This window comes from Pseudomonas sp. AC463 (assembly GCF_979253585.1).
In genome coordinates, this window is the sequence record NZ_CEEDDZ010000004.1 from 230,687 (window position 1) to 287,358 (window position 56,672).

At 58.5% G+C, this 56,672-nt stretch carries 55 protein-coding genes, 1 tRNA gene and 2 pseudogenes (2 of these 58 running past the window's edge); 19 read left to right on the forward strand and 39 right to left on the reverse strand.

The features are described from left to right. The 4 genes in view from AC0IYH_RS06780 to AC0IYH_RS06795 are tightly spaced (each overlapping or abutting the next) and all read left to right on the forward strand, a layout consistent with a single transcriptional unit that may run on beyond the window. Nucleotides 1-26: the 3' portion of a TIGR03749 family integrating conjugative element protein gene (locus AC0IYH_RS06780; protein WP_471833500.1), read on the forward strand. It extends 787 nt beyond the left edge of the window; only the last 26 of its 813 coding nucleotides appear in the window; its start codon lies off the left edge, out of view; it ends in the stop codon at nt 24-26. Continuing rightward, a complete protein-coding gene (locus AC0IYH_RS06785; RefSeq protein ID WP_471833502.1) occupies nt 16-1,530 on the forward strand; it encodes a TIGR03752 family integrating conjugative element protein in 1,515 nt (504 codons plus the stop codon). The genes AC0IYH_RS06780 and AC0IYH_RS06785 overlap by 11 nt, the downstream gene beginning before the upstream one ends. After that, a complete protein-coding gene (locus AC0IYH_RS06790) occupies nt 1,493-1,909 on the forward strand; it encodes a TIGR03751 family conjugal transfer lipoprotein (protein WP_471833503.1) in 417 nt (138 codons plus the stop codon). Before AC0IYH_RS06785 ends, AC0IYH_RS06790 begins: the two co-directional genes overlap by 38 nt. Then, a complete protein-coding gene (locus AC0IYH_RS06795) occupies nt 1,909-4,662 on the forward strand; it encodes a conjugative transfer ATPase (RefSeq protein ID WP_471833504.1) in 2,754 nt (917 codons plus the stop codon). Before AC0IYH_RS06790 ends, AC0IYH_RS06795 begins: the two co-directional genes overlap by 1 nt. A gap of 41 nt (nt 4,663-4,703) precedes the next feature. Here AC0IYH_RS06795 and AC0IYH_RS06800 read toward each other — a convergent pair whose 3' ends face one another. Next, nucleotides 4,704-4,961 carry a LasR-specific antiactivator QslA gene (locus AC0IYH_RS06800; protein WP_471833505.1) on the reverse strand — a complete coding sequence of 86 codons (258 nt, stop codon included), beginning with the start codon at nt 4,959-4,961 and terminating at the stop codon, nt 4,704-4,706. 168 nt (nt 4,962-5,129) lie between these two features. On the opposite strand from AC0IYH_RS06800, the gene AC0IYH_RS06805 reads away from it, so the two are divergent. From AC0IYH_RS06805 to AC0IYH_RS06825, 5 genes are all read left to right on the forward strand, one after another. Then, a complete protein-coding gene (locus AC0IYH_RS06805) occupies nt 5,130-5,384 on the forward strand; it encodes a helix-turn-helix domain-containing protein (RefSeq protein ID WP_471833507.1) in 255 nt (84 codons plus the stop codon). Nucleotides 5,385-5,489: 105 nt separating this feature from the next. Further along, nucleotides 5,490-6,446, forward strand: a complete 957-nt coding sequence (locus tag AC0IYH_RS06810) for a TIGR03756 family integrating conjugative element protein (protein WP_471833509.1) — start codon at nt 5,490-5,492, stop codon at nt 6,444-6,446. After that, a complete protein-coding gene (locus AC0IYH_RS06815) occupies nt 6,443-7,825 on the forward strand; it encodes an integrating conjugative element protein (protein ID WP_471833510.1) in 1,383 nt (460 codons plus the stop codon). Before AC0IYH_RS06810 ends, AC0IYH_RS06815 begins: the two co-directional genes overlap by 4 nt. Nucleotides 7,826-7,829: 4 nt before the next feature. After that, nucleotides 7,830-8,138, forward strand: coding sequence for a hypothetical protein (locus tag AC0IYH_RS06820; RefSeq protein WP_471833512.1), 309 nt, complete (start codon nt 7,830-7,832; stop codon nt 8,136-8,138). Between the two features lie 11 nt (nt 8,139-8,149). After that, nucleotides 8,150-9,691: a conjugal transfer protein TraG N-terminal domain-containing protein gene (locus AC0IYH_RS06825; RefSeq protein WP_471833513.1), complete on the forward strand. Its 1,542-nt coding sequence runs from the start codon at nt 8,150-8,152 to the stop codon at nt 9,689-9,691. Here AC0IYH_RS06825 and AC0IYH_RS06830 read toward each other — a convergent pair. Continuing rightward, on the reverse strand, nt 9,680-10,078 hold the full coding sequence (locus tag AC0IYH_RS06830) for a DUF3742 family protein (RefSeq protein WP_471833515.1): 399 nt from the start codon (nt 10,076-10,078) through the stop codon (nt 9,680-9,682). The genes AC0IYH_RS06825 and AC0IYH_RS06830 overlap by 12 nt on opposite strands. 453 nt (nt 10,079-10,531) lie before the next feature. Here AC0IYH_RS06830 and AC0IYH_RS06835 point away from each other — a divergent pair, with 453 nt between their 5' ends. Then, nucleotides 10,532-10,861, forward strand: coding sequence for a hypothetical protein (locus AC0IYH_RS06835; protein WP_471833517.1), 330 nt, complete (start codon nt 10,532-10,534; stop codon nt 10,859-10,861). A 137-nt stretch (nt 10,862-10,998) separates the two neighbouring features. Further along, a complete protein-coding gene (locus tag AC0IYH_RS06840; RefSeq protein WP_471833519.1) occupies nt 10,999-11,961 on the forward strand; it encodes an ArdC family protein in 963 nt (320 codons plus the stop codon). A gap of 355 nt (nt 11,962-12,316) precedes the next feature. Here AC0IYH_RS06840 and AC0IYH_RS06845 read toward each other — a convergent pair whose 3' ends face one another. Next, entirely contained in the window at nt 12,317-12,511 is a 195-nt protein-coding gene (locus AC0IYH_RS06845) for a DUF7740 domain-containing protein (protein ID WP_471833521.1), read from the reverse strand. 229 nt (nt 12,512-12,740) lie between these two features. On the opposite strand from AC0IYH_RS06845, the gene mobH reads away from it, so the two are divergent. Together mobH and AC0IYH_RS06855 are read left to right on the forward strand one after the other, a co-directional pair. Next, nucleotides 12,741-14,468: a MobH family relaxase gene (gene mobH, locus AC0IYH_RS06850; protein ID WP_471833523.1), complete on the forward strand. Its 1,728-nt coding sequence runs from the start codon at nt 12,741-12,743 to the stop codon at nt 14,466-14,468. Between the two features lie 182 nt (nt 14,469-14,650). Beyond that, complete coding sequence (locus AC0IYH_RS06855) at nt 14,651-15,460, forward strand: substrate-binding domain-containing protein (RefSeq protein WP_471833525.1); 810 nt, start codon at nt 14,651-14,653, stop codon at nt 15,458-15,460. A 189-nt stretch (nt 15,461-15,649) separates the two neighbouring features. Here the strand turns inward: AC0IYH_RS06855 and AC0IYH_RS06860 are convergent. Beyond that, nucleotides 15,650-16,566 (reverse strand): annotated as a pseudogene (locus AC0IYH_RS06860) (LysR substrate-binding domain-containing protein). Nucleotides 16,567-17,456: 890 nt separating this feature from the next. On the opposite strand from AC0IYH_RS06860, the gene AC0IYH_RS06865 reads away from it, so the two are divergent. Further along, complete coding sequence (locus AC0IYH_RS06865; protein WP_471833527.1) at nt 17,457-18,191, forward strand: EthD domain-containing protein; 735 nt, start codon at nt 17,457-17,459, stop codon at nt 18,189-18,191. Nucleotides 18,192-18,330: 139 nt separating this feature from the next. On the opposite strand, the gene AC0IYH_RS06870 is transcribed toward AC0IYH_RS06865, so the two are convergent. The 20 genes and pseudogenes from AC0IYH_RS06870 to AC0IYH_RS06965 all read right to left on the reverse strand — a co-directional run bounded on the left by AC0IYH_RS06870 (nt 18,331) and on the right by AC0IYH_RS06965 (nt 40,514). Further along, nucleotides 18,331-19,464 (reverse strand): FAD-dependent oxidoreductase, encoded by a 1,134-nt coding sequence (locus AC0IYH_RS06870; RefSeq protein WP_471833529.1) that lies wholly within the window; start codon nt 19,462-19,464, stop codon nt 18,331-18,333. A gap of 370 nt (nt 19,465-19,834) precedes the next feature. After that, complete coding sequence (locus AC0IYH_RS06875; protein ID WP_471833531.1) at nt 19,835-21,304, reverse strand: NAD-dependent succinate-semialdehyde dehydrogenase; 1,470 nt, start codon at nt 21,302-21,304, stop codon at nt 19,835-19,837. A gap of 16 nt (nt 21,305-21,320) precedes the next feature. Then, on the reverse strand, nt 21,321-22,337 hold the full coding sequence (locus tag AC0IYH_RS06880; RefSeq protein ID WP_471833533.1) for a dihydrodipicolinate synthase family protein: 1,017 nt from the start codon (nt 22,335-22,337) through the stop codon (nt 21,321-21,323). A gap of 27 nt (nt 22,338-22,364) precedes the next feature. Further along, nucleotides 22,365-23,360, reverse strand: coding sequence for an ornithine cyclodeaminase family protein (locus AC0IYH_RS06885; protein WP_471833535.1), 996 nt, complete (start codon nt 23,358-23,360; stop codon nt 22,365-22,367). Nucleotides 23,361-23,474: 114 nt separating this feature from the next. Continuing rightward, nucleotides 23,475-24,434 carry a LysR family transcriptional regulator gene (locus AC0IYH_RS06890; RefSeq protein ID WP_471833536.1) on the reverse strand — a complete coding sequence of 320 codons (960 nt, stop codon included), beginning with the start codon at nt 24,432-24,434 and terminating at the stop codon, nt 23,475-23,477. Further along, nucleotides 24,431-25,162 carry a FadR/GntR family transcriptional regulator gene (locus AC0IYH_RS06895; protein WP_471833538.1) on the reverse strand — a complete coding sequence of 244 codons (732 nt, stop codon included), beginning with the start codon at nt 25,160-25,162 and terminating at the stop codon, nt 24,431-24,433. The genes AC0IYH_RS06890 and AC0IYH_RS06895 overlap by 4 nt, the downstream gene beginning before the upstream one ends. After that, entirely contained in the window at nt 25,159-25,944 is a 786-nt protein-coding gene (locus AC0IYH_RS06900; protein WP_471833540.1) for a cyclase family protein, read from the reverse strand. Before AC0IYH_RS06900 ends, AC0IYH_RS06895 begins: the two co-directional genes overlap by 4 nt. A 1-nt stretch (nt 25,945) precedes the next feature. Further along, entirely contained in the window at nt 25,946-26,938 is a 993-nt protein-coding gene (locus AC0IYH_RS06905) for an NAD-dependent epimerase/dehydratase family protein (protein WP_471833541.1), read from the reverse strand. Beyond that, the gene (locus AC0IYH_RS06910; RefSeq protein WP_471833543.1) at nt 26,929-27,921 is read right to left on the reverse strand and encodes a fumarylacetoacetate hydrolase family protein; all 993 of its coding nucleotides are present in this window, start codon (nt 27,919-27,921) and stop codon (nt 26,929-26,931) included. The genes AC0IYH_RS06905 and AC0IYH_RS06910 overlap by 10 nt, the downstream gene beginning before the upstream one ends. Further along, on the reverse strand, nt 27,918-28,490 hold the full coding sequence (locus tag AC0IYH_RS06915; RefSeq protein ID WP_471833545.1) for a cupin domain-containing protein: 573 nt from the start codon (nt 28,488-28,490) through the stop codon (nt 27,918-27,920). Before AC0IYH_RS06915 ends, AC0IYH_RS06910 begins: the two co-directional genes overlap by 4 nt. A gap of 63 nt (nt 28,491-28,553) precedes the next feature. Continuing rightward, nucleotides 28,554-29,507 carry a PDR/VanB family oxidoreductase gene (locus tag AC0IYH_RS06920; protein WP_471833547.1) on the reverse strand — a complete coding sequence of 318 codons (954 nt, stop codon included), beginning with the start codon at nt 29,505-29,507 and terminating at the stop codon, nt 28,554-28,556. Beyond that, a complete protein-coding gene (locus AC0IYH_RS06925) occupies nt 29,507-30,544 on the reverse strand; it encodes a Rieske 2Fe-2S domain-containing protein (RefSeq protein WP_471833549.1) in 1,038 nt (345 codons plus the stop codon). The genes AC0IYH_RS06920 and AC0IYH_RS06925 overlap by 1 nt, the downstream gene beginning before the upstream one ends. Before the next feature lie 61 nt (nt 30,545-30,605). Further along, nucleotides 30,606-31,787, reverse strand: coding sequence for an MFS transporter (locus AC0IYH_RS06930; protein ID WP_471833551.1), 1,182 nt, complete (start codon nt 31,785-31,787; stop codon nt 30,606-30,608). 126 nt (nt 31,788-31,913) lie between these two features. Then, nucleotides 31,914-34,445, reverse strand: a complete 2,532-nt coding sequence (locus AC0IYH_RS06935; protein WP_471833553.1) for an efflux RND transporter permease subunit — start codon at nt 34,443-34,445, stop codon at nt 31,914-31,916. A gap of 4 nt (nt 34,446-34,449) precedes the next feature. Next, nucleotides 34,450-35,553, reverse strand: coding sequence for a WD40/YVTN/BNR-like repeat-containing protein (locus tag AC0IYH_RS06940; RefSeq protein WP_471833555.1), 1,104 nt, complete (start codon nt 35,551-35,553; stop codon nt 34,450-34,452). A 71-nt stretch (nt 35,554-35,624) separates the two neighbouring features. Then, complete coding sequence (locus tag AC0IYH_RS06945; RefSeq protein ID WP_471833557.1) at nt 35,625-36,989, reverse strand: DUF1329 domain-containing protein; 1,365 nt, start codon at nt 36,987-36,989, stop codon at nt 35,625-35,627. Between the two features lie 12 nt (nt 36,990-37,001). Continuing rightward, nucleotides 37,002-38,681 carry a DUF1302 domain-containing protein gene (locus tag AC0IYH_RS06950; RefSeq protein WP_471833558.1) on the reverse strand — a complete coding sequence of 560 codons (1,680 nt, stop codon included), beginning with the start codon at nt 38,679-38,681 and terminating at the stop codon, nt 37,002-37,004. Nucleotides 38,682-38,890: 209 nt separating this feature from the next. Further along, nucleotides 38,891-39,019 (reverse strand): annotated as a pseudogene (locus AC0IYH_RS06955) (2-polyprenyl-6-methoxyphenol hydroxylase); the annotation flags it as partial. 178 nt (nt 39,020-39,197) lie between these two features. Beyond that, nucleotides 39,198-39,560, reverse strand: a complete 363-nt coding sequence (locus AC0IYH_RS06960; RefSeq protein ID WP_471833560.1) for a Rieske (2Fe-2S) protein — start codon at nt 39,558-39,560, stop codon at nt 39,198-39,200. A 15-nt stretch (nt 39,561-39,575) separates the two neighbouring features. Further along, nucleotides 39,576-40,514, reverse strand: coding sequence for a VOC family protein (locus AC0IYH_RS06965; RefSeq protein ID WP_471833562.1), 939 nt, complete (start codon nt 40,512-40,514; stop codon nt 39,576-39,578). A 325-nt stretch (nt 40,515-40,839) separates the two neighbouring features. Between AC0IYH_RS06965 and AC0IYH_RS06970 the strand changes: the two genes are divergently transcribed. Next, on the forward strand, nt 40,840-41,751 hold the full coding sequence (locus tag AC0IYH_RS06970) for a LysR family transcriptional regulator (protein WP_471833564.1): 912 nt from the start codon (nt 40,840-40,842) through the stop codon (nt 41,749-41,751). A gap of 215 nt (nt 41,752-41,966) precedes the next feature. Further along, nucleotides 41,967-43,124 (forward strand): alpha/beta hydrolase family protein, encoded by a 1,158-nt coding sequence (locus tag AC0IYH_RS06975; protein ID WP_471833566.1) that lies wholly within the window; start codon nt 41,967-41,969, stop codon nt 43,122-43,124. 792 nt (nt 43,125-43,916) lie between these two features. Here the strand turns inward: AC0IYH_RS06975 and AC0IYH_RS06980 are convergent. The 9 genes from AC0IYH_RS06980 to thrS form a co-directional block, all read right to left on the reverse strand. Next, nucleotides 43,917-43,993 (reverse strand) — tRNA-Pro (locus AC0IYH_RS06980). 90 nt (nt 43,994-44,083) lie between these two features. Next, nucleotides 44,084-44,440, reverse strand: a complete 357-nt coding sequence (locus tag AC0IYH_RS06985) for a MerR family transcriptional regulator (protein WP_003174972.1) — start codon at nt 44,438-44,440, stop codon at nt 44,084-44,086. After that, on the reverse strand, nt 44,421-44,723 hold the full coding sequence (gene ihfA / locus AC0IYH_RS06990; protein WP_002553164.1) for an integration host factor subunit alpha: 303 nt from the start codon (nt 44,721-44,723) through the stop codon (nt 44,421-44,423). Before ihfA ends, AC0IYH_RS06985 begins: the two co-directional genes overlap by 20 nt. Nucleotides 44,724-44,726: 3 nt before the next feature. Next, on the reverse strand, nt 44,727-47,105 hold the full coding sequence (pheT, locus tag AC0IYH_RS06995) for a phenylalanine--tRNA ligase subunit beta (protein ID WP_471833569.1): 2,379 nt from the start codon (nt 47,103-47,105) through the stop codon (nt 44,727-44,729). Between the two features lie 26 nt (nt 47,106-47,131). After that, a complete protein-coding gene (gene pheS / locus AC0IYH_RS07000; protein WP_116626445.1) occupies nt 47,132-48,148 on the reverse strand; it encodes a phenylalanine--tRNA ligase subunit alpha in 1,017 nt (338 codons plus the stop codon). Nucleotides 48,149-48,257: 109 nt separating this feature from the next. Then, complete coding sequence (gene rplT / locus AC0IYH_RS07005; protein ID WP_005789679.1) at nt 48,258-48,614, reverse strand: 50S ribosomal protein L20; 357 nt, start codon at nt 48,612-48,614, stop codon at nt 48,258-48,260. A 29-nt stretch (nt 48,615-48,643) separates the two neighbouring features. Beyond that, nucleotides 48,644-48,838, reverse strand: coding sequence for a 50S ribosomal protein L35 (rpmI, locus tag AC0IYH_RS07010; RefSeq protein ID WP_002553160.1), 195 nt, complete (start codon nt 48,836-48,838; stop codon nt 48,644-48,646). Nucleotides 48,839-48,898: 60 nt separating this feature from the next. Next, nucleotides 48,899-49,450 (reverse strand): translation initiation factor IF-3, encoded by a 552-nt coding sequence (gene infC, locus AC0IYH_RS07015; RefSeq protein ID WP_015884933.1) that lies wholly within the window; start codon nt 49,448-49,450, stop codon nt 48,899-48,901. Further along, nucleotides 49,450-51,372 (reverse strand): threonine--tRNA ligase, encoded by a 1,923-nt coding sequence (thrS, locus tag AC0IYH_RS07020; protein WP_116626444.1) that lies wholly within the window; start codon nt 51,370-51,372, stop codon nt 49,450-49,452. The genes infC and thrS overlap by 1 nt, the downstream gene beginning before the upstream one ends. Nucleotides 51,373-51,738: 366 nt before the next feature. Here thrS and AC0IYH_RS07025 point away from each other — a divergent pair, with 366 nt between their 5' ends. Beyond that, a complete protein-coding gene (locus tag AC0IYH_RS07025; protein WP_116626443.1) occupies nt 51,739-52,053 on the forward strand; it encodes a hypothetical protein in 315 nt (104 codons plus the stop codon). 289 nt (nt 52,054-52,342) lie between these two features. Next, on the forward strand, nt 52,343-52,555 hold the full coding sequence (locus tag AC0IYH_RS07030; RefSeq protein WP_007905882.1) for a cold-shock protein: 213 nt from the start codon (nt 52,343-52,345) through the stop codon (nt 52,553-52,555). Between the two features lie 74 nt (nt 52,556-52,629). Here the strand turns inward: AC0IYH_RS07030 and AC0IYH_RS07035 are convergent, their stop codons facing one another. Both AC0IYH_RS07035 and AC0IYH_RS07040 read right to left on the reverse strand, forming a co-directional pair. Further along, a complete protein-coding gene (locus tag AC0IYH_RS07035) occupies nt 52,630-52,950 on the reverse strand; it encodes an I78 family peptidase inhibitor (RefSeq protein ID WP_116626442.1) in 321 nt (106 codons plus the stop codon). Between the two features lie 144 nt (nt 52,951-53,094). Then, nucleotides 53,095-53,403, reverse strand: coding sequence for a hypothetical protein (locus tag AC0IYH_RS07040; protein ID WP_116626441.1), 309 nt, complete (start codon nt 53,401-53,403; stop codon nt 53,095-53,097). Between the two features lie 155 nt (nt 53,404-53,558). Here AC0IYH_RS07040 and AC0IYH_RS07045 point away from each other — a divergent pair, with 155 nt between their 5' ends. Further along, entirely contained in the window at nt 53,559-53,771 is a 213-nt protein-coding gene (locus AC0IYH_RS07045) for a hypothetical protein (protein WP_116626440.1), read from the forward strand. A gap of 33 nt (nt 53,772-53,804) precedes the next feature. On the opposite strand, the gene AC0IYH_RS07050 is transcribed toward AC0IYH_RS07045, so the two are convergent. The 4 genes in view from AC0IYH_RS07050 to AC0IYH_RS07065 are tightly spaced (at most 25 nt apart) and all read right to left on the reverse strand, a layout consistent with a single transcriptional unit that may run on beyond the window. Continuing rightward, entirely contained in the window at nt 53,805-54,833 is a 1,029-nt protein-coding gene (locus tag AC0IYH_RS07050; protein WP_122773356.1) for a nucleoside hydrolase, read from the reverse strand. Nucleotides 54,834-54,858: 25 nt separating this feature from the next. Further along, a complete protein-coding gene (gene rbsD, locus AC0IYH_RS07055) occupies nt 54,859-55,263 on the reverse strand; it encodes a D-ribose pyranase (protein WP_116626438.1) in 405 nt (134 codons plus the stop codon). Next, complete coding sequence (rbsK, locus tag AC0IYH_RS07060) at nt 55,260-56,177, reverse strand: ribokinase (protein ID WP_471833573.1); 918 nt, start codon at nt 56,175-56,177, stop codon at nt 55,260-55,262. The genes rbsD and rbsK overlap by 4 nt, the downstream gene beginning before the upstream one ends. Before the next feature lie 23 nt (nt 56,178-56,200). Beyond that, nucleotides 56,201-56,672, reverse strand: the final stretch of a protein-coding gene (locus AC0IYH_RS07065; RefSeq protein ID WP_116626436.1) for a LacI family DNA-binding transcriptional regulator. It continues 551 nt past the right edge of the window; only the last 472 of its 1,023 coding nucleotides appear in the window; its start codon lies off the right edge, out of view — the gene reads right to left on this strand; the stop codon is at nt 56,201-56,203.

Sequence of the window (56,672 nt, forward strand, 5' to 3'; positions counted from 1 at the left end):
CGCGAGGTGCTGACGATGAAGGCTAACGCATTGCTCAAATGGCTGGTACCGGCTGCGCTGCTGGCCGTGGTGTTTATCATCCTGAAAACCTGGGTCGCGGGTAGTACTCCCTCTCCAGAGCACCCAGTTGATCAGGGCAACATTAAGTTATCCGCCGAGCAAGCCAAGTCGCTCGGCATTGCTGGCGATACCCCACGCGACACGGTCGCCACCCTGGTCGGGCAGGTGAAGGCCATGCGCAGCGACATGCTCGGGTTGAAGAAACACAACGATTCACTGCAGACGGAGAACAACCGCCTGCGCGAGCGCGAAAGCAGTGTCGATTCGCGGATCCAGACGGCGTTTGGCAGCGTGACCCAGCAGGTCGACGAAGGCCGCCGCCAGGCCAACGAGGCCCGACTCAAAGCGGAACAAGACAGTCGTCAGGCTCGCGGTCTGCTGACGCAATTGCAGGAACAGTTGTCGGGGCTGACCGGCAAAGGCAAGGACATGCCGATCGGATTGGGGCTTGAGCCGGGCGACGGTGCTCAGTTTGACGGGCAGCATTCCGCCAATGATGCACTGCAGTGGATTGAGCCCTCGGACGCTCCGGTCACCGACGCCCTAGGCAAAGCCAAGGCGTCCTCCGCACTGAGTCTGCCTACCGCCTTCAACTCACTGGAAGGCTTGAACGACAACGCCATTGATCGTAGCCAGAAACAGCTGCCTGCAGTCACCCAGCGTGAGCGTGACCTGACGCGATCCGTTGATCGTACCGAAGGCGCGAAGCCGGTTTACACGATCCCTGAAAACGCCACGCTGATGGGCTCAATCGCCATGACCGCGCTGATCGGCCGAGTTCCGGTGGACGGCACCGTGAATGATCCCTATCCCTTCAAGGTGCTGGTCGGCCCCGAGAACCTGACTGCCAACGGCATCGACCTGCCGGACGTTGCGGGTGCCGTGATGAGTGGCACGGCGTCCGGTGACTGGACCCTGTCCTGCGTACGCGGACAGGTCGAGTCAATCACCTTTGTATTTACCGACGGCACCATCCGCACGTTGCCTCAGCCGAAGGCGGTCGCCAGCCGCATTGCCTCCTCCAGCCAGAGCTCGAACACCGACAAGATCCGTGGTGGACTCGGTTACCTGTCCGATCCATATGGCATTCCATGCATCGCCGGTGAGCGCCGCTCGAACGCCCAGCAGTACCTCGGCAGCCAGAGCCTAATCACGGCGGCCGGCGCCGGTGTAGCGGCCTTGCTCGGGAGTGAGCAGAACAACAGCAGCGTGATCAGCTCGGGCAGCAGTGCCATCGGAGTCACCAACAGCACGAGCAATAGCGCGCTGAATTCAATCCTCAGCGGTGGGGTCAGCGACATTCGCGAGTGGGTCAACAAACTGTATGGCGAGACTTTTGCTGCTGTGTACGTGCCCCCGGCCGCACAGGTCGCGCTGCACCTCGACCATGAGATCACCATCGACTACGAGCCCAAGGGCCGGAGCGTTCGCCATGAAAAAGACCAAGCATCTCTGTCTGACCTGGATTAGCGTGCTCTGCTTGGTCCTGGCGGGGTGTTCCACCGACAAGGACACGCTTTTGCCCCATGGTGAGCAAACCATGTTGGACATCTGGAACGGCGCCGGTTCGCAAGGCACACAGCAGCAACTGCTGGATGCTCGACAGCAGCTACGCCGCCCGCTGGCTCAGGCAGATTTCTCCGCGTCTCTTCAGGAACCCTACACGCGCACAGCGACGAACGAAATCCACAATTTGTTCCCTCGCCTGCCCAATCCCGATCTGGTGCTGTACGTGTATCCGCATTTGAGTGGTGCCGAGCAGGTACCGGTCCCGGGTTACTCGACCGTCTTACCGTTTTACCAGCGCGTGCAGTACGCGCTGCCCGGTGAACGGCAGGAAGACTTGTAGTGCGTAGCGGTGATTCGAGCAACAGCGCTCACGCCTGGAAAGCCTGGCGCAACCCTTTACGCCCTCGCGCGACCGTAGTCGATGAAGCCGCGCTCTACGCGCACAATCCCAGCTTCACCGACCATCTGCCGTGGGTCGAGCACCTCGATACCGAGCAGTGCTTTCTGCTGGATGACAATCGCTCGGTGGGTGCCGTGTTCGAGTTGCTGCCCATAGGTACCGAAGGGCGCGAACCTGATTGGCTGATGGCGGCCCGCGATGCCCTCGAAGATGCCCTGCAGGACAGTTTCGATGAACTGGATCAAGCGCCCTGGGTGGCGCAGTTTTTCTGTCAGGATGACAACGACTTCACCCCTTACCTGAGCCGGCTCACCGCCTACATTCGGGATAGCGCACGAGGGACGGCCTTCACTGAGGCGTACCTGGAACTCAGCCGCCGCCATCTCAAGGCCATCGCCAAGCCCGGCGGACTGTTCGAAGACAAGGTGGTCACTCGCCTGCCTTGGCGTGGCAATAACCGGCGGGTGCACCTGGTGGTGTATCGCTGGCTTGAGTCTGACGCTGAGGAGACGGGGCTCACCCCGGCGCAATCCCTGCAACAGACTTGCGAACGGATTGGCGCCTCGCTGCAGGCGTGCGGGGTGCAATCGGCGCGAGTCGATGGCCGCGGCCTGTATGCCTGGTTATTGCCCTGGTTCAATCCGGCGCCCAGGCTCACCGATGAAGCGCCCGAGGAGTTCTACCAACGTGTGGCCTATCCGGAGTCGGGCGATGGCGAGTCGCTGGAACTGCCTTTCGATCACGACTTCGCCGAGCGGCTGTTCTTCAATGAGCCCCGCTCGGATGTACAGCACGGACTCTGGTACTTCGACGATCAACCCCATCGGGTCATGGTGGTGGACAAACTGCGCCGGGCACCATTGATTGGCCAACTCACTGGCGAAACCCGCAAGGGCGATGCCGTCAATGCGCTGTTCGATCAGTTGCCTGAAGGCACGGTGATGAGTCTGACCCTGGTGGTCAAACCGCAGGACGTGCTTGAGGATCAGTTGAACCGTCTGGCTCGCAAATCCATCGGTGAAAACCTGGCCTCGACCCAGACCCGCCAGGATGTCGAAGAGGCTCGCGCGATCATCGGTCGCCAGCACAAGCTGTACCGCGGCACGCTGGCGTTCTACGTGCGTGGTCAAGATGAACAACAACTGCACCAGCGCTCGGTCAGCCTGGCCAACGCACTGCTAGGCGCGGGCCTGCAACCGGTACGCGAAGGCGATGAAGTCGCCGCCTGCAACAGTTACCTGCGCTGCTTGCCAATGGCTTACAACCCGGCCCGCGACCCGCGCAACTGGTACACCCGCCTGATGTTCGTCCAGCACCTGGCGAATCTGGTGCCGGTCTGGGGTCGCAGCACCGGCACCGGGCATCCGGGTATCACCCTGTTCAACCGTGGTGGTTCGCCGTTGAGCTTCGATCCGCTGTCACGCCTGGACCGGGCCATGAACGGCCACCTGCTGTTGTTCGGCCCGACCGGCGCCGGCAAGTCGGCCACCCTGGTCAGCCTGCTGATGCAGGTCATGGCCGTGTACCGCCCTCGCCTGTTTATCGTCGAGGCCGGTAACTCATTCGGCTTGCAGGGTGACTACTTCGCGACACAGGGCCTGTCGGTCAACAAGGTCCAATTGAAACCTGGCGCCTCGGTCAGTCTCGCCCCGTTCGCCGATGCTTGGCGCCTGGTCGAGCAGCCGGATCAGGTCGCGAGTCTGTCGATCGATGAGCTGGACGATGAGTCGGTAGCCAGTCGCGAGAACCAGCGTGATGTTCTCGGCGAACTGGAAATCACCACCCGGCTGATGATCACCGGCGGCGAAGCCAAGGAAGAAGCCCGGCTGAGCCGGGCCGACCGCAGCCTGATTCGTGAGTGTATCCTGGATGCAGCACAGACCTGTGTCGCGGCGGGTCGCCAGGTATTGACCCGCGACGTACGCGACGCGTTGCTGGGCGTCGCTGCCGACATGCACTTACCGGAGAAACGTCGTGAGCGTGCCCAGGAAATGGGCGAGTCCATCGACCTTTTTTGCCAGGGTTTCGAGGGTGAACTGTTCGATCGTAAGGGCACGCCTTGGCCCGAGAGCGATGTGACCATTGTCGATCTTGCCACTTACGCTCGCGAAGGCTATGAGGCCCAGATTTCCATCAGCTACATCAGCCTGATGAACACCGTGAACAACCTTGCCGAGCGCGACCAGTACCTGGGCCGACCGATTATCATGGTTACCGACGAGGGCCATATCATCACCAAGAACCCATTACTGGCGCCATTCGTGGTCAAGGGCACGAAGATGTGGCGCAAGCTGGGTGCCTGGTTCTGGTTGGCCACGCAAAACCTTGCCGACTTTCCCACTGCCGCGCAGACCATGCTCAACATGATCGAATGGTGGATTTGTTTAAACATGCCGCCGGCGGAAATCGAAGAAATCGCACGTTTCAAGAAACTCACGCCGGCACAGAAAGCCTTGCTCCTCTCCGCCAGTAAGGAGCCGGGCAAATACACCGAAGGAGTGGTGCTGTCGAAGAAGCTCGATACATTGTTTCGAGCCGTGCCACCCAGTCTTTATCTCGCCCTGGCCATGACGGAGCCAGAGGAAAAGGCCGAGCGCTGGACGCTGATGCAGGAGAACGGTTGCTCAGAGTTGGAGGCGGCTTACCGGGTAGCTGAACAGATCGATAGAGCACGAGGAATAGAATCCACATAGAGGAATCTATTCAGGTATCGCGCTCTAAAGCGAGCGACAGGTTATTGCACTGCGCCCCGGAGCCGCTGCTGAATCCTCAACAAGAATCCCGCTTCGAAGGCATCCTGGCAGTCACCGACAGGAAAGGTCTTGCGATTTTGCACCAGCTCCCACCACAGCGGAATCTCGCCGGGTTTATCAAGCCACGCCTCAGCGCATTGCACGCCACGTTCGATCATCGGAGCAAATTCGCTGCCCCACGGTGTCAGAAGACCTGAGCAACCGTCCGCTGCAGGAATTGAAATATAGTTTTCGTTCATACACACCCTAGATTCTGATTTATTGTTAGACACTGGGCCCAGCTTCAAAAAACTTAACAAAACCAAATGAACGCTCGAAAACAGCCATGAACATTAAATTGGCTAAATCAATACCAATGTAGACTATATCCCGTGGATTGAGAGTCCCTCAAGGCGCAATTTGCGCGCATGGCTCAAGACTACGAACAGCTCCGTCTACAGTTGGCGGAAAACATCCGCTTGATGCGACGCGTGAAGGACCTTACCCAAGAGCAGTTGGCGCTCATGGCCGAGGTGGATCGCACCTACGTCAGTCAAATCGAACGATGCACCGGCAATCCGTCGCTGCTGGTCCTATGCAAGCTGGCCAATACTCTCGAAATCACCACAGATCAGCTACTTGCAGATCCCGAGACCCTGCGCAGCGCCCTTCACGTCAAATAATAGTCTTACGGCTCACAAATCCGATAGATCCGCCTTCATAATTTCCACTGACAGTCCTCAGTCCGTAACGGAACCTGCCCAGGCCCTACACCGAGAGCCTGGATCATGCCTGTTGCTTGCTCGTCCATCCAACCCACAAAGCTACGGCCCTTGGTGCTCAGCTTCCTGCTGACATGCGGCCCGAGTATGGCGCTGGATACCGGCAGCATCATGTCCTCCGTGCTGTCACCAAACTGTCTTGAATACAGAGTCGTCGGCATTTGCTTCTGGCTCCTTTGCACGCCCTTCGGCTGCATCGTCAAAACCTCGACCAATGTTCGTCATTTCATTCCTGAACTGGTGGTCTCGAGCTACACCACCACCGGGAATAATCCCTGGGCCGAGATGGCCACCCTCTCTTCCCCCATCCGCGGTGCGGAAGGTGGCGGCAACCTAATCACCCCGAACACCCGCCGCGACAATCTACCCCGCTTCAAAAACGTTGATGGCATTGGTCATCCCGGTGGCTGGGCCGCCACGCAACTGGCTTCGCAGTCCGGCTATGCCTGCGCCAGCGGCGCTATCGCGTTCATGCCCTACTACCTGAGCACCTTGGACTCGCTGGCCTGGCGACATGGCATCCCAGAAAGTTTGTATCCCGAATCCCTTATGCCAGGCGTACGTGAAATCGGTCGTCAAGCTTCAGGAAACATGTGGGGCAACGTTTATCCCCGTCAGGGTTTTCTGGTACAGCTCAATGACTTCAAGGCCGCCGCCGTCATGGCGCAACGGGCCGGCGACGTGGTTACCCGTAACTGGCAGCCGCATGTGTACTTACCCCTCACCCCCGCCAATCGCGACGGCTACTGGCCGCCTGGCCCGATCGTTGAAAACGACGCGACAACCCACAAGTGGCAATTGCTCTCCCCCCAGATCCAAGCCACGTGCGCCATCTTCCCCAGCGAGCCGGTACAGAGCTCGGATGGCGGCTACGCCTGGTCGCTGTGGCGTCCCTATAGCTGCTGCAAACGTGAGGGGCAGACCTTTCTGTTCAGCATCGACTTCGAAGGAGGTGCTTCATGAGTCGGCTTCTCGCACGACCATGGTTGGGCGTGATGAGTCTGTTGCTCTGCGGACTGCTCGCCATGGCCACGCATACCCACGCCGCCGAAGGCGATTACCGCCTGGGCACTCAAGGCGAGGTGCTCGACGACCGAGTGATGTACACCATCGGTGGCGGCTCGGCAGTCGGCTCACCGAGCTCGCTCTACCGACCCAGTGGTCTCGGTGTCGGCGGGTCCTGGCGAGCGAACATGATGTGCGGAAATATGAGCCTCACCAACACCCTGCAAAACCAGTTGAACGGTGTGACCGAAGGTTTCCAGCAGATCATGGGCAGCATCGTGCAAAACGCGACCCAAGCCGTGATGTCGCTGCCAGCGTTGATCATCCAGCGCGCCAACCCCGGTCTCTATGAGTTGCTGAGCAACGGGGTGATGCAGGGGCGCATCGATTTTGATCGCTCCAAACTGACCTGCCAGGCCATGGCCGAGAAGATGGCCGACAAGGTAGGTCAAGCCGGCTGGGGCGCGCTGGCCAAGAACCTAGAAATGCAGGGCAATCTGGAGCAAACCGGCGGTGATGCGGTGGCTGCGGTGAAAAACACCGAGACCCATAACGGCAACAATGGGGTGTCCTGGGTCGGCGGCTCGAAGGCCGGTGGTAATGGGCAGACGCCCATTCGGGTGACCTCCGACGTGGTGCGTGCGGGCTACAACCTGCTGCATAACCGGACAGTGGATGACAGTACCTCGATCAGTAGCAGTGATTGCCTGGGTGGCGCTATTTGCCAGGCATGGACCTCGCCCCAGGAGGAAGCCGAATGGGCCGTTCGCGTGTTGGGCGAGAGCGAAGTTGCGACCTGCGACAGCTGCGAAACCCTGCGTGCGACCGCTGGCAGCGGATTGACACCGCTGATCCAGGAGGCCTACAGCGAACGATTGAAAGCGCTGCAAGGGCTGCTGTCTGGGTCACTACCACCTACCCCTGACAACCTGACTAAAGCTTCCAGTTCGATGCTGCCGGTGACCCGGGGGGTGGTTGAAGCCCTGCGCGATGATCCCGACCAGGATCTGTTGGCGCGGCGCCTGGCCAGCGAGACGGCCCTGTCCAGTGTGCTCGACAAAGCGCTGCTGCTATTTCGCACGCTACTGGCGGGCAGTCACGAACCGAACATCGCCTCCGCCGAGCCGGCCCAAACCGCCTTGACGAAAAACATCGACGCTCTGGAGCGTGAAATACGCCTGCTACAGACCGAACTGCAGGTCCGGCAGATGCTGGCTACCAATACCGCCAGCCTGGTGCTCGATCGGCATGCCGGTGGTGCGGATGCATCACGCACCATCGGGCAAGGCGACCCCGAGCCCGGTCGACTGAATGACGCTGACGCCAGACGGAAGTGAATCCATGAAACGCTCACCGCTATTCACTTTACTTTCGAGCATGGGGATAGCCGCGGCGATGATCCTGACCGCCGCACTGGTCGCCTGGATTGGCCGCACTGCGCTGGGCAGCTTCGAGGTCTGGCAGCAGGCATTGGAATCCGCGCGGCCCTATCTGCGGTGGTGGCGTGCCCTGCTCTACGGCGCCCTCTTTGCGCTCTGGTGGGACCTGCTTCGGCGTTACCGACATCGACAACAGGATCGACTGCGTGTGAAACGCATCGGGACATTAGGGCTCGTGCTCTTTACCTGCGTCGAACTCACCCGACTGTGAGGTCACCCACCATGCTCATGAGCACCAATAGCTACCTGGAGTTTTACCTCTCCTTGCTAGGCTGGATCATCAACAACGGCATTTGGAGCGTACTGTCCGATACCGGACTGTTCGCCGCGCCCTTCGGCGCGATCATCCTGCAGGAATGGCTGTCGGCCCGTCAGCAAGGCGCAGATGAAGGTAACAAGGGACTACTCTCGGTGCCACGAATCGAGAACCGGTTGTGGCTGGCCTACATCGTCGTCTTGTTCGGCTGCGCGCCGGTCTTTCCGTTGAGCCTCAGCTCAATGGCGTTCGATGATGCGGCGAGCCAGCGCTGCGGCGTGAGTGTGGCCAAGCCGGCGGAAACGGCCTGGGGGGCCACCTTCAATACCATTGGCGAACGCTCTGCCAATGTGCCGATTTGGTGGTTTCTGGTGCATGCCTTGAGCAAAGGCGTGACCGCGGCGGCCACCGCCTCCATCCCCTGCGCACCGGATATTCGGCAGATGCGCATGGAGATCGACAGCTCGCGCATCGACAGCCAGGTGCTGCTGCAGGAAGTCGCCGACTTCACTCGTGACTGCTATGGCTATTCCCGCTCTCGGCTGTTCACCAACCGTCCGCAGTTGGACAAAGCACAAAGTCACGATGCCTCCTGGATTGGCTCTAACTATCTGCTCGACACCTCTGGCTACTACGATACGGATCGCTCACATACGCCGCGAGTCAGCTGGCTGTATGACGAAAGCCGTGATGTTGCCTTGCCTCGGCTAGAGAATGGCGCGGGCTACCCCACTTGCAAGCAGTGGTGGAGCGACAGCGGTATCGGGTTGCGCGAGCGGTTGATCGATCAGGTCGATCCTTCGTTGCTGACTCTTCTGAAAGGTTGGTTGACTAGCCGATCGAGCAATGAGATCGAGGATGCCACCCTGCGCGAATTGGTCAGTCCGCGCCAGCAATCGATGTCCATGTCGCCCGGACAGGTGTACCAGGACTATGGCTCCAGCGCCCGTGGTGGCTCGATCAATCAGGGGCTCAACAATCTTGCCACCAACACCGGGTTGGCCCTGGGCTCCTTCAGCAACTTCCCGGCGATGAATGCACTACGCGCCGCCCTGCCGATGGTGCAGGCCTTCCTGATCATGGGCGTCATCATCAGCTTGCCGTTAATTCTGTTGGCCAGTACCTACCAACTGAAAACTGTCATGACCGTGACGTTCGCGCTGTTCACGCTGCACATGCTGAGTTTCTGGTGGGAGCTTGCTCGCTGGGTCGACTCCAGCATGCTCGACACCCTGTACAACCAGGTATCAAGTTCCAATCAGGTGCTGTTGTCGCTGCCAACATCCGGATTTATGGATGGAACGGTCACGGCACAGGTGATCGAGTATGTGATGGGGGCGATGTTCATCGTGCTGCCCATGCTGTTTCTAGGAGCAATGAGCTGGGCTGGATATTCAGTCGGTAACGGGATTCAAGGTATGTTAGCGAACGGTAGCAAAGCAGCAAGTGATTCAGCGAGCAAGGGTACAGATCAAATACTGAGTGCTGCTAAGCGCTCAATCAGATGACTTGCAGTCGCCTATGTAGTGCCCGTTGTCGTCAAAATCACCAGTATAGAGATCAGCACCTAGATAGTCTGGCCCAGAGTTTTCCTCCTGATGATCGGAACCAATAAAAGTCCGGAACCATAACAAAGTGATTACAGCCAGCAGCATCAAAATGAAAGCAAACAACCAAGCGCTGACAAAAAACAACACTACCAGCAGAGCCCACTTGGCAGCCAGAAAACTACCGCGCACCAGCAGTTTTCCTGCTGGAATACCTCCCACTGCCGCACGCTCGGCCACACGCATCTCGAAGGCTATCACCTTGCGATAACCACGCTTTATCGACTTGCCACAGGCGTATGCCCGGCGGTGGGCTCGCGAGACTTGATCGTGGTGTTGGGTCGGCATGGCCCCGCCCTCTTTATGAGCGTTTTCATGGTTGATATGGCAGTACTAGCCTACTACTAGAAGCTGACGGTGCTTGACCGTTTATCAGTTCGTTTCGCCGAAAAAGCCACTCTGAAACTCAGCAGACCCACCTCGTTTGTCACCCTCGTTGAGGCTATTGATCTGCATACGTAGCTCAGCTAAATACAAGGTACGGATAGCGGTTATAGACAGCACCCTGCCCAGGTAGTCAGAACCTTCGAGACTACGTCACTCCAGTGATGGTTTCCCCCAAAGTGCGATTAGCGTTCGGTAGCTCGCACGATGACCGCATCGCGGTGATGAACGCCAACTTCTCTCCTGAACACCTGTCGAGCGCTGCTCGCGAGACAAACCTTGTTTTCTTCAACCCACTGCGGGGAAATTCTTTCCCGCACGGGACAGGTTTCTTCGCGCTTCCAACGGAGGTACACCATGTACGACTCACTCACACTTGAAGCACTGAAGCCCCTTCAGTTGCCGATTGTATTAACCCCTGGCGCTTGGCAAACCGCGGTACTGCTCGAGCGCTCAAATCATCCTGAGAGGCTACAGGTTGACCGGCTAAGCAGCGTATTACGCGCGGCCTTCGCAGCCCACCTGGCCCACTTACACGAACCCTACGTGCTGTTCGAGGTAGTCCAAGTCGCACCAACGGGTCATCCACACCATGACCCAATACTTCAACTGAGCCTCAGCCTACTCCAAGAACCGGACCAGCCTAGTGCCTTGCTGATAGCGCTTGCAGGCGAGCACCGGCGCTAAATACATACGGTCGGACTCAACCTGCACACTCACATTTGGACGGCATGCAAGACCTGCATCAATCCAGCCCATCACCCACCGGGGAACGCTCCCCCGACGGGCAAGGCGTTCCTCGTTTTTCCCTCGAGGAAATTGCCATGCGCGATATCTACCAAGACGTCACTGACAAGATCGTTACCGCGTTAGACCAAGGCGTCGCCCCCTGGATCAAACCTTGGACGTCTACCAACTCATCTCACAACGGTCGTCACCAACCCTACCCCATCAACGCCATCACGCATCGCCCCTATTCGGGAATCAACCTACCGTTGCTTTGGGCCGAGGCCCGACTGCAGGGATTCAGCCAAGATCGTTGGCTGACCTTCAACCAAGCAAAAAAAGCCGGGGGGCACATCCGTAAGGGTGAGCACAGTACCCTGGCAGTTCTCTACAAGCCGGTGGAGCGCGAAGAACAGACCGAGTCAGGCCAACCCGTACTCGATGAAAACGGTCAGCCCAAGGTCGCTCACTTCGGCATTCTCAAGACACATTTTCTGTTCAACATCGAGCAAACGGAGGGACTCGAAGCTTTCAATGAAACACTGCTCGAAACTGAACAGAGCGATCCCTTCCACGCCAACAACTTTGCGGAAAATCTGCTGTTGAGTTCTGGTGCAAAAATCGTTCATCGGCCTGCCGACGAAGCCTTTTACCACCCGATCAGGGATCTGATCCAACTGCCGACAAAAGCGCAATTTCACGACGAGGGTGGGTACTACGCCACAGCCCTGCATGAACTATCGCACTGGAGTGGACATCACTCGCGCCTGCAACGCGAAGGGGTGGTCTCCCCTAGCCCATTCGGTACGCCTGGCTATGCCTTCGAAGAACTGGTGGCCGAAATGGGCGCCGCATTCTTGTGCGCTCATTGCGGTATTCAGGGAGAGCTGCGCCATGAGGGTTACATTGAGTCCTGGCTCAGCTTGCTCAAGGCAGACAAGCGTGCGATTTTTCGCGCCAGTGGTCAGGCCCGATGCGCTTCGGAGTACTTGCGTAATTTGGAGCAGCAATTGGAGCAAGCGGTCCTGGATGACCCGTCATGCATGAACGACGACGTTTGATCTTTAGCTATGCTGAGACTCACGGCTACATGCTTCACCGGGCCCGACGCAAGTTGGGCCTTTTTTTGCCTCCAGATAGCCCTTGACCTCCCGGCGTGGCACGTTGACAGAGATGATCACGCCCAAGGAAGTGTTCTTGGATGCGCAGTTCAAACGCCATACAGGTGCGATGAACAGTATTGCTCAGTTAATAATCAATCCGTTGCAAGCAGCGTACTTCGCGGCACGTAGAGCTTTATCCACAGATATACACACGCTTTTCGTGGACAACTCTGAATCTGTCGTGAGTCCTCGGTTGACACTCCCGACTGATGGTCCATTTGAGAGCGTTACAATCCGACAAGATACCGCTGGATCAGTCATCCAGGTGATCCGCTAGAAACCCAATCAGCTCGAGTGGGCTTTGGCTGTCGATCACCTTGTAGATCAGATCACGCTTACCGCGCGGTAATTTCTTGACCACGCTCTTCGCCGAAGCCCTGACAGCTTCGTCGGTCCCATGGATACGGGCCGCAAGGAGCAGCACCAGCGTGGCGTCAGTGAGGTTCATGGCAATACTCAAAAAATTCGGACCACAGCCTACCGACTCTTCCCTTTTATGTCCCAGCACGCGCCTCCAATAAAATGGCACCTGAGGAAATCGATATTTCGATTGCCTCTCAAAAGGACATGAGCCAAAAAGGATCGGTAAGGGTTGGAAGGGAATGGGGAGTCAAAGGTAAGAGCCCTATCCGCAAAGGCTAAAAGGCCGCAGATCCAACCGCCACTCGGAGATCACGATGCTCTTCAACCTGTTTCAACGCAAAAGGCAAAAGCCCCCTCCGCTACTGAGCTCGAGCGTCGCCGACGGTTACCTGCCCAATGAATCAGCTCGTACCCTGTTAGCGGCCGAGCACCGCCGCCAGTTGCTCGAGCGCATCTGGCAGTACACCGCCCTCTCCCACGCGCAATTCACCCAGCTCTATCTAAACCCGATCCATCGCTACGCCGAACGGGTCCAGCAACTGCCCGCCAGCGAAACGCACCACCATGCGTATCTCGGCGGCATGCTCGACCATGGTCTCGAGTTGGTTGCCTGTAGTCTGAAACTGCGTCAGTCGTATCTGCTGCCCACCGGCGCTGCACCCGAAGATCAGGCGGCCCAGACCGACGCGTGGTCCGCTGGAATCGCCTATGGCGCCCTGCTACATGACATCGGCAAGATCGCCGTGGACCTGCAGGTCGAACACCAGGACGGCCGCCTTTGGCATCCATGGCAGGGTCCCCTGGATCAGCCCTACCGTTTTCGCTATGTGAAAGGTCGCGACTACCGCCTGCACGGCGCCGCCGCCGGCTTGTTCTACACCCAGATTCTCGACCGCCTCATCCTGGACTGGCTCAGTGGATTTAAATCGTTGTGGGCCAGTCTGCTGTATGTCCTGGCCGGTCAGTACGAACGTGCCGGTGTGCTGGGTGAGTTGGTGATGCAGGCTGACCGTGTTTCCACAGCACAGAACATCGGTGGTAACCCGAGCAAGGCGTTGCAAGCGCCGATTCATTCACTGCAGTACCACCTGATCAGCGGATTGCGTCATCTGGTTCAGCACGAACTGAAACTCAACCAGCCAGGTGCCGCGGGTTGGCTGACCCAAGACGCCCTCTGGCTAGTCAGCAAGACGGTCACGGACAAGCTGAGAGCCTATCTGCTGTCGCAATCGATTGAGGGCATTCCCTCCTCCAACATTGCTGTGTTCGACGAACTGCAATCGCATGGGCTGGTCGCGTCCACCCCGGAAGGCAGAGCGATCTGGACTGCTCTAGTCGCGCAGGGGCAGTGGCAGCAGACTTTCACCTTTCTGCGTCTTCAACCGACGTTGATCTGGGGGAGCGAAGACAGGCCTGAGGCTTTCAGCGGAACAGTGAGTATTGCGGCTGAAGACCACTCGGCTGACGTTTCGGTTTCACCACCAATGTCGAAGGCAGGCGGAACAGGATCGCATCAAAACCAATCGCTGGAAGATCCTATGGAAACAGAGGATTCCGACTACCTCGGGACGCCGCTAAACATGTTCGAGCTGGAAGAGCCCGGGACCAGTGATACACAGTCAGAAAGCGCTCTCGAAATTTTAAATCCTCCTTCGAAGAACCAAGGTCAAGTTTTCCTGAACTGGGTCAAGGAAGGGATCCTGAACCACAAGCTGATCATCAACGACAGCAAGGCAAAAATCCATACCGTAACCGGAACTGTGTTTCTAGTAACACCTGGTCTCTTCCAACGCTACGCTCAGGAGTTTCCTAATATCTCTCAGGGTATAGATCATGAAATTGAGGAGTGGCGTTGGGTGCAAAAGCAATTTGAGAAACTGAAGATCCACAGGAAACGAGACAACGGTTTGAATATCTGGGTGTGCCAAGTGCAAGGCCCTAGGAAGAAAACCACCCTGAAGGGGTATCTAATTGAAGAGGCGAAGTTATTTTTCGAATTGATACCACCCGACAACCCTTTTCTTCGAATCGAAACAGATTAATTTCCGTGTATGCTTCTTGGCTTGTAGGCGCTGATCAAAATTTGACTCAACTGCCGAGTAAACACTGACCCAAACAGCCTTCAAGACTATGGCTGTCTGCGCGGGTATCAACCTATCCATGGTGGGGCAGTTTGCCCCAGTAGGTAGAGCAATTCCGCATCAGCGCCGACAGCCTGAGCACTGTGGACCAGGCGCTCAATGACCGTGGCCGGGTGTCTGACCTTAAACGGCGCAAGGTGCTGACCGTGGTACGCGCCCTGAGCATCCGCCCAGGCCTGCCTGCGCCATTTACGGGCCCAATGATCGTCGATGTGTTGCTGAGCGACAGCTTCACCCACTTCAAACGTCTGGATGCAGCCTTAAAACAACAGGCACGACGCCCCGGTGACCAACTTCCCCTGCGCATTCAGCGCTGGGCTGAGAGCACACCGAAGCAACTGCCCGACGCCCTGCACAAACCGCGTTCGCGACGCCACGGCATGATCGTGATCGCTCTTGACACACCCTTCGTAAACCAGGCATTGAACGCAATCGTGAAGGGCGGCACACCCTCCGTTTTGCTGACTAACAACCTCTCGGATGTGCAAGGTGCGGTGTATGTGGGCATCGACAACCACGCTGCCGGGTGCAGCGCTGGACGATTGATGAGACAATGGACCAGCCAGCGGCCCGTCGTCGTGCTGCTGGTGGTTAATTTGCGAACCTTCGTTGCCCACCAGGAAAGAGCCGAGGGCTTTATCGAAGTGATGGCGCTGCACGCTCCCGATAAACGCATCGTTGGCCCGATCGAGTGCTTCGATGACGATGAACTCACCCACGCCGCCGTTGCGCAACGTCTCCCGGATCAACCGCTGGCAGGACTTTATGACAGCGGTAGCGGCTCAATGGGTATACGGCTGCTCTCACTCATGTGGGCGCAAATCCGGTATGAATCGGTCATGAAGCCCGCGCATTGCATTCACGGTTGCTACGCTAGGGCCTCATGTCACTAATGCTGGATCAGGGCCCGGAAGGCCAGGTGCAAGCGAGTATCGATTACCTGTTGCATTAGCAAGGAATTATTGATGCGCCTGCGCCACTGGCACTGGCACTGGCACTGGCACTGGCACTGGCAATGAAAATCGTAATTGACGGGAACCTGCGTGATTAGACCCGAGCGCTGTCGATAAATACGCTGCCGACTAAAAAACAAAGCTATGACCCAGCTCTCCCTCCATCCAACCCAAAAAACGCCTGACTCTGGGAAAACTCGAGTGGGCCCTCGGGAATACTAAATGGTGCGCCGCTACCGGGGAGCTCTGCGTTTCGGAGGCGACTTCAACCAACGAACCGTTGGCGAGGTATTTCAGCGCCAGCAGTGTGCTTTCAAGAGCGAAGCCCAGACCATGGCTCGCCGCTTCCAGGCTCATGTAGCATAGGTCAAAACTCAACGCGTAGGGTTTTCGGGGCGAGCCAGACCGTGTTGGGCGAACCACTCAGGCCATCGGAGCAAGGTCGCTTCAGACAGGATCAGGTCTTGCGCCAAAAAATCAGCGGCGTTGTTTATCATGCAACGCGCGATCTACTTGGGCGAGGCCAGCACCGAGAAGCTTTCGTTGCGCACAGTGCGCACTTCGTAGCTCGGCCAGTTAGACCGGCCATGACGAATATCCACATCGATCTTGTCTTGGCTGAAGTGCAGCGACTCGTAGGAGCATGACAAGTTGATCTGAATGCCCGGGTTGCTCATGCGGAATGACTCCAACCGGGGCATCAGCCAGAGCAAGCCAAAGCTGGAGGAAGAATGCAGCCGCAGGCAATCCAGGCTGACGTCGCTCGCGGCCCGTTCGGTGACAACCTCCAGGCTCTGCAACAAGCCGGAAATGTCCTTCAAATACTGCTCGCTGACCGGCGTCAGTGTCACCCCGCGCGCCACGCGCGCAAACAACTGTCGACCTATCATGACCTCCAGTTTGGCCAATTGATGGCTGATCGCTGAGGGCGTGAGGTCGAGCACTCCGGCCGCTCTGGCCTGGTTACCAAATCGCGCGTTTTGATCGAAGGCTTGAATTGCTCTCAGCGGTGGCAGCTGGGATGAAGGCGTGTCGTCCTGACGCATCAGTGTTCAGCCTATTGTTTTGTTGTTGAACGGGCAGCCCCATTCAAGCATTTGCGCTGTGGATTGACGAGTGCTGAATTTTATTCATGTAGCAGTGACGTTTGCGTTATTGTTCGGCCTTTCGACGCAGACCACTCTGAGTCATCGATCACTGAATCGAATCATAAAAAAAATCAGAGGGCAGCGGGGGCTGAATCAGCCCCCTGTAGAGAGAGACCTTACCAGCCCTTAAACTCAATAAACTTTCACGACCTAAAAATGCGCGCAATACGCCTCCAGCTATTATTTTATTAATACTCGCTTGCAAACCTCTAATGTATCTTTAGTAAGATCTCCCACCTCAACCGTTCGGTTGATGTGCTGAAAGCCATGCCGAAGCCTTAACGCTCGACGCTCGACGCTCGACTTTTAATACAACACACGTAAGTAAGGGCATGAGCAAAAAAACTAACACTGCATCGATCTTCGTAATGAGCTGGATAGTCAGGTCCTGCTGGTGTTTGAAGAAGACGTGACATTTTTAATAGGCCTGCGAGACGGCTGAGGCCCTGGCAACCGCTGTCTTGTGAGCCTCCGGCATTCCTAGATATCACCGACCGGATGACCTCGCTCAAACGGGATATCTGGACCGTGGTCTCAATCATTGCCGTGCACGATGCCTCCATGCACTAGAACCCCTCCACGCTGCTCGCGGACTATAACGGATGAGGTTTCGTCAAGAATTTTTTTATGTGATACCTGCTAGCAGAAACGTTGATTGGCTTGCAGACCGATTTTGCTTTTATCTTTCATGTCTAAAAAGCCTCACGGCGAATAAAATCTGAAAAAACTGCAAACGGTATGTAGAACGATAAAAACTTAACTAAACCCCGTCAAAAGTGAGAGTCATCATGATTAAAATCCTAGCCGCTGTCCGCCGAAAACCAGGAATGACGCATGCTGAGTTTTTGGAGTACATAGAGCATCAGCATGGAAAAATCGCTCAGGTTAAACCGTTAGGTGTAAAACGATACCTGCAAAATCATGTAATCGACTCTGCTTTCGGAGTTGAAAACGATACTTCTTACACACAAACCTTTCACCGAGACTCCATCACCGAGTTATTTTTCGACGATATGTCAGGTTTGATTCACACCTTCAGCGATCCCTACACCCAACAAACCACCGGACCTGATGCGAAAAACTTCGCTGACCTGTCTAAACAAGCTGCTCAGTTGATGGATGACGCCGAGATATTCAATGCAGGCGCAGTTCCGCTGAAATGGAAGGCGATGATTTTCCTGAAAAAGAACCCAGCGTTGAACCTGGATACCTTTTTCACTGCTTGGAATTTGGCGCACGAAGCCATCACCCGTCAATACCCACACTTCCAAAATGCGCTACGCAGGCATGTTCGTTCCAGGTATCTCCCCGAAGGAGACCGGGTGACTTCTTATTTCGGAGAAAACATAGCGGTATACGAAGGCGTTTCGAGCATGTGGTTTGAAAACAAAGAAGATCTTTTTAGTTTTCGTGAGTATCAGAGATCACTGTTCCAACAACTTTCTGACGAGGGCGTTGCGCTATCGTCAGAATCCTTTTTCGTGTATGTCAAAGAAGTTGTAATTCTCGATCTTTGCCAGTAAAGCTTAATCAATAAAGCGGCTATCCTACATCATTGCAATAGTCGCTTTCCCAGTTGAGTTCACACTCAAATGCTGGGTACAGCGCACCAGATGCAGGATAGCTACCGCCTCCCCCCTACAGCCGAAGCGTCTCGATAAATCAGATCGGCTCAGCCAACGTAGTGGTGGACTCTCGCATGATCTGAGCGTGCTCTTCCTTGTCACCCGCACTTTTTTCTATCTCGCACAGCCGTGCAGAGTTCTCGACCACCAGTTGGCAACGCTCCCAACGCCGCGCTTCGAACCGATTCAGGGCAGCCTGCAGATCGCTACCGGCAAACAATTCTTCGGCAAGCACGATGGCGCTCTCGATACCAATTCCAGCCCCGGAGGCCAGATGTGGCGTGGTGGCATGCACCGTGTCCCCAATCATCACAATGCGGCCCTTATGCCATGGCAACGGCACCAACAGATTGGTCAGCGGACGATAGTCGATATGGGTACCCGGCTCGTGCAATTGCGGCACCAGCGCTTGCAGGATCGGGGCGGGGAACTCACCCAGAAGACGCGCCATTTCGCTTGGCCAACTGGCCGGATCAATCCATTCGGAAAACTCGCGGTTTTCCATAAGGAACATATACATATGCGTCTCGGAAATCGGATTGACGCCAACCTTGGTGCGACCCAGCCAATGACTGGGGCGGACGATTTCGGGCGGACGCTTCAGCACCGCGCGCCAGACACTCTGGTGAATGGGTTTTGGCGAGGGTGCTTCTGGAAACAACTCCTTTCGCAACCGCGAATGCACGCCATCGGCGGCGATGACCAGGTCATAGCGCCCGGCGGTTCCATCAGTGAAAGACACGTCAACACCCTCCGCATGTTCGACGATGCTGTCGAACGTGATGCCAAGGCGCACGTTGGTGCCGACTTCCCGAGTCTTATCGGCAAAAATTCGAGCCAGCACCGGGCGCAGGATGCCACCGCCACAGGGAATCGGCTTATCGCTGACCGGGGGTCGAAGCGCCAACTGCACGATCAGGTCACCCGCCGGTGAGAACACATCGAAATTGGTCGACAGATACCCTTCGGCAGCCACCCTTTCCAGAATCCCAACCGTATCCAGCGCTCGCAACGTGGGCCCACTGAGCGTAATGCCGGCCCCCAGGGGACACCACAAAGGATCTATTTCGACCAGGTCCACTTCGACGCCCTGACGGGCAAGCTGGATAGCCGCGGTCATGCCGGAAAACCCTCCTCCGATCACCAGGACCTTATTGACTGCTGCAATCATCACGCTCTCCTAATTATTCTTATTTCAATCGGGCTGACATTGCATTGCGCACCGACGAGCCCGGCAGCGCTTTCGACTCAAATGCCGCAGGCTCATGAAGTTCCGACTGAACATGCCGGGTCAACAACGAGACTATCGAATTGGATATCCGCGCTGAAATCGCTTTCCACAATCCGAGGTATCGCCGCAGGTGATGGGTGTCTGAAGGTAAGCCTGCCCGATTGCTCGGGGTGCCTGCCGTTGCGGCAGAACCAGGCTTGGTCAGCCTGCGCGATAACCAGCTCGCGCCTATAAATACAGGAGGCCGACGCATATACGGTTCACATGAACCGCAATGCATCGGCCTCCATTCGCGGCTGATTACTTCATTTCACACGCTTTCCAGGCCATCCCAACAGAGGTATTTCACCTCAAGGAATTCGTCGATTCCAAGGTGAGATCCCTCTCGCCCGAGACCGCTCTGCTTCACGCCACCGAAAGGTGCAACCTCATTTGAAATCAAGCCACAGTTGATCCCGACCATGCCTGACTCAATGCATGCAGCGTTACGCCAGATCCGCGCCGCGTCACGGCTGAACAGGTAGGCGGCAAGGCCATACTCGCTGTCGTTGGCCATCGTGATGGCCTCATCATCCGTCTCGAAACGCAACAGGGGCATGACCGGGCCGAAGATCTCCTCCTGGGCAATCCGCATGGTATGTGTCACATCCGCAAGCACCGTGGGTTGGAAGAACCCTCCACCGAGTGCATGACGGGTACCGCCGGCCAACAGTCGGGCGCCGTGCGCGAGCGCATCATCTACAAGCGCCTGGGATTTCTGCACCGAGGCCTCGTCGATCAACGGCCCCACCTGCACACCGGGTTCCAGGCCATTCCCTACCTTTAACCGTGCCACGCGCTCGACGATGCGCTCGGCCAGTGCGTCATACACCCCAGACTGCACCAGCACCCGATTCGCGCCGATACAGGACTGGCCGCTGTTGCGAAACTTGGCCAACATCACCCCGTCGGCGGCCGCATCCAGATCAGCGTCGTCGAAGACAATGAAGGGCGCATTGCCGCCCAATTCCATCGAGCATTTCTTGACGGTTTGCGCCGCTTGCGCCAAGAGCAACCGGCCAACTTCAGTAGAACCGGTAAACGTGAGCTTGCGTACCAACGGGTTGGCCGTCAGTTCGCCCGCAATGTCGCGGGTATCATTACCGGTGATCACGCTGAAGACACCGGCCGGTATCCCGGCGCGTTGGGCGAGTTCGGCGAGCGCAAGCGCCGTCAGCGGTGTCTGGCTTGCCGGTTTAACCACCATCGTACAGCCTGCGGCGAGTGCCGGAGCGGCCTTGCGGGTGATCATGGCGGCCGGAAAGTTCCACGGTGTTATGGCGGCGCAGACCCCGATCGGGTCGCGCAATGCAACGATACGCTGCGTGTCTTTTACCCCGGGGATCACGTCACCACGCACGCGCGTGGCCTCTTCCGAAAACCATCGCACAAAAGACGCAGCGTAATCGACTTCCCCGCGCGCCTCTTCCAGCGGCTTACCCTCCTCCAGGGTAATCAGCGTGGCAAGGTCCTCCCGATGCTCAACCATCAACTCATACCAACGGCGCAACACCTCGCCACGGCGTTTAGCCGTCAAGCGTCGCCATGGGCCAAAGGCCTCATGCGCGGCCTCAATTGCACGGCGTACTTCAGGCGTGCGGCACCGCGGCAGCTCGGTGAGTACCGCTTGATCCACCGGATTACGCAGCGTGTACTGACCGTGCGGCGTCTCGTTCAACCACTCGCCAGCGATGTAGGCACCGGTACGCCACAGCGTGGGATCTTTAAGTAAATGCTTCACTTTGCAATCCTCCCAATCAGCAAGGGTGACGCCCGATCATGAAGGCGCTGTCAGGATCCGAAGTCACCGGCAGGCCCGCAGCAACCAGCCCTTGACGCAGGGATTTCATGAGGCGATCCGGCACGCGCATCGCTGGGGCACGCAGTGGGCCGCCGTTGAAGCCGGCGAGCCAGTCCTGGTATTTCCACATCGTGCGATTGAGCACCCCGGTACCGCCGGCGTAGCTTTGAGCAGCGGCGCCGTTGGCACTGCGCGCCGGATTGACCTTCCAATACAGTTCCATCGCCTCCTCGAAGCGGCCTGTGCGCGCCAGTTCGAACGCTTTCGGGTAGTAGTCGCTCATCCAGGCGGTGTTGCTGGTGCCGGAAAACTGCAGTTTCATCAGGCTCATCAAGGGAATGGCATCCCCTTCGATCGGGCAACTGATCACCACCTGATCACGGAAGTGGTAGTACATCTCGCAAATACCAGCCGGCAGTGGAAACCCTTGCTCCGATTTGATGGCTGCGATATTCGGACAATCGGCCAACAGACGACGGACCAGCTCCAGCGACATACCCGCCGGATGCACGCGTTCAAAGCCCCATAACGGAATCGGGAAGAGCATGACGGCAAGGTCCGTCGCATCGCAGAACGACTTGGTGTAGTCGTAGATTTCCTGCTCGCTGGTCGGCCAGAACTGCGGTGGGTAGGAGAGCAGGACGATGTCTACACCGGCTTTCTCGGCGAGCTTTACCGCCTCGATATTCTCTGCGAGCGTGCCAAACGCTGCGTGAAAGAACAGGATCAGGTCTTTGCCCGACTCACGCGCCCAGGCGGTGAATTGAGCGTTTTCCTGGGGCGAGATCGCCAGCTCGCTGCAGAGCAATGTGCTGCTGTAACCCAGCCCCACCGTATGCGCGATGTCGTGGCGTATGCCACGCTCATTGAGCTGCTTGAGGTCGGCGCTGAAGCTTGGGATGGTGACAGCCGAGCAGCCCACCAGGTTTTCACGGGCCCAGGCGCGGGCATCAGCTTTCTTGTAAGTAGCCATGAGGACTTCCTTTGAACAGTGGAGGGTTTATTTCGAGACAGGGATAATGCTGGCAGGCAGCTCGATACCGAGGCCTTGTTGCCTGGCGCGTTCGTACAGCGCTTGTGCAATGACAACATCCTGCAGCGCTGAGCCAACTGACTTGTAGAGAACGATGTCGCTGTCGTTTTGGCGCGGATTAACCCGACCCGCTACCAGATCCGACAGCGCTACCAATTTGTCGGCGACATACACGCCGGCACTGATCGCGGCAATGGCGTCACCTGTATCGTGAAGCACCTCCTGCGGCATATCAGCGACAATGCACACGGCTCGATCCATCGTGACCGGGTCAACCTCCCGTTGTTCAGGCAAGGTGGAACCCAATGAAACGACCGTAACGCCCGCGGGCAGCCACTCCCCCAGCAATACGGGAGACTCGTCACGGCTGCGTGCGGCACAAATCACCACATCGCAGTCCTGTACGGCTTCTTGCGCGGTGTCCACCGCTTGAATATCCAGCCCTGGCCTGAAGCTTTCGGCAAACCGCTCACGGCTCGCGGGCGTTGGGCTGAACACCCTGACACGGGCCACATCGCGCACAGACTTGAGGCAGTCAAGCGCGCCACGCGCTTCAAACCCCGCACCAATCACGCCGACCCGCAGGGCCCGCTGAGGCGCCAGCAAATCCACCGCCAGTGCGGCCGTTGCAGCCGTGCGCAACCCCGTCACTCGGTTGCCGTCGATCAACGCACTGAGGGCCATGGTTTGTTGATTGAACAACGCGATCAGATAGCTGGCGCAACGGGCACGCATAGACGCTGCGATCAATTTGCAGCCCATGTGACCGCCTGCTGGGGGAACAGCCGTCAAACTGCGCAGCCAGATCCCATCGCCCCGCGCCATGGAACGAGGCGGCACCCTGGCATCCGTTGTAGGGCAGGCATACGCCTCGGCAAGCGCGGCGACGGCTTCGCACCAGTCGACGAGCGAGGCGACATCGGCGTCGCTGAGAAAAAGCGTCGGGGCAACTACTGGGTTCACTGGGGAGTCATGCATATCGCTAACCTCGCAATCGGGTATCAGCCATTGATTGACTGACACCCTACGAGGCGCGCCCCACGCCGGATACTGCGCGGAATCGAAAGCAGCTATCGCTCAAATCGATGGCATGGCCAGATTGCAGATCAACCGGCGCACCTCACGGGAGGCACGCGTCACAGGACGGCGGGGAGACTCGACAAGCACGACAAATCGCTCGAGCACCGGCTCGACAATGCACGCTGAAATCAGTCGTTGATCCAGCGAGCCCGGTAGCACAGAGGCAATCGCATAACCTCCGCCTGCCGCAACGACTTCGTACTGGAGTTGGACGGAGTCGGCCTCCACGGCAACGCGCAACTCCATGAAATGCTCGATCGCCAGGTGATCGAGCCTGGCCCTCAACAGGTGCGGACGGCCCGGCACCACCAGTGGCAATCCGGATAACTGCTTTAAGGCGATATCCCGCTCAGCGAGGACTGGATCGTTGGCGGGCCCGATCAAATGCAGCGGTAACCTGGCCAGTAGATACGCCTCGCCAATGCTCGCTTCATTCTCGCGCAGCACCAGCGCCATATCGAGACGGCCATCCTGCAACTGCTCCTCAAGTTGCGCACTCGCGCCCTCGATCAGGTGCAGCCTCACGCCCGGCATCTGGGCTTGCACCGCCGCAAACAGCGTACCGGCAAACCGACGCACCGCTGAAGGCAGCATCCCTACGACCACCTCCCCCACCGGTTTTCCGCGCCGGGTTCGAATGTCATCAGCCAGCCCTTCAGCGTCCGCAAGAAGATTCGAAACACACGGCAGCAACTGCTCCCCAAACTCAGTCAGCACAACCCCACGGCCAGTACGATGAAACAACCGCTCGCCACATTGCGATTCGAGCTGAGCGATATTTCGGCTCACCATGGACTGGGGCATATCCAATAAAACGGCGGCTTTGCTCAGACTTCCAGCCGCCGCGACGCGTACAAACAATATCCATCGAGGGTCGATGATCGTTAGCGCCGTGGCGGGATACTGCGAGGCCGTTTCAGGCACCTGGGCACCTTGAATGTTTTTATTATTGGTCATGTCATCAGCTCGTTGCGGGCCTGATGCAGATACTCGCGACTGTCCTGAAGATGCAGGCGCATGGCCGCGCGCGCGTATTCCGCGTCCTGATTAAGGATTGCCTGGTAAATCTGTTCGTGCTCGCTTTGCATACGCTGTTCGTAGTGCACAGGCTCATCGTGAAACAGCCCCGCAGAATCCAGTCGGCTGCGCGGGATGATGACCACGCCCAGGTTGAGCAGGGTGTTGGCGATGTAGTGATTACCCGTCGCCTGCGCAACGCTCAAATGGAACTGAAAATCCAACGCTGCCCGTTCATTGACACTGACTGCAGGTTGTTCAAGCTGATCGAGAACCGCGCGCAATTCACTCAAATGCTCGGGGGTACGTCGTTGAGCGGCGAGCCCGGCGGCTTCTACCTCAAGACCGATCCGAAACTCCATGATCGCCAGCGAATCATTGACGATGCCGATCGTGGCCGGGTCGATGAAGGTCTCCAGCGACAGTGCACTGCCCCGCACAAATGTCCCGATACCATGGTGTGTCTCAACCATTCCAGCGGCTTGCAGACGGGACATTGCCTCGCGCACTACCGTTCTGCTGACGCCATGCTCAAGCATGATGGCCGCTTCGGTGGGTAACTGTTCACCGCCACGCAGTCGCCCCTCAAGAATGTGCGTTGAGAGCAGAGCCTCAAGCCGCTGAGAAAGGCTGGCGCGTTTTTTCCCATCGTCCGCAGGCATGCTCATTCCTCGAAAATCGCCACGGCGCGGACGAAACCGGCCGAGGCGTGCCGGATCTTGTAGGGGAAACAGGACACCTGGAAACCATGGGCCGGCAAGCATTCCAGGTTGGCCAATTTCTCCATCTGACCGTAACCGATGTCGCGCCCGGCCTTATGTCCTTCCCAGATGATCGAGGCGTCGCCTGTCGCCGCAAAACGTTCGCGGGTGTACTTGAATGGCGCATCCCAGCTCCAGGCATCAGTGCCGACCACGCGTACGCCGTGCTCCAGCAGAAACAACGTGGCTTCGCGGCCGATGCCCACCCCGGCATCCAGATAGCCCGGCTGCCCAAACAACGCACCGGCGCGGGTGTTGACCAGGACAATGTCCAGCGGCTGTAGCACGTAATCGATGCGCGCCAACTCAGCTTGCACTTCGGCGGCACTGACCACGTGGCCATCCGGTAAATGACGAAAATCCAGCTTCACGCCGGGTTGCAGGCACCAGTCCAACGGCAGCTCGTCGATGCCGAAAGCCGGCTTGCCGCCATCGGTCGTCGAGGCGTAATGCCAGGGAGCATCCATATGCGTGCCGCTGTGCGTCGTGATCTGCAGGCGTTCAGCGGCCCAGGACTCATTGCCAGGCAGCTGTTCCTTGGACAGGCCGGGAAACATCGCGGCCATCTCCGGCCAGCCTTGCTGGTGGTCCATGTAGTCGATTTTTGGCAGCAATGGCGGTGGATCAGTGTAGGGATTGTTATCCAGAGTCACGGACAGGTCCACCAGACGGCGTTTAGTTGATTGCATGTCAGGTCACTCCCAGCGCCACTCGCCCACGCGCACGACGCGTTGGGAGAGCAGCGTTCAAACTGTTACGTATCAAGGCGCCGGCAGAGCCGTCATGACGAAAGCCAAGGGCACGGGATTGGGGGGTTTTCATCGCAGGGAAATTGCCGAACAACGCTTCCAGCCCAGCATCCGGCGCGAAGCTGATCAACGCGCGGCGCTCCTGGCCGTAGGCAGCGGCCAGGGCATCGATGACCTGGGCAATCGACAGGTGCAGCAGCGGTAATTGCCAGACGCGTGACTCGCCAAGCTCGGCGGCCGGCAGTTCGGCGGCCCGCAACAGGTTATCCACGCAACACTTCACGGACATCCACCAGGCCTGCGCCTGCGGTGAAACCGGGCAACAATACGGCTGGCCTTCAGCGAAAGCGTGCAACAGATCGCTCATGAACGCCGAACGTAGGCCATTGGGTTCACGGGGACGAGCGACAATACCCGGCAGGCGCACGGCACGACCGTCCACCTCGCCTCGGCGGACAAGGTCATTGAGCGCCATTTCCACCATCACTTTGTGCATGCCGTAACTCAACTGCGGGCGCGGCACAGCACGCTCATCCATGCGCGCCGGCAGGTCGCCCCCGTACACCGCCACGCTGCTGGCATACACCAGCACCGGCGCACCAGGCTGTTCTCGCAACTGGTCAAGCAACTCCAGGCTTGCCAGCAGGTTGACCTGATAGCCCGATGAATAGTGCTGCTCGGCCGCTCCTCCCGGGATACTGACCAAGTGAAACACCACGTCAATGCCATCGGCCAGCGCACGACGCAATAACGCGGCGTCGGTCACACTGCCGCAATGCCGGCGCAGGCGCTTATCGTCAGCAAACCCCACCAACTCTCGATCCAGCAGGATCAAGGCGCTGATCGGCCGGCCTTGCAATTCATTGGTTTGAAGCAAGCGTTTCACCAGCGCCCGGCCGACAAAACCATTGGCTCCGGTAATCATCACGCGCATGGGAGGCCTCCGTGCACGACACGCTGGTCTATCGCGCCGAATACCGACTGCCCTTGCAGATCGAAGACTTCCATGCGCACACGATCACCGAAGTGCATGAACGGCGTCTGTGGCGCCCCGTGCTCAATCATCTCAACCGCACGCCGTTCGGCGATGCAGGCAGCGCCGACGCTGAGATCGGCATTGGAAACCGTGCCGGAACCTATCAGGCAGCCCGCCCTGAGGCGCCTGGTCAGCGCCGCGTGAGCGATCAACTGATGAAAGCCGAAATGCATGGCGCCGCCATGGGCGTGCCCAAACCACTGACCGTTCCAGTCCACCCGCAGCGGCAGATGCACACGCCCGTCGCGCCAGGCTTCGCCGAGCTCGTCAGGGGTAATCGCCACCGGTGCAAAACTGGATGAGGATTTGGCCTGGATAAAACCAAAGCCCGTTTTCATTTCACGCGGCGCGAGGGCTCGCAGGCTGACATCGTTGACTTGCAGAATGAGTCGAATATGGCGTGCGGCCTCGTCCGCCGAGCAGCCCATGGGCACCTCATCGACCAACACCGCGAACTCGCCTTCAAAGTCGATGCCGTGGGCTTCACTCGGTAGAGCGATGTCGTCGTGGGGGCCCAGGAAATCATCGCCGCAGCCCTGATACATCAGCGGGATGTGTTCGACGCCTTCAATTGGATCAAGCGCAAAAGCCTTCTGCATCCGCTCCCCATGACTGAGAAAAGACGAAGCGTCCAACCATTGCCAGGTACGCGGCAACGGTGCAGCGGCCTGCTGCGGATCGAAGGCAAAGGCACCGGCCAGGGGGCCGTGATTCAAGGCGTCGTACCGCTCGCGCAAAGCGGCCTCGACGCTGGGCCAATGATCGACGGCATCCTGCAGCGTCGCGGCAATATCGCTGGCATCCACCGCCCAGGCCAGGTCGCGCGACACCACCAACAGGCTACCGTCGCGACTGTGAGTCTTGAGGGTACTCAGCTTCATGCCTGTTCTCCTTGCAGCTCAGGCGCGAAGCGGCCATCGAGCAGGACGAACAGCATGCGTGCCATCTGCTCGGTGCGATTGCTCCAGGCGTGGTTGGTGCCTCGCTGCACGACGATGTCACCGCGCTTGAGATGCACCTCCTCGCCATCCAGCACCAGCCATACCTCGCCTTCCGTGACCACACCGTAATCGAGCGTTTCGGTGCGATGCATCAGCTTGTGTTTGGAATCAGCCTGCCCCGTACCGGCATGGGCCTGGCCAATTTCGGCAAAGGTCGCCGCAGCATCCTCGGCACTGACTTGGTTCTGCACGCTGTCAGGCGGGATATCCACCACACGGATGACACTGCCCAGCGCTGCGGGACTCAATTGAAGCGGTTTGCTGGTGGGGTCGGCGCCGTTATCCAGCACGGCCGGGCTGGCGCCACTGTTCCAGATCTCATGGAAGACGGTGCCAGGTACTGCCTTGAGCGGAAAGCTGTTCGACGTCGGCCCACTGAGCGCGACCACCGCTTGGCCCTGGGCATCGTGCCCGGTGACTACACGTTTAAAACCAGGAAGTTGTTGCATGTTCGACTCCTCAATCAGTTCGCGAAACGCAGCATCGGGTGGAGATGAATTCATAAAGAAACCTTAAAGATCGAGAACCAGCCGCACGCTCCTGGCACGCGAGCAACACGGCGTGAACTGGTCGTTGCGGGCTCGCTCGGCATCGGTCAAGAACATGTCCCGATGCTCGGGCTCCCCCTCCAGCACGCGCGTAATGCAGGTGCCGCAGATGCCCTGCTCGCAGGACAACGGTATGTCTATACCGGCCTCCAACAGCACCTGCGCCACACTGCGATGGGCAGGCACCCGGAGACACCGCCCGGAACTCGCCAACTGCACCTCAAAACCGCCCGCCTCACTCGCCGGGACAGCTGCGCCGGTAAAGTACTCACGGTGCAATTGCGCCTCGGCCCAGCCAAGCGCACGCGCCGTACCGAGCACATGCTCCATGAAGCCGTTAGGGCCACAGACATACAGGTGACGGTCAGTGGCTGGTATGGACAGAACCCGCATGGCGTCGAGACGTTGAGCGTCCTCGCCGTCGTCCACATGAACGTGCACACGATCAGCAAACGTCGATTGGCGGATGTACTCGATAAACGCCATGCGCTCCGTTGAGCGGGCGCAGTAGTGAAGCTCGAAAGCAGCGTCGATCTGGGCCAGGCGTTCGGCCATGCAGAGGATCGGGGTGATACCGATACCGCCCGCAAACAACACGCTCCCACCCGCCGCTGGCTGCAACGGGAACAGGTTGCGCGGCTCGCTGATACGCAGCCGGCTGCCCTCCTGTACCTGCTCGTGCATGGCATTGGAACCACCACGGGAGGCGGGGTCGAGTAAGACACCCAACAGATAACGGTGGTTCTCTGCGGGGTGATTGCAGAGGGAGTATTGGCGCACCACGCCGTTGGGCAGGTGCACGTCGATATGCGAACCAGCACTGAAAGCAGGCAGAGGCTGACGGTCAATCGCAGCCAGTTCAAAGCTGAAAATGCCTTCGGCATCGCAACGCTTGCGGGTAACGACGACCTCGATCATCACTGGGTACCCGCTGACTGCTCGGCAGTGATCAATCGGTGCAGGACGCGCCGGCAGCGCACGGCACCCGCATCGACGGGAAGCAGCACCGGGTTAAGGCCTAGCAGATCAACCTCACCCATCTGACGCTGTTGGGCCTCAACCATGGGTTTGTCTTCACCGGAGAAAGTACCGATCAACATGTTCTGGACGAAGGCATTCAACGGCTCATTGTGCTGCTCGAAACTGCGTGTGTTGGCATAGAAATAATGGGTATTCGTCGCGTCTTGCGGCGTCATCAAAAGCAGGTTCCAGGTAACCGGCCCCTCCTCTCTCGGGCGCCCTGGCGCAGTCGCGCCGCTGCCCAGCAGCATCAGGCCAGGGGCATACCATATGACCTCGGCCCAGACGTCCGCTCGGGTCGGGTCTTCAAGTTGAGCACTAAAAGCCGGCGGAGGGACGTCACCAGGTGCCCACCAACTGATGCGCACGCGGTCGTTGGAAAGCTCCTCGATAGTGGAGCGCGAACCTGACAGCGCTCCGCCCCCCAGCGTATCCGGGTGCAGGAAGTCAACGTGACTCAGATCCATGATGTTGTCGGACAGCAGTTCGTAGTGAGCGCGAGTGGGCAAATACCCGTGCCCTTTGGCATGGGTTGGAGCCTGCTCAAAAAAAGAAAAATCAGGGATCAGCGCGTCGCTGGCTAGTGCCGGATCGCCAAGCCAGACCCAGATCGCCGCATGGCGCTCAATGACAGGGAACGAGCGAACACTGGCGGCCTTGGGGATGTTCCCTTCGCCATGGGGATCGTGCGTACATTGGCCGCTGCCATCGAAACGCAAACCGTGGTATGGGCATTGAACGCTGTCGCCAACGATCTTGCCCATGTGCAGTGGGGCAAAACGATGCGGGCAGCGATCAGCGAGAGCCTGCACGGTGCCCTGGCTATCACGAAAGAACACAAGGGGTTGCTCGACAATTGTTCTCCCAAGCAGCGCTCCTGGGGCGAGCTCATCTACCCATCCGCCGATGTACCAAGCGTTGAGCAAGTAAATCATGACTTTTCCCTCGTGTTCTTATTCTGATAAATGCGGTTTTAAACCTGAAGCTGGGTTCCGGTTAAACGGCAGGCAATGCAGCTCCACGGCCACGCAAGCGAATGCAAGCCAAAGCCACCAGTAACTGAAGGCCCGCAATAATCCCCAGCGCAGCAGGCAAAGCGCTGCTCACGCCACCGGTGATCGCCAGCACCACCAGCGGGCTGAAGAACTCACCGGCAAAGAACATCGATGTGAACCCGCCAGCCGCGCGGCCGCGCTGCTGGAAGTCGACCTGGGCCATGATCCAGGTGAGCAGGGTCGGCATCATCAGGCCGATACCCAGCCCGTTGATCAGCACAGCGATCACCACCAACCCATGACTGTCGGCCAGCGCCAGCAACCCGCCACCGACACCGGTCGCGACGAAGGCCAGGAGCATCTGACGGTACGCGGGTACGCCACTGAACAGGCGAAAACTCAGTGCGCCGACAAGTACGCCAAGCTGACTGGCGCCCATGGTCATGCCGATCTGCTGCGCCCCCTCGACATGTAGCAGGTTGAGCAGGTAACCGACTTGTACCGGCACGATAAAAAGGCTCAAGCCAGCCAGGAATGACAAGAAATACAACGGTGCCAAGGCGCGCCAGGGAAATGCCCGGCTTACTGCTGTTGTCGCAGTGACGACATGCGCACGCGGCTCCCACAGCAACCAGGCCATCAGCGGCAGAAACACCAGCCCCAGCCCATACAAGGCAAACGGGGTGCGCCAGCCGTGTTCACCGAGCACACCACCGACTGCAATGAAAATGGCCGCCGACAACGAGGTAGCAACCATTTGCAGGGCGAACATGCGTTCACGCCGCGCACCGTTGTAGTAATCACCCATCATTGTGGTGCAGCAGGTCATGATCGCCGCCTCGGCTACCCCGATGCCGGCGCGGCTGATCACGATGACCTGCAGCGACTCCAGCCACAGCGGCAGCACGCCACAGACGGCGTAGAGAAACATCGCACTGATCAACAGCGGCTTGCGCCCGAGCCGGTCGGCGATGATCCCGGCGAACGGGGCCAACAGGGCAATCATCAACGCCGGCAACGTCAGGGCGATGGGCACCATCACGGCCACACCCGGTGTGTCGGCGAAGTGTTCCTGCATACGCGGCAGGACAGGGGCCAGCAGCACTGCGCCAAGTACCGGCAGGCAACTGCCGAGCAACAGCAACAAGGATTGCGGCAGCCGCGCCTGGCGTTCAACGCTCATCACGCACCTCCAAAGGTTGGGTCGCGCAGAACGCTGTGCCGAAGGCGCTCAGGCCGGCTAGCAGGTCAAGCCATAAAGACTGCTGGAACGGGTACATACGAGGCATGGGAAAGTCCTTTCTTGTTGTTATGACGCGGCGGGGTGAGCAACTGCTGGTGTCGTTTGTTCGTGGACCGAAGTCCGGTGAAGTGAGTGCTTCACGCAGGCGCCCTCCTCGACTACGGCAGGCATCAGCGGCAGACTCGTCGGGTGGCTGGGTTTAACCTCGGCCTGCCCCGCGCTTACACGCCTGCTCGGCAACAGGAAGTGAGCCAGCGCTGGCAACAGAATCAGCGCACCCACCATGTTCCAGACGAACATGAAGGCCAGCAGCACGCCCATGTCAGCCTGGAACTTGATCGGCGAAAACATCCAGGTGGCCACGCCGATAGCCAGGGTTACACCTGTCAGCATCACCACCTTGCCGGTGGACAGCAGTGCCCGGTAATACGATTCCGACAGGCTTGTCCCCTGGCGCATATGACCGAGCAGGATGCTCATCACATACAGCGCATAGTCGACACCGATGCCAACACCGAGGGCGATCACCGGCAGGGTGGCGACCTTGACGCCAATGTTCAGCCAGACCATCAGCGCTTCACAGAGGATCGATGTGAGCATCAGCGGAATCACTGCACAAATCGTGGCGCGCCAGGACCGGAAGGTGATCAGGCATAGCAGGATCACGGCGCCGTAGACCCAGAACAGCATTTCGCGATTGGCCTGCTTGACGACAATGTTGGTCGCAGCCTCGATCCCGGCATTGCCGGCGGCAAGGAGGAACTGGACCTCGTCGCTATTGTTCGCTGCGGCGAACTGTTCGACGTGATCCACCAGGCGGGCCAGAGTTTGCGCCTTGTGGTCGGAGAGGTAGACGTAGAGTGTCAGCAGACTGCAGTCTTCGTTGTACAGACCGCGCGGCGCCCCGGCGGTGACCATGTTGAGCATCGCCTGGTTGTTCTGCAGCTCGTACCACTTCGGGCTGCCTTCGCTGAGGCCGACCAGCATGCGGCGGTTGAGCAGCGCCAGGGAATTGGTCGAATCAACACCCGGCAACGTGCGCAACTGCCAGTCGAGGGCATCGATCTTGTTCAGGATGTCATAGCGCGAGCAGGCGCTGGCGGGGGTCTTGATCATGACCGCGAACAGGTCGCTGCTGGCGCCGTAATGCCGGGTCAGAAACGCGTCATCCTGGTTGTAACGCGAGTCGGCCCGCAATTCGGGCGCGCCGGCATCCAGATCACCGACCTTCAATTGCAGGCTGACGATGAAGCCGAGCGTCGCCAGCGCCAGGCTCAGGGTGATGCACAACGCCGCCCAGCGCCGCTGGGTGAACAGGTCAAGGAAACGCCAGAACCCATGGCGATTCTGACCGGCCTGTTCAGCGTGCTCGCTTTTCAGGCTCAATCGCGCCGCACGGCTGCTGACCCCGACGTAGGACAGCAATATGGGTAGCAAGATCAAATTGGTGAAGATCAACACGGCCACGCCGATACTGGCGATCATCGCCAGGTCCTGGATCACCTGGATCTTGATGATCATCAGCACCGCGAAACCGACCGCATCACAAAGCAGCGCGGTGAGCCCGGCAAGGAACAGACGGCGGAAGGTGAAGCGTGCGGCGACCACCTGGTGCATGCCGCGCCCGATGTCCTGCATGATGCCGTTCATCTTTTGCGCCCCATGGCTCATGCCAATGGCAAACACCAGGAACGGCACCAGCACCGAATAGGGGTCCAGTTGATAATTCAGTAACGGCAGCAAGCCAAGCTGCCAGACCACCGCCACCAACGAGCAGAACACCACCAGCAAGGTGCTGCGAATGCAGCGGGTGTACCAATAAAGCACGACCGTGGTGATCAGGATCGCCACGGCGAAGAAGATCAGGATCTGCCGCAGGCCGGCAATCAGGTCACCGACTTTTTTGGCAAACCCGGTGATGCGAATGTCGATGCTGTCGCTCTGGTATTGGCTACGCAACGCCTCCAGCTGTTGCGACAGCTGGGTGTAGTCCAACGCACGGCCATCCGGGGTTCGCTGCAACAGCGGTACTTGAATGATGCTCGATGCCTGGTCGAACGCCACCAACTGGCCGAGTTCATTGGACAGCTGCACATTGCGCCGCAACGCCGCAAGGCTCGCGGCGCCGCCATCGTATTTATCCGGAATAACCGGCCCACCCTCCAGGCCCGCTTCGGTCACCGCCACCCAGCGCGTGGCCGGCGTCCAGAGCGACTTCATGTACGCGCGGTCGACACCGGGCAGCAGGTAGATCTTGTCGCTCAACGCCTGCAGGGTCTTGAGGTAGGCGCTGTCGTAGATATCGCCCTGTTTGTTGACCACGGCGATGCGCACCGCATTACCCAGCCCACTCAGCTCCTTCTGGTGCTCAAGGTAGTTGGCGATATAGGGCTGATGGGTGGGGATCATTTTTTCAAAACTGGCATTGAGCTCGACACGACTGGACTGCCAACCCAGCACCAAGGTGGTCGTCAGACACAACAGCAACACCCACAGGCGATGGTTGAACAGGGCTCGTTCGAGCAACGAGCCAGAACGCGGGTCAAAGTCTTCGAGCGCATTGGCTGGGGACTGGGGGAAATTACCAGGAGACGTCATAACCTCACTCCGAAGCGGCAGTGGCTGGCTGCGAAAGACGCTGCAGCCCGGTGAAACCAGCAACAATCAGGCTGCCATCGGCGGCCTCGATCACACTTGAAACAGACTTGCCCAAGGGTTTGCCCAGTGGCAGCAGCGACGCCCCGGTCTGCTCGCTGTTGCGAAACAGCGTGCCGCCCTGGTTGACCAGCAGCAGCTGGCCGTCCGCCAGGCGAATGGAATCGTTGAAGGAGATGGGTATGGGAACTGACAAGCGCTGGAAACTTGCGCCGGCATCGTGGGAGACAAAGACATTACCCTTCAGGCCGGCGACCACCAGTGCGCCATCGGCGCGGCTCTGCAGGGTGAAGAAACTGCCTTCGTAAGGGCTGTCCAACTGACTGAACGACACCGCGTCGTCGTCCGAGCGCGCCAGGTAACCCTGCTCGCCAGCCAGAAACCAATGTGTGCCCTGCCGACTGATGGCGTACAAGTGCAAGCCGTTCGGGTTGGCGATACGCCCTATGAGCGACTGCCAGGTGGCGCCACCATCGGTGGTCAGCAGCGCCAAACCGTAGGCCCCGACGATCAACCCGCGGCGTGCATCGACGAACTCCAGTGCCAGGAAAGGTTTGTCTGGACCATCGGCGACAAGACGCTCGGCATTTTGTATCCGTACCAGTGCAGCATCCGGGTCGGTAGCCGTGGCCTGATCCGCCTTGGCGGCGTCCAGTTCCAGCTTCGCCACGCGCACGCCGTCGAGCTGCAACGTCCAGTGCTCGCCACCATCCAGCGTCGCCAGCACCACGCCCGCGTGGCCGACCGCCCAGCCCTTTTGCGCATCAACGAAGCTTACCGCCGTCAGGCTGACCGAGACCGGCACCGTCGCCTGGCGCCAGGTTTGCCCATTGTCGTCGGAGAGCAGCACGAGGCCACGCTCGCCCACGGCCACCAGACGTGTGCCGGCACGCGCCAGGTCGATCAATACGCCGTTCTGCGCAGCCGGTACCCGCATAGCCGGGGTATTGAGCGGCACGCCCACCGCAGCCTGCCCCGCCAGGCACTGGCTCGCGACGAAGGGCAAATACAGGGCCAGGAGCAAAGCACCCGCCTGACTGATTCTGTTCATAAACCACCTCGGACAAACACTCGTACCCCAAGGACACGCCGACAGGCATGCCCTTCACGCTCAGTTCAGGTCTAACGCACGCCGCGTCCGGCCATCGCCGCAGGCGAGAACTCCGAGGCCTTGTAGCGATCAACCGCGCGATACTGTTCCGGCAATCCGGCGTAAACGTTCTGGATAAACCACGCCCCCGAAGTCAGGTCATAAAAACCGGAAGACAGTTGCACCAGGCCTGGCAGGTCGGGCAGTAAGGACGGCAGGGACCAGAGGGTCTTGGCCAGTTGACCGCTGGCATCCCAACGGTCACCGAGCAGGGCTTGCCAGGTGTCTTCGTCGAGGTAGTAGCGGCCTTTGGGCAATTGGTGACGCTTGCCGGCGGCCAACGTCGACTCGACGACCCAGACGCGGTGCAACTCCCAACGCACGTAGTCAGGATTCAGATGGTGCTTGGCGAACAGGTCTTGCGGCTGGGCGGCGGCCTGCACCTTGTTGGTGTTGTAGGGAACATACATTTCCTGCTTGCCCACCAGCTTCCAGTCGAACCGGTCCGTGCGCCCTCCCCACACGCTCAGTTCGTCGAACGACATGACGCCGGCGGTGGACGGCGTCGGTGTATCGCAGCAGGCGTTGGGTAGCGTGCGCACCCGGCGCTGGCCGCTCAGATAGACATGGGCCTGGGATTTGTCGCCGTTGATGTTCTCACGCCCCAGGATCTGTTCGCCGGCACGAATCGCCGGGCCGAGATTGACGAAGCGCACCAGCCAGTAGTCGCCCGAGTAGTTTTCAGGGCCACCTTCCTGGAAGTAGTAAGGCATTTCCTGGGTCAACAAACCGTCGCTGGTCATCACCTGGTTGCCGTCGGCCGTCATCAGATAGTGGCGAAAATGCCCCGCCACCGAGGTGCCACGCCAGTTCAGCAGGTGGTTCCAGATGGCTTCGGTACCGTTCTGTGGAATCGGAAACGGGATCCCGCCATAGGCGCCGTCGGGGATCAGGCCGGCGCTGCTGTTGACCAGTTTGGCGCGGGTCGCATTCTTGAAGGTGTTGTCATACACCCACTGCGGCGCGGCCGCCGTGCGCCGGGTCGGATAGACATCGATGCGATAGGTGTCCGGGAAGCGCTTGAACAGCTCCTTGGTGCCGTCGCTGAGCTTGTCGGCGTACTTGGCCACGTTTTGCGCAGTGATGCTGTACAAGGGTTTGTCCGCGGCAAACGGATCGCTGCGCTTGCCCCCCGGAACGTAGGCCGGATCGACCTTAGTGTAGCCACCGTCCCAGGCTGGAATGCTGCCATCGGCATTGCCTGCTTTCTCGGCACCAAAGTATGTCAGGGTCTTGCCCAGCGCAGCGGCTTGTTCGGCGCTGGCGGCCAGCGTCATCGGCGCGGCAACTGTCAGCAGGGTCAAGCACAAGGCCTTTAGAGTGAACTGAATGGTCATGCGCAAATCCTCTTAGAACGTGGTCTTGACGGAGAAGGCCAGGTAATCTCGGTCCTTCAACGACTGCTTGTAAGTGAACTGGCTGGCGGCGTTGAGGCTGGTGTCCTCGGGACCGTAGAAGTGGGTGTAGGTCAGCCCCACGGTCACTTGGTCCAGGTAGGTGGCGGAGACGCCGATGTTCATATCCCCTCCTCTATCCGGGCCGAACCCGCTGATCACCGCCGACTTGCCCATGGGGAAATAACTGATGCCCAGCGGCACGCTGATATCGATGCCGGGGAAGAGCTGGCGATAGGTGGGCGTGTACACCAGCTTCAAGCCCAGGCCGTCATCGGTGGCGTTGGGGTCGAGGGCTGTGCGGTTCCTGGTCACGGCCAGCAGGCGATTCCAGGCCACCTCCCCTGTCAGGCTGGCTTCATTGGCGACGAAGGAAGGACCCAGCGACGCCAGGACGTTGAGGTTGACATGGGCAGTCCGGCCAACCGCGTACAAGGCGTTATCGTTGTTGTCCGCCTCAACGCCCGGCAGGACGGTCTGGGCGTTGGACACCAGCGGCATGTTCCAGCGCATCGACGCCTCGCCGGCAAAGCTGTACTCGTCCACGGAGGTCGCGAAACTGGCGCCCAGAACACGGATATCTTCCGGGTAGACCCAGGAATACTCGCCGACTTGCCCGGTACTGAAGCTCGGCCCGGTGGCATTCGGTTTCAAATACAACGTGGGCGTTTTCTCGTGATACTGCAGCGCGTACAGGCCGTAATCCGTCGTCCCGGTGTTGTACTTAAGCTGCAGGCCGCCCTGGCCGGAGTTCCTGGCTTTCTTGTCCTTGCCATGGAAAAACGCGGCCGGGCTGTTGGCATTACCGCCAAGGGTATCCGGGAACGGCCCGCCGGTGATCAGCCGTTCATTGCCTTCACCGATGGTATCGCTGGTGGAGAAGTAGCTGCCGGCGCCAGGCAAGCGGGTGGCTTCCCACTCCAACTGGTAGAAGGCACCCAATGACACATCGTCGGTCAGTTGGTAGGCGGTCGAAAGCTGGTTGACCGGCCGGGTGATTTCCTTGAACTGGGTATTGGGCACCGATTGCGCCTTGACCACGTCCACCGGCGCCATGGCACCGGCAATGCCGTTGCCGCCGAAGAACAGACTCTCGCCCCAGATAAGGCCGTGGCGCCCCGCGCGAACTGATAAGGAGCGGTCGGCCAGCTCACCGTTCCAGTAGACGAAGGCATCCAAAAGTTCACCGTCACCACCGTGCAATTGACGAGTGTCGCTGGTGAATTCGTCGAAGCCCACCGAGCGTTGGTTGGCACTGGCCGCGTCGTGATTGTCGTTGCGTTCCTGGTAGACGGTGTCATACCAGGCGGCACCGCTCAGACGGGCACCGAAGTTGTGATAACCGATGTCCAGTTCGGAAAGGATATCCAGGCGATTGGAGATCAGCCCCTTTTTGAAGTTGTGATCGCCGTCATTCTGGTTCAGCGCCGTCTGCCCCTGGCTGAGCTTGCTGCTGGGGTCCTTCAGGCGCCAGGCCGCGCTGTACTTCAGCGTATTGTCCCAGCGCAAGCTGAGATCGGGGTTGCCGGTATCAATCTGAAATGCCTGGGCAGCCGAAGCGCCAAGCCCCAGGCTGGCCGCAAGGGTCAGGGTGAAGGGGACACGCCGCGACGCAGCGATCTTGCGAGTAGCCATCGAAGTAACCCTCTTTATTGTTGTTGTATGTCAGTTCTTCTGGTGAAACCGTGCCCGCAGTCGAGCCGGGCCAAGCCTGCACAGGCATGAAACATTCATGGGAAAGCGAATTCAGTCCTGCCGGCGCCTCAGGCCCAGACGAACTGAGGCACCCAGGGCAATGGTGGTTTTACTGAGGGCTTGATGCCGACGCTGGCTGGATATTCAGCGCCGTAGGCTGTCCACGGCGTCTTGAGCTCGACAGGATCGACTTCGATATCGTTGCGACGCAAAGCGATTGCGGCACATGGACCACCGATACCACTACCGACGATGAGCACTTTTTTCACTGTGTTCATGCTTGTCTCACTCTTATTCTTGTTATTCACGCTGGTGTTCTGCCGGAGTGATCTCAGGCTTCACTACTGGCTATTTCTGCACGCATTCGCTAGCGCGTTGTGTTCACTTTCTCGGCAAAGCAGGCGTTTGACTAATCGCATGTAGGGATACGATGTATCAGCAACCGCGATACATTAATCAGGGTGCGCACATCTCCAACTGATCCGCTTCAAGCACCAGCCAGTCGGCCTTGGCATGCCATTTCAAAGCACTCAGGCGCTGCCCCAGGCATGGCCCGTAGACGCACAGGCCACTGTCCGGAAGGAACCGGGCACCGTGGGCGTAACAGACGATGTGGCTGCCATCGGCGCTGAGAAAACGATCCTTGCGGTACTCCAGGCGCACCTCCAGGTGCGGGCAACTGTTGCGATAGACCCGCACCTCGCCGCCATGGCGCAGCGCAAACACGCTGTCCCTGCCTAAGCCCAGAGGGTCGAACCCGCGAGCCTGGCCTTCGACCAATTCATCCAGGCGACATAGCGCAACGACGTCGTCACTCATGGACTCAATCCGCATTCAGGCCTGCTTGGGCGGCGGACCGCTTGGGAACCATTTTTCCCGCGAAGTGAACAGGAACAACTGCGAGTTATCCGCCGACAACGGCGCCTGGCGCGCTTGCCAGGCGTCATCGTGCTTGTCCATGTCTGCGTCGTATTCGATGTGGCAACCCAACGGGCTGTTGAAGTACCAGAACCAGTTGGAGCCGAAGAGGTGACGGCCCGGCCCCCAGAAGCTGGTCCAGCCTTGCTGTTCGAAGCGGCGCCCGGCCAGCAGCACTTCCGTGCCGCTGCCCATGTGAAAGGTGAAGTGCTCGCACCCCTTCATGTGGGGTGGCGTCTGGATCATGAACAAGCAGTGGTGATCATCGGAACCGGCTGGGCGCATGAACGGGCCCGCGCCAACAAAGGTGTCGGTGGTCACGAAGCCCAGGCGCTTGTAAAAAGCTTCGGCCTTCAGCGCATCCGGCACGAAATACACCACATGGGAGAGGGTCCGTGGCAGCGCCTGCATATCCGCGCTGATGCCCGGTTGGTTGACCGGGCGCTGGGGCGCATGGCCCGGTGCGTTGGTCAGGTCGGCCGGCGCACTGTACGAGCGCCGCACACTGATCTGGAAACCAATGGCAAAACCCATATCGTCCACACTGTGCACGGAACCACTGGCACCGCGAGTCACCCGGCGATCGCGGCCTAACTCATCGGCGATGGCCTCAAGATCGGCCACGCTGGCTACGCCATAAATGGTTTCACGAATCGAGGGGGATGGCCCGATGGCCGCCGGCAGACTGGCATCGTCAGCACGACGAATGATCACGGCAGTGCCATCAAGGGCTTCAAAACGACCGCCCGCGCTGTCGACATCGACGGGTAGCAGGCCGTAGTCACGCAGGCAATGAGTGCAGGCTTGAATATCGTCGACACCAAAAATCAAGGCATCAAGGCCAATGATGTTCATTATTACCACTCCATTTAATTATTCAGCACACGCCAGACACCCGAGTAAGGGGGGAATGCCAAGGCAATGCGCTGCTGGTGCTGGTTTTGGAGTCGATAAAGCGTCAGGGCCAACCGACTGTGGGCCGATACTGAAGTGGCAAAAACTCACTGACTAATCGCTTGTCGGGATGTGACGTATCAGTAAATGCGATACCTGCTTGCACAGCGCCAAATGCCGTAAAAAACCCGTTGGTCATCGGTTGTTGCACCCACTCATGGGACTTGACGCCGCGATAGCAAGGCCGGAATGTATTTACACAATAAATACAAGAATCGAGACTGCCATGCGTTTTAACCACTTGGATCTCAACCTCCTGGTGGCGCTTGATGTGTTACTGGAAGAGCAGAACATCACCCGCGCCGCCGAACGCCTGCACATGACCCAATCCGCCACCAGCGGTGTACTGGGCAGGCTGCGTATCTATTTCGAAGATGAATTGCTGGCGCAGGTAGGGCGTAAGATGCAGCCCACACCCTATGCCCGTGAACTGGCGGCGCCAGTGCGCCAGATATTGCTGACGATCCAGTCCTCAATTACCGCCAAGCCAGTGTTCGACCCAGCCACCAGCAAGCGCCATTTTCGCTTGATCACTTCGGACTATCTGATCAGCGTTCTGTTTGCCCAGGTTATCCAGAAGATTTACCTGGAAGCCCCGCACATCACCTTCGAACTGCTTGGCCCAGGCGACACATCTACCGAGCTGCTGATGCGTGGCGAGGCCGACATGATGATCGTGCCTGAGCACTACCTCATCGAAGGCCACCCATCGCAGCTACTGTTCGAAGAAGAGCACGTTTGCGTTGTGTGGGATGGCAACACCCAAGTGGGCGACAACATCACTCTTGATCAGTACATCGAAATGGGCCATGTATCCGTGGTTTTTGGCCGCAACCGGCAACTCAGCGTCGAAGAATGGCTGATGAGCCAGTACGGTCTCACTCGGCGCATGGAAGTGGTGACCCACGACTTCAACACCTTGCCGCAGTTGATCGTCGGCACCCAACGCATCGCCACCATGCTCCAGCGCATGGCCAGGCTCTACGCCAACTACCTGCCGCTGCGCATCTTGCAACCACCGGTAAAAATCCCGGTGATGCGTGAGTTCATGCTCTGGCACCGCACCATGGAGGGGGATCCGATGCACCGTTGGCTGCGGGCGAAAATCAGTCAAATCATCAACGAGCTGGAGCAATAGTTGACCCCGCTGCTCGGAGCCGCGTCAGTTGCGGCTTGATCTGTTGACAAGAAACGCATGGGCCGCCGATCCATTGCGTTTCTCAATACCTGCCATCCCGACTCGCGATTGGCTAAATAATTAGACCATCCCTAGCCTTAGTCACACCGTTATACCCGGACATACGGGCCTGAATCCGGCCGCCTGCCTTTGCTTGCACAAGGACAATAACAATCATGTTCCGCTACTTCCCGACCAACTACGTGTGGAATCTTTCCGTTGACCTCGCCCTTGAAATGGGCGCCCGCATCGGCGAAATCGAAGCAATGTGCGCGCCGCTGCAGGAGGCCGCCAAGCAACCGGACGCCGCTGGCAGCAAGGCCTTCCGTGAAACCTGGGCGAACATGGCCGACAAACTGTGCGGCTTGGCCGAGGAAGATGAAGCCAAAGGCCGAATGTTGTCAGCCGGTGAAAAATACAACCGCGCCGCGACCTATTACCTGAGCTGCGAACGCCTGCAGGCCCATGGTGACCCAGGCCGCACGCAGCTTTACCAGCGCTTTTTACACACCTTCCAAAGCGGTATCGAACTGGCGCAGGAAAACTGCGAGCGCGTGGAAATCCCTTACGAAGGCAAACACATTTCCGGTCTGCTGGTACGCGCTGAACGCGTTACCAGCCCAGCGCCCATTCTGGTGCAAGTCAATGGATTGGATTCCACCAAAGAAATGAAATACCGCGTCGGCCTGCCCGCCTGGCTAGCAAAACGCGGCGTGTCCTCGTTGATCATCGACCAGCCCGGTACCGGCGAAGCACTGCGCCTGCACAACCTGACTGCGCGTTTTGACAGCGAACATTGGGCCAGTCGTGTGGTGGACTGGCTGGAAACCCGCGGTGATATCGACGTCAAACGCATCGGCCTCGAAGGTGTATCGCTCGGCGGTTATTACTGCCCGCGCGCTGTCGCCTTCGAGCCGCGCTTCGCGTGTGGGGTAGTCTGGGGTGCCAACCATGACTGGCGGGATGTGCAGAAGCGCCGGATGGAAAAAGAAGGCAGCTTTCCGGTTCCGCATTATTGGTCGCACGTAGCCTGGGTATGGGGTGCCAAAGACACCGATGAGTTCATGGCCATCGCCGAGGATGTGCACCTGGACGGCATACTGCATCGTATCAAGGTGCCCTTCCTCGTCACCCACGGTGAAAAGGATTCACAGATTCCATTGAAGTGGGCCCACCAGACCTACGAGCAGTTGGTCAACAGTCCTAAGCGCGAGCTGAAAATATTCACCGACCGTGAAGGCGGCGTCCAGCATTCAAGCTTTGATAACAGTATCAATGCAGGGCAGTACATTGCTGACTGGGTGGCTGAAGTTCTCGGCGGTCGCACTGCATGATGGATCTGAAAGCGTATTAGGTACGAGTCTGATGCTGGCTCGAGCCTTATACGCGCGAATGTAATGCAATCCCGTTCACCGCAAGCTTGGGTGCCTCAAACATATTGTTCATGGTGTTGGCCAATAACAGCCCCGCCCGCTTCAAGAATTGTCCTCCCGCTCCGCCGCCCATTAGGTAGAAACACAATAAAGGCACTAACCTCAGATTAACCTGCAGGAGCAATAAGCTTGCTACAATAACAAAAGCGATCTTTGTAACAAGCATTTGCCAACGGAGACGCGTGTGTTAGCGGTGAAACATTGAATGAATAATACAACTACAGCTGCCTCTGAAAAAATATTCAAAGGACTAAGTAATGAAAATAATGCATTCTCACTTTGTTCCTGTAGGTTTCATGGCACAACCATTCGCATACTGATCGACTGAAGCGAGCAGCCCTACCGCGCGATATGGATAGCCACCTCATCGAGGTGGTTTTTCGTTTCCGAATTGTTCAATTGGCGGAATTTTTATCCGATGAACACTGCCGCGTTACGTCATAAGCACCATCGCCACACGGCGCGATAGCGATCAGTACGGCCGTCCAGAATGCTGGGGACTACACAGCTGGTTTAAAATCGTATAAGCGTCGACAGCAAATAAGACGCAGAGGACGGGACTCGAACAACAAGGTGCCCTTGAAACATCCACGCTACCTAGATACAGGATATCCGTGGGAGTAAATGTGGGAGTAATTTTCCAGACATGAAAAAGCCGAACTAATAATAGCTCGGCTAAATCATTGTAAAATATGGTCGGGACGGAGTGATTCGAACACTCGACCCCTAGCACCCCATGCTAGTGCGCTACCGGACTGCGCTACGCCCCGACTAGGCGTGTTACTGGGTTTGCTTCGCAACGAAGCGATCAGGAATATACCGCAAGCTTTTGAAATGTGGAAGTATTTTAAAAGCCTGTATCACTTCTTCAAAACCACCAGCACATCTTCGAGTTCGGAGATCATCTGGCGGATCAGTTGCTTGTATTGGGTGGTGTCATCTTTGGCTTCATCACCGGACATACGCTGGCGCGCGCCGCTGATGGTGAATCCCTGGTCGTACAGCAACGCACGGATCTGTCGGATCATCAGCACATCCTGGCGCTGATAATACCGACGGTTCCCGGTGCGTTTGACGGGGTTGAGTTGAGGAAACTCCTGCTCCCAATAGCGCAGCACGTGCGGTTTGACCGCACAGAGCTCGCTGACTTCACCGATGGTGAAGTAGCGTTTGCCTGGGATGACGGGCAGTTCGTCGTTATGACTTGGTTCCAGCATAAGCCTCAACTCGGGCCTTCAACTTCTGCCCTGGACGAAAGGTGACCACACGGCGAGCCGTGATCGGGATTTCTTCTCCCGTTTTTGGATTGCGGCCAGGCCGCTGGCGTTTGTCCCGCAGGTCAAAATTGCCGAAACCGGACAATTTGACCTGTTCGTTGTCTTCCAGAGCGTGTCTGATTTCTTCAAAAAACAGCTCGACCAATTCCTTGGCCTCGCGCTTGTTCAGACCCAACTCTTCGTACAGACGTTCCGCCATCTCAGCTTTCGTCAAAGCCCCCATACGTCACTTCCTTAACGTGGCGTTCAACCTTTGTTCGAGCGAGGTGAGGATATTTTGTGTCGTGGTATTCACCTCATCGTCATTAAGAGTGCGCGATGGATGCTGCCAGGTCAAGCCAACTGCAAGGCTTTTTCTATGCGGATCAATACCTTTACCCTGATAGACGTCAAATAGCCTGAGGTCTGTCAGCCATTCCCCTGCATTTTCACGGATTACATCCAGAACGGCAGTGGCGGCGACCTCACGATCAGCGATCAGTGCCAGATCACGGCGCACTTCAGGGAAGCGCGACAGCTCGCTGAATTTAGGCATCTTGCCCGACGCAACTTCCGCCAGGAGCAGCTCAAAAACGAATACCGGGCGGTCGAGACCGAGGGTTTTCGACAGCTCTGGGTGGATGGCACCGACGAAGCCCACCAGCCGCCCTTCACGTTCGATACGTGCAGTCTGGCCGGGGTGCAACGCTGGGTGGCTGCCTGGCACGAAGGTGAAGGCATCCAGTGCACCGGCGAAGCCCAAAACCGCTTCCACGTCAGCTTTGACGTCGAAGAAGTCTACGGTCTCGCGACCCTGCGCCCAACCTTCCGGCAGGCGGCTACCGCACACCACGCCAGCCAGCATCGGCTCTTGCTTCAGGCCATCCAACTGCCCGACAAAACGCAGGCCGCTTTCGAACATGCGCACGCGGTCTTGCTGACGGTTCAGGTTGTGAGAAAGGGCTTTCACCAAACCCGGCCACAAGGACGAACGCATGGCCGCCATGTCGTTGGAGATCGGGTTGGCCAGCAACAGCGGCTCGACGCCTGGGTTGAACAGTTCGAACTGCTTGGGATCGATGAAGCTGTAGGTCACCGCTTCCTGGTAGCCACGGGCAACCAGCAGGCGACGCAGCTCAGGCAGGTGCGCACGCGCCTCGGCCTTGGGTTGTGGCGCCAGGCGCGCTTGCGGGTAGCGAACCGGCAGACGGTTGTAGCCGTACAAGCGCGCCAGCTCTTCAATCAGGTCGACTTCCAGGCTGATATCGAAGCGATGGCTTGGTACTTCAACCTGCCACTGCCCTTCCCCGCCCGCAGAAATACCCAGGCCCAGGGCCGACAGCAGTTGCTCGATTTCAGCCGGCGCGATCACCAGGCCGAGCATTTGCTCGACGCTCTTGGCACGCAGGGTGATCGGCGCAACGGACGGCAGGTACTGTTCGTTGACGGTTTCGGTGATCGGGCCGGCTTCGCCACCAGTGATTTCCAGCAGCAGGCCAGTGGCACGCTCCATGGCTTCACGGGCGAGCTGCCAGTCCACACCACGCTCGTAGCGATGTGAGGCATCGGTGTGCAGGCCGTAGGAACGGGCCTTGCCGGCGATGACGATCTGGTCGAAGAACGCGCTTTCAAGGAACACGTCGCGAGTAGTGGAAGACACGCCGCTGTGCTCGCCACCCATCACGCCGGCAATCGCCAGGGCGCGGGTATGGTCGGCGATCACCAGAGTATCGGCACGCAGGCTGACTTCCTGGCCATCGAGCAGCACCAGCTTCTCGCCTTCTTCAGCCATGCGCACGCGGATGCCACCGTTGATTTCGGCGAGATCGAAGGCGTGCAGCGGTTGGCCCAGTTCCAGCATCACGTAGTTGGTGATGTCGACGGCAGCGTCGATGCTGCGCACGTCGGCGCGACGCAGGCGCTCAACCATCCACAGCGGGGTTGGCCTGGACAGGTCAACGTTACGGATCACACGACCCAGGTAGCGTGGGCAGGCGTTTGGTGCCAGCACTTCGATCGAGCGCACTTCATCGTGCACGGCAGGCACTGCGGTAACCACCGGGCGGGTGACCGGGGCGTTGTACAGCGCGCCCACTTCACGGGCCAGGCCTGCCAGGGACAGGCAGTCGCCACGGTTCGGCGTCAGGTCGACTTCGATGCTGGCGTCTTCCAGTTCCAGGTAAACGCGAATGTCCTGGCCCACGGGCGCGTCGGCCGGCAGTTCCATCAGGCCATCGTTGCCTTCGCCGACTTGCAGCTCAGCCTGGGAGCACAGCATGCCGTTGGACTCAACGCCACGCAGCTTGGCCTTCTTGATCTTGAAGTCGCCCGGCAGTTCGGCGCCGATCATGGCGAACGGAATCTTCAGGCCCGGGCGCACATTAGGCGCTCCGCACACGACCTGGAAGGTTTCTGCGCCGTTGCTGACCTGGCATACACGCAATTTGTCGGCATCCGGGTGCTGCTCGGTGCTCAGCACCTCGCCCACCACCACGCCACTGAAAACACCGGCGGCCGGCGTAACGCTATCGACCTCAAGACCGGCCATCGACAGACGAGCAACCAGCTCGTCGCGACCTACCTGCGGGCTTACCCAGCCACGCAGCCATTGTTCACTGAATTTCATCCTGCTCTCCTAAATATTCGTTACGACTAGCGAAATTGCGCGAGGAACCGCAAGTCGTTGTCGAAGAACAGACGCAAGTCATTCACGCCGTAACGCAGCATGGCCAGACGCTCGACGCCCATGCCGAAGGCAAAGCCGGAGAACTCTTCCGGATCGATCCCGGACATGCGCAGCACGTTAGGATGAACCATGCCGCAGCCCATCACTTCCAGCCAACCGGTCTGCTTGCAGACGCGGCAACCTTTACCGCTGCACATCACGCATTCCATGTCGACTTCAGCGGATGGCTCGGTGAATGGGAAGAACGAAGGACGGAAACGCACCGCCAATTCCTTCTCGAAGAAAACCCGCAGGAACTCTTCGATGGTGCCTTTGAGGTCGGCGAAGTTGATATCGCGATCAACCAGCAGGCCTTCGACCTGGTGGAACATCGGCGAGTGAGTGATATCCGAGTCGCTACGGTACACACGGCCTGGGCAGACGATGCGGATCGGCGGCCTGTTCGCTTCCATGGTGCGGACCTGTACCGGCGAGGTATGGGTGCGCAACAGCATGTTCGCGTTGAAATAGAAGGTGTCGTGCATCGACCGGGCCGGGTGGTGGCCTGGGATGTTGAGCGCCTCGAAGTTGTGATAGTCGTCTTCGACCTCAGGGCCTTCGGCAATGCCGTAGCCGATGTGGGTGAAAAACTGCTCGATACGTTCCAGAGTCCGGGTGATCGGATGCAGACCGCCCGAAGCCTGGCCACGGCCAGGCAAGGTTACGTCAATGGACTCGGCGGCGAGCTTGGCCGCTAGATCGGCCTCCTCGAGCGACGCCTTGCGTGCATTGAGCACCTCTGTGACACGCTCCTTGGCAACGTTGATCAGCGCGCCGACTTGCGGGCGCTCTTCAGCCGGCAAATTCCCCAGGGTCTTCATCACCTGAGTCAATTCACCTTTTTTACCAAGGTAGTGAACCCGGATTTGCTCCAGGGCATTTACATCTTCAGCGCTTTGCACAGCCTCGAGAGCTTGAGCGACGAGCGCGTCCAGGTTTTCCATGTACAGACTCCAGATACAAAATAGGGGAAGAGCTTGAAGGCTCTTCCCCTATTTATGACGTTTACCACCTTGGGCTACAGGAGTAACCCAAGGTGACTGTCGGGGGTACTTAAGCCAAGGAGGCTTTAGCTTTCTCGACAATCGCAGCAAACACCGCTTTTTCGTTCACGGCCAGTTCAGCCAGAACCTTACGGTCGATTTCGATGGACGCTTTTTTCAGGCCAGCGATGAAACGGCTGTAGGACAGACCGTTAACACGTGCACCAGCGTTGATACGAGCGATCCAAAGAGCGCGGAACTGACGTTTTTTCTGACGACGGTCACGGTAGGCGTATTGGCCTGCCTTGATTACCGCTTGCTTGGCAACACGGAATACGCGTGAACGCGCGCCGTAGTAGCCTTTAGCGAGTTTCAGAATTTTTTTGTGACGTTTACGGGCAATGACGCCACGCTTTACACGAGCCATGAGTTACTTCCTCTATCTTGATCCAAAAATTAACGAAGGCGCAGCATGCGCTCGACTTTTGCCACGTCAGACGGATGCAGCAAGCTGCTACCGCGCAGTTGACGCTTACGCTTGGTCGACATTTTGGTCAGGATGTGGCTCTTGAAAGCGTGCTTGTGCTTGATACCGTTAGCAGTTTTCAGAAACCGCTTAGCAGCACCACTTTTAGTCTTCATCTTTGGCATGTTCGGATACTCCGCATTCAGTTGATAAACATAATCAGAAGGCCTGCCGTGCCCTGTTGATTACTTCTTCTTTTTCGGGGCGATGACCATGATCAGCTGGCGTCCTTCCATCTTAGGATGCTGTTCGACGGAACCGTACTCGAGCAGGTCAGCTTCAACCCGCTTGAGGAGTTCCATACCCAGCTCCTGGTGGGCCATCTCACGGCCGCGGAATCGCAAGGATACCTTGGCCCTGTCCCCATCACTCAGGAAACGTACCAGGTTGCGCAGTTTTACCTGGTAATCCCCTTCCTCCGTCCCTGGACGAAACTTGATTTCTTTTACTTGAATCTGCTTCTGGTTCTTCTTCGCTGCGGCAACCTGCTTCTTCTTTTCGAAGATAGATTTGCCGTAGTCCATCACCCGACAAACAGGTGGGATTGCATCGGCGGAGATTTCCACCAGGTCCAGCTTGGACTCTTCTGCAATACGAAGCGCTTCATCAATCGAGACGATGCCAATCTGCTCGCCATCAGCGCCAATTAACCGAACCTCGCGTGCCGAGATATTCTCGTTGATCGGGGCTTTCGGTGCAGCTCGTTTATCTTGTCTCATTTCACGCTTAATAATAATTACTCCGAATCTGGGCGACCACGCCGGGAAACCGCTTGCGCGAGGAACTCAGCGAACTGGGCGACGGGCATCGAACCCAGGTCAGCACCTTCACGAGTACGCACAGCGACAGTCTGCATCTCGACTTCCCGATCTCCAATAACCAAAAGATAGGGAACCTTGAGCAAAGTATGCTCGCGGATTTTAAAGCCGATCTTTTCATTTCTCAAGTCGGACTTGGCACGAAATCCGCTTTCGTTGAGAGTTTTTTCAACTTCAGCAGCAAAATCGGCCTGTTTATCAGTGATATTCATGATCACTGCCTGAGTCGGAGCCAACCACGCGGGGAATGCCCCTTCGTAGTGCTCGATCAGGATCCCGACGAACCGTTCGAACGAGCCGAGGATCGCCCGGTGCAGCATAACCGGGTGTTTACGGCTGTTGTCTTCGGAGACGTATTCGGCTCCCAAACGGATCGGCAGGTTAAAATCGAGCTGCAGGGTACCACACTGCCAGACGCGACCAAGGCAATCTTTCAGCGAGAACTCGATCTTCGGACCGTAGAACGCGCCCTCGCCCGGCTGCAGATCGTACGCAAGCCCCGCACTGTCCAGCGCAGCGGCCAGCGCCGCTTCGGCGCGATCCCACAGTTCGTCGGAACCGACGCGTTTTTCCGGACGAGTGGACAGCTTCATCTCGACATCGGTAAAGCCGAAATCGCGATACACGTCCATGGTCAGCTTGATGAACGCCGCGGACTCGGCCTGCATCTGCTCTTCGGTGCAGAAGATGTGGGCGTCATCCTGAGTGAAGCCGCGCACACGCATGATGCCGTGCAACGCACCCGATGGCTCGTTACGGTGGCAGGCACCGAACTCGGCCAGGCGCATCGGCAACTCGCGGTAACTCTTCAGGCCCTGGTTGAACACCTGCACGTGACAAGGGCAGTTCATCGGCTTGATGGCGTAATCGCGGTTTTCCGACTGGGTAGTGAACATGTTGTCGGCGTAGTTGGCCCAGTGCCCGGATTTCTCCCACAGGCTGCGGTCAACGACCTGGGGAGTCTTGATCTCCAGGTAGCCGTTGTCGCGCTGAACCTTGCGCATGTACTGCTCGAGTACCTGGTACAAGGTCCAGCCGTTCGGGTGCCAGAACACCATGCCCGGCGCTTCTTCCTGGAGGTGGAACAGGTTCAGGCGCTTGCCGATCTTGCGGTGGTCGCGTTTTTCGGCTTCTTCGATGCGCTGGATGTAGGCGGCCAGCTGCTTCTTGTCTGCCCAGGCAGTGCCGTAGATGCGCTGCAACTGCTCGTTTTTCGCATCGCCGCGCCAGTAGGCACCGGACAGCTTGGTCAGCTTGAACGACTTGAGGAAACGCGTGTTCGGCACGTGCGGGCCACGGCACATGTCGACGTATTCTTCGTGATAGTACAGGCCCATGGCCTGTTCATCCGGCATATCTTCCACCAGACGCAGCTTGTAGTCTTCACCACGTGCGGTAAATACATCGATCACTTCAGCGCGCGGCGTGACTTTCTTGATCACGTCGTAATCTTTCTCGATCAGCGCGTGCATGCGCTGTTCGATGGCGGCCAGGTCGTCCGGAGTGAAAGGACGCTCGTAGGCGATGTCGTAATAGAAGCCTTCATCGATGACCGGGCCGATCACCATTTTCGCCGTTGGATACAGCTGCTTGACCGCATGGCCAATCAGGTGCGCGCAAGAGTGGCGGATAATCTCCAGCCCTTCTTGATCCTTGGGCGTGATGATTTGCAGGCTGGCATCGGAGGTGATCAGGTCGCTGGCGTCGACCAGCTTACCGTCGACCTTACCGGCCACGGTGGCCTTGGCCAGGCCGGCACCAATGGATGCGGCGACCTCGGCTACGGAAACCGAATGATCGAATGAACGTTGACTGCCGTCGGGAAGAGTAATAGTTGGCATGGCGCCTCCTCTCCTAGTGGTGACCCCTACCAAAGGTCACGTGGGTTGGGATGAGCCAGTACAAGATCCAACACCAGGCCGTTCAATAATGAACGCCTGCCTTACAGCGGCAGGAGCCTTTCGGCCAACCGATAATCGAACCAGAGTGACTGGAGTGAGCTAAAAAGAACATGGCAAGGCGGCAATTGGCGCACCTGGAAATAGCCAAGCGCAGAATGCTAGCACAGATGAACGGTCATCGCGCCGGCCACATCTGATGCAAACACAAATTCCGGCGTTTATAGCTGCAAAAGTGAACTTGAGCTGTACGCACTACCTCAAACCCACTGAGAATCGCCGTTCGTCCTCGACCCAAAGGAGCATCCCATGATGCGTTTTACCTCGACCCTCGCTCTCGCCGCTACCTTGAGCCTCCTTTCCCTCGGCGCGCAGGCTGCTGCCCCATCCAACTGGCCAGCCGGCGCCCGGGACAGCTTTGTCAGCGACTGCAGCGCAGCCGCCAGCCAGAATGTGGACGCCAAAACTGCCAAAGCCCACTGCGAATGTGGCGCTGACAAGATCAACGCCGAATTGACCACTGCAGAAATCAAAGAACTGATGACTAACCAGAACGCCAGCCAGCCACTTAAAAACAAAGCGGTCGCGGCAATTTCGTCCTGCAAAGTCGTGAAGAAAAAGTAAGAAAACCGGCTGGTGTGACAGCTGTTTTGCTGGAAAAACAGCCTGAAAACTGCCATTTCTCACAAATTACGCAGCTTTTACGGCTTTTTTTACCAGTGAATATTTCGTGCGAAAGCCCCGTAGATCGGGGCTTTCAGCCGACCAACGCACTAAACGCAACGCTATTGATTAGCAAACAATGCCTTGGGGGGGCTCCCAAGCCGAACATTTCGACTATGATAGCCCGGTGTGCCCAGTTGGCCTGAGCAGCACAGCACTACTGAAAATATATGTTTCTTGGAGATACACCATGTCTAATCGCCAAACCGGCACCGTTAAATGGTTCAACGATGAAAAAGGCTTCGGCTTCATCACTCCTCAAGGTGGCGGTGACGACCTGTTCGTACACTTCAAAGCTATCGAAAGCGACGGTTTCAAAAGCCTGAAAGAAGGCCAAACCGTTTCCTTCGTGGCTGAGAAAGGCCAAAAGGGTATGCAAGCTGCACAGGTTCGCGCAGAGTAATTTCTACGCTGAACTAAAAAAACCCCGTCCATGTGACGGGGTTTTTTATGGGCGCTGCAAAAGCTCGCGGGCTATCAGCCGCAGTTGACGCGCGTGATCACCAGGTTGTCATCGGTGTTGAGGTTCAGGCGGTCGGAGCGGTATTCCAGGGTGATCATATCGTTGGGCTTGAGGATGCGTGCGTTCTGCGCACCGGCGCGGGTACGCGCCTGCTCCAGCAATTGGGGCGAGGCTTTCTGGCCGATCGTGAATTGCGCGGCCTTCGACTCACAGCGGCTATGACCAGCATCGGCCACGGCGGCGTCTTTGGTTGGCTCAGAGGCACCTGGGGTGCTGCAACCCGCCAACGCGAGTGCTGCCAACAAAGTGCCGAATGATGCGAGCTTCCAAGGCATGAAGCCTCCTATGATAAAAAATGGACAGAGATCGTGCGACAGCGATCGAGCAGATTGGTTTCAAGACGTAAGCCGCTTCCGGGCAAGTCTGCCTGACTCTCGACAGGCAATCGCCCGGTCAATCGTGACCAGATATGAACGCAATCAGTAGACGTCGATGTAATCAAACGGCGGCTTCGGCCAGTTCTGTTTCAGCGCATTGAAAATCTGCATGACCCAGACTTCATCACTGGCAGCCACATTGCCTACATAACCCGAGCCTTTGGCCCAGGTTTCCAGGCGGAACAACAACCCGTCAATGTCCACGCCGCCCACCGCAGGCCCTGAGGAGATGTAAGCGATTCCGCTGTTGGTCACTCGCAATTGTGTATGTTCGTCATCACTGGCACTGGCGATCAATTGGCGCACGGCAGCCAGGGTCAGGTTCTCGGGGTTGTTCAAGTCGATCTGCACGCGGTACTCCCCGGCAATTAAAACAGGCGGACAGTGTCGCACAGCGCCTTCTTCATGCCTAAGTAGCAGTGCCAAATGCAGCGCAAAATGCTTAACTGCGCCCGCTGGACCGCATTCCAGCGCATTGCCCAGCACTTTCAGCCCGTGAGATACCCATGACCACCGTAACGATCCAAGCCGACATCAAAGCCAAGTGGCCCCAAGGGCAAAGTTCCTACAGCCCCGGAAGCCCTGAGGAGTTGGCAATCATTGGTATCGACCTGCTGGTCAAGGAGCTTGGCACGCAAGCGGCGCAAGCGTTCATCGGCCAGATATTCGAAAAATACCCGGCCGATCATATGGGCGCGCACGACCCCGAGCGCGAATAGAAACCGGTCGGCGAGCGCCGACCGGCAAACGTATTATTTCAAACGTGCCAGGCGTTCGGTCAGCAGATCGAAGAAGCCCTGGGCGTCGCCGTTCTCAACCCAGAACGCGTTCTTGGGTTGTTTCAGGCCATCGTACCAATCGACGATGGTCTGGCCGAAGGTTGGGCCCTCACGGCTGTCCACCACCACGTTGACCTCACGCCCACTGAACAACGAAGGCTTGAGCAGGTAGGCCACGACGGTGGCGTCATGCACCGGGCCACCCGGGATGCCGTAGTGCTCCATGTCGCCCTTGACGTATTCATTGAGAATATCGCCCACCACCTTGCTCGCATTGTTGTTGATGTCGGCGATCTTTTTCAGGCGTGCCTCGCTGGTGAGGACTTTATGGGTCACATCCAGCGGCAGGTAAGTCAGCTTGACGCCGCTCTTGAGCACAATCTCGGCCGCCAGCGGGTCGGCGAACAGGTTGAATTCCGCCACGGGCGTGATGTTGCCGCCGTTGAAGTGCGCGCCGCCCATCACCACCACTTCCTTGATGCCTTGGGTGATTTCTGGCGCCTGGGTCAATGCAAGCGCCAGGTTGGTCTGCGGGCCAAGCATGGCGATGGTGATGCTGTGGGGTTTGGCAGCGCTGAGGGTCTTGATCAGGTAGTCAACGGCATTGCCTTCGGCCAGGCCCTTTTTCGGCTCATGCACGGTGACCCCGGAAATACCTTCCTTGCCGTGGATGTTCTCGGCATAGATCGGCGTGCGCAGCAGAGGTTTTGGCGCGCCGGCGTACACCGGGATCTCCTCTCGCCCTGCCCACTCGCGCGCCAGGCGTGCGTTGCGCGAGGTCTTGTCGAGGCGCACGTTGCCGGCGACGGTGGTGAGCGCACGAATGTTCAGTTCGTCCGGGGAGGCCATGGCAAACAGCAAGGCCACCACATCGTCGGCGCCCGGATCGGTGTCGATGATCAGGTCGATTTTTTCCGCCGCATGGGCGCTGGCAGCAGTGAGTGCGGACAAAAGCAAAACACTCCGAAACAGGTTTTTCAGGGTTGGGAGACCACGTTGCATAAAACACTCCTTGTCGTTGGGAACTCTAGAACGTTACGCCGGATACCAGCGCGATATTGCAGTAAGGCTGGCATTCGCCGGTGCGCACCACGGCGCGCGCCTTGCGGCTGAGCTGCTTGAACTCTGCATGGTTGACCAGGCGCCGCTCACCGAGGGCGGCCTGTTCAGTCAGGGTATTCAGCGCCGTCAGTGCTGGCGGTTGCTTGAGCAGGATTTCTTCCGCCAGCACGTGGCTTTCCACCTGCATTTCACTGAGCACAATGCGCAAGGTGCTGATGAAATCCGGAATGCCTTGGGTCAATGCCAGGTCGATCAGCTCGACGCCGGGCGGCACCGGCAGGCCAGCGTCGCCGATCACCAGGATGTCGCCATGGCCCAGGGAGGCGATGACGCGCGACAGGGCGATATTGAGCAGAGGGGTCTTTTTCATGAGGGCACAAAACCTTGTACGTCGTGCAGCGTAGGAATGGAGGGTTGCGCGCCGGCACGGGTCACCGACAGCGCGGCGGCGACCTGACCAAAACGGATGGCTTCGGCTTCGCTTTTGCCATTGGCCAGCGCGGCGGCAAAGCCGCCGACGAAGGTGTCGCCGGCCGCGGTGGTATCCACCGCCTTGACCTTGGGCGCCACCAGGTGCTCGAACACCTGGCCATCACTGAACAAGGCGCCCTGCGCGCCCAGGGTGATGATGACTTTACCGGCGCCCGCCTGGATCAGTTGCAAGGCCGCGACCCTAGCGCTGTCCAGAGAGTCGACTGCTACACCAGTCAGCGCGCTCGCTTCGCTTTCGTTGGGAATCAGGTAATCAATCGAGGCATACCATTCGGCCGGCAACGGCGCGCTGGCCGGGGCCGGGTTGAGGATCACGGTTTTGCCCAGCTCGCGGCCGCGCTTGAGGGCATAACCCACGGTGGTCATCGGTACTTCCAGCTGGCAGACGATCACTTCGGCGGCCTGCAACACCGCATCAAAGGCCTTTAGCGAGGCGGGCGTCAGCTCACCGTTGCTGCCGGCGACGATCACAATCGCGTTCTGGCTGCTGTCATCCACCACGATCAACGCCACGCCGCTGGAGCCGCCCACGGTGCTGACCGCCTGGCAGTCGATACCTTCCACCAGCAAGGCGTCGCGCAACTGAGTGCCGTACGCATCGCTGCCGACGCAGCCGATCATCGCCACATCAGCCCCCAAGCGTGCCGACGCCACCGCCTGGTTGGCGCCCTTGCCACCAGGCACGGTCGAGAACGTCTGGCCGATCAGGGTTTCACCGGCACGTGGCAACCGGCTCGCGCGGGTGACCAGGTCCATGTTCAAGCTGCCTATTACCACTACTTTTGCTGGCATACATCAGTACTCATCAATTCGGTTCAGCGGTATTGGGCGAACGTCCCGGCGACGGGCGCCGTCGACTCGCGCAACACAATGCTCGGCGTCACGATACGTTGATCGATCGGCAGTTGGGGGCTTGCAATTCGTTGCAGTAAAAGCTCGGCCGCCATCTCGCCCAGTTGCAAGATCGACTGCCCGACCGTGGTCAACGCCGGGTACACGTAGCGGCCCATTTGAATGTCATCGAAACCAATCACCGACAGCTCGCCCGGTACGCGGATATTACGCTCGGCCGCCGCGCGCAGTACGCCGAAGCCGATCATGTCGTTGCTGGCAAAAATCGCGCTGGGCGGGTTTTGCGCCAGCAGCTGCACGGCCGCGGCATAACCGCCGGTGCTGGTGAAGTCACTTTCCCGGGTGCGATTGGCCGCCACGTCCACGCCCGCTTCACGCAGCGCCCGGTGGTAACCCGCCAGGCGCATTTGCGCCACGCGGGTGTGGCTCGGGCCG

Excerpts from the sequence above, each read along its gene's own strand:
- AC0IYH_RS06785 (WP_471833502.1), top strand. The coding sequence starts at position 16 with ATGAAGGCTAACGCATTGCTCAAATGGCTGGTACCGGCTGCGCTGCTG.
- AC0IYH_RS06790 (WP_471833503.1), top strand. The coding sequence starts at position 1,493 with ATGAAAAAGACCAAGCATCTCTGTCTGACCTGGATTAGCGTGCTCTGC.
- AC0IYH_RS06800 (WP_471833505.1), bottom strand. The coding sequence starts at position 4,961 with ATGAACGAAAACTATATTTCAATTCCTGCAGCGGACGGTTGCTCAGGT.
- AC0IYH_RS06805 (WP_471833507.1), top strand. The coding sequence starts at position 5,130 with ATGGCTCAAGACTACGAACAGCTCCGTCTACAGTTGGCGGAAAACATC.
- AC0IYH_RS06810 (WP_471833509.1), top strand. The coding sequence starts at position 5,490 with ATGCCTGTTGCTTGCTCGTCCATCCAACCCACAAAGCTACGGCCCTTG.
- AC0IYH_RS06815 (WP_471833510.1), top strand. The coding sequence starts at position 6,443 with ATGAGTCGGCTTCTCGCACGACCATGGTTGGGCGTGATGAGTCTGTTG.
- AC0IYH_RS06820 (WP_471833512.1), top strand. The coding sequence starts at position 7,830 with ATGAAACGCTCACCGCTATTCACTTTACTTTCGAGCATGGGGATAGCC.
- AC0IYH_RS06825 (WP_471833513.1), top strand. The coding sequence starts at position 8,150 with ATGCTCATGAGCACCAATAGCTACCTGGAGTTTTACCTCTCCTTGCTA.
- AC0IYH_RS06830 (WP_471833515.1), bottom strand. The coding sequence starts at position 10,078 with ATGCCGACCCAACACCACGATCAAGTCTCGCGAGCCCACCGCCGGGCA.
- AC0IYH_RS06835 (WP_471833517.1), top strand. The coding sequence starts at position 10,532 with ATGTACGACTCACTCACACTTGAAGCACTGAAGCCCCTTCAGTTGCCG.
- AC0IYH_RS06840 (WP_471833519.1), top strand. The coding sequence starts at position 10,999 with ATGCGCGATATCTACCAAGACGTCACTGACAAGATCGTTACCGCGTTA.
- AC0IYH_RS06845 (WP_471833521.1), bottom strand. The coding sequence starts at position 12,511 with ATGAACCTCACTGACGCCACGCTGGTGCTGCTCCTTGCGGCCCGTATC.
- mobH (WP_471833523.1), top strand. The coding sequence starts at position 12,741 with ATGCTCTTCAACCTGTTTCAACGCAAAAGGCAAAAGCCCCCTCCGCTA.
- AC0IYH_RS06865 (WP_471833527.1), top strand. The coding sequence starts at position 17,457 with ATGATTAAAATCCTAGCCGCTGTCCGCCGAAAACCAGGAATGACGCAT.
- AC0IYH_RS06870 (WP_471833529.1), bottom strand. The coding sequence starts at position 19,464 with ATGATTGCAGCAGTCAATAAGGTCCTGGTGATCGGAGGAGGGTTTTCC.
- AC0IYH_RS06880 (WP_471833533.1), bottom strand. The coding sequence starts at position 22,337 with ATGGCTACTTACAAGAAAGCTGATGCCCGCGCCTGGGCCCGTGAAAAC.
- AC0IYH_RS06890 (WP_471833536.1), bottom strand. The coding sequence starts at position 24,434 with ATGACCAATAATAAAAACATTCAAGGTGCCCAGGTGCCTGAAACGGCC.
- AC0IYH_RS06895 (WP_471833538.1), bottom strand. The coding sequence starts at position 25,162 with ATGAGCATGCCTGCGGACGATGGGAAAAAACGCGCCAGCCTTTCTCAG.
- AC0IYH_RS06900 (WP_471833540.1), bottom strand. The coding sequence starts at position 25,944 with ATGCAATCAACTAAACGCCGTCTGGTGGACCTGTCCGTGACTCTGGAT.
- AC0IYH_RS06905 (WP_471833541.1), bottom strand. The coding sequence starts at position 26,938 with ATGCGCGTGATGATTACCGGAGCCAATGGTTTTGTCGGCCGGGCGCTG.
- AC0IYH_RS06910 (WP_471833543.1), bottom strand. The coding sequence starts at position 27,921 with ATGAAGCTGAGTACCCTCAAGACTCACAGTCGCGACGGTAGCCTGTTG.
- AC0IYH_RS06915 (WP_471833545.1), bottom strand. The coding sequence starts at position 28,490 with ATGCAACAACTTCCTGGTTTTAAACGTGTAGTCACCGGGCACGATGCC.
- AC0IYH_RS06920 (WP_471833547.1), bottom strand. The coding sequence starts at position 29,507 with ATGATCGAGGTCGTCGTTACCCGCAAGCGTTGCGATGCCGAAGGCATT.
- AC0IYH_RS06925 (WP_471833549.1), bottom strand. The coding sequence starts at position 30,544 with ATGATTTACTTGCTCAACGCTTGGTACATCGGCGGATGGGTAGATGAG.
- AC0IYH_RS06930 (WP_471833551.1), bottom strand. The coding sequence starts at position 31,787 with ATGAGCGTTGAACGCCAGGCGCGGCTGCCGCAATCCTTGTTGCTGTTG.
- AC0IYH_RS06935 (WP_471833553.1), bottom strand. The coding sequence starts at position 34,445 with ATGACGTCTCCTGGTAATTTCCCCCAGTCCCCAGCCAATGCGCTCGAA.
- AC0IYH_RS06940 (WP_471833555.1), bottom strand. The coding sequence starts at position 35,553 with ATGAACAGAATCAGTCAGGCGGGTGCTTTGCTCCTGGCCCTGTATTTG.
- AC0IYH_RS06945 (WP_471833557.1), bottom strand. The coding sequence starts at position 36,989 with ATGACCATTCAGTTCACTCTAAAGGCCTTGTGCTTGACCCTGCTGACA.
- AC0IYH_RS06950 (WP_471833558.1), bottom strand. The coding sequence starts at position 38,681 with ATGGCTACTCGCAAGATCGCTGCGTCGCGGCGTGTCCCCTTCACCCTG.
- AC0IYH_RS06960 (WP_471833560.1), bottom strand. The coding sequence starts at position 39,560 with ATGAGTGACGACGTCGTTGCGCTATGTCGCCTGGATGAATTGGTCGAA.
- AC0IYH_RS06965 (WP_471833562.1), bottom strand. The coding sequence starts at position 40,514 with ATGAACATCATTGGCCTTGATGCCTTGATTTTTGGTGTCGACGATATT.
- AC0IYH_RS06970 (WP_471833564.1), top strand. The coding sequence starts at position 40,840 with ATGCGTTTTAACCACTTGGATCTCAACCTCCTGGTGGCGCTTGATGTG.
- AC0IYH_RS06975 (WP_471833566.1), top strand. The coding sequence starts at position 41,967 with ATGTTCCGCTACTTCCCGACCAACTACGTGTGGAATCTTTCCGTTGAC.
- AC0IYH_RS06985 (WP_003174972.1), bottom strand. The coding sequence starts at position 44,440 with ATGCTGGAACCAAGTCATAACGACGAACTGCCCGTCATCCCAGGCAAA.
- ihfA (WP_002553164.1), bottom strand. The coding sequence starts at position 44,723 with ATGGGGGCTTTGACGAAAGCTGAGATGGCGGAACGTCTGTACGAAGAG.
- pheT (WP_471833569.1), bottom strand. The coding sequence starts at position 47,105 with ATGAAATTCAGTGAACAATGGCTGCGTGGCTGGGTAAGCCCGCAGGTA.
- pheS (WP_116626445.1), bottom strand. The coding sequence starts at position 48,148 with ATGGAAAACCTGGACGCGCTCGTCGCTCAAGCTCTCGAGGCTGTGCAA.
- rplT (WP_005789679.1), bottom strand. The coding sequence starts at position 48,614 with ATGGCTCGTGTAAAGCGTGGCGTCATTGCCCGTAAACGTCACAAAAAA.
- rpmI (WP_002553160.1), bottom strand. The coding sequence starts at position 48,838 with ATGCCAAAGATGAAGACTAAAAGTGGTGCTGCTAAGCGGTTTCTGAAA.
- thrS (WP_116626444.1), bottom strand. The coding sequence starts at position 51,372 with ATGCCAACTATTACTCTTCCCGACGGCAGTCAACGTTCATTCGATCAT.
- AC0IYH_RS07025 (WP_116626443.1), top strand. The coding sequence starts at position 51,739 with ATGATGCGTTTTACCTCGACCCTCGCTCTCGCCGCTACCTTGAGCCTC.
- AC0IYH_RS07030 (WP_007905882.1), top strand. The coding sequence starts at position 52,343 with ATGTCTAATCGCCAAACCGGCACCGTTAAATGGTTCAACGATGAAAAA.
- AC0IYH_RS07035 (WP_116626442.1), bottom strand. The coding sequence starts at position 52,950 with ATGCCTTGGAAGCTCGCATCATTCGGCACTTTGTTGGCAGCACTCGCG.
- AC0IYH_RS07045 (WP_116626440.1), top strand. The coding sequence starts at position 53,559 with ATGACCACCGTAACGATCCAAGCCGACATCAAAGCCAAGTGGCCCCAA.
- AC0IYH_RS07050 (WP_122773356.1), bottom strand. The coding sequence starts at position 54,833 with ATGCAACGTGGTCTCCCAACCCTGAAAAACCTGTTTCGGAGTGTTTTG.
- rbsD (WP_116626438.1), bottom strand. The coding sequence starts at position 55,263 with ATGAAAAAGACCCCTCTGCTCAATATCGCCCTGTCGCGCGTCATCGCC.
- rbsK (WP_471833573.1), bottom strand. The coding sequence starts at position 56,177 with ATGCCAGCAAAAGTAGTGGTAATAGGCAGCTTGAACATGGACCTGGTC.